The 57,671-nt window shown below is 68.7% G+C and carries 47 protein-coding genes (1 of these 47 cut by a window edge); 21 read left to right on the top strand and 26 right to left on the bottom strand.

Annotation, left to right across the window (positions count from 1 at the left end; all coding sequences use genetic code 11):
* Positions 1–267, bottom strand: partial view of a mitochondrial fission ELM1 family protein gene (locus tag ASE43_RS13980; RefSeq protein ID WP_057160904.1) — the 5' portion only. It extends 687 nt beyond the left edge of the window; 267 of the gene's 954 nt are visible here — the first part of the coding sequence; the start codon lies at positions 265–267; its stop codon lies off the left edge, out of view.
* A gap of 144 nt (positions 268–411) precedes the next feature.
* Here ASE43_RS13980 and ASE43_RS13975 point away from each other — a divergent pair, with 144 nt between their 5' ends.
* The 6 genes from ASE43_RS13975 (at position 412) to ASE43_RS13950 (ending at position 5,331) form a co-directional block, all read left to right on the top strand.
* The gene (locus ASE43_RS13975; RefSeq protein WP_056180267.1) at positions 412–999 is read left to right on the top strand and encodes a malonic semialdehyde reductase; all 588 of its coding nucleotides are present in this window, start codon (positions 412–414) and stop codon (positions 997–999) included.
* A gap of 75 nt (positions 1,000–1,074) precedes the next feature.
* Positions 1,075–1,668, top strand: coding sequence for a YceI family protein (locus tag ASE43_RS13970; RefSeq protein WP_056180264.1), 594 nt, complete (start codon positions 1,075–1,077; stop codon positions 1,666–1,668).
* Positions 1,669–1,673: 5 nt separating this feature from the next.
* Positions 1,674–2,378, top strand: coding sequence for a pirin family protein (locus tag ASE43_RS13965; protein WP_057160903.1), 705 nt, complete (start codon positions 1,674–1,676; stop codon positions 2,376–2,378).
* 275 nt (positions 2,379–2,653) lie between these two features.
* On the top strand, positions 2,654–2,854 hold the full coding sequence (locus ASE43_RS13960; protein WP_056180259.1) for a zinc-finger domain-containing protein: 201 nt from the start codon (positions 2,654–2,656) through the stop codon (positions 2,852–2,854).
* A 28-nt stretch (positions 2,855–2,882) separates the two neighbouring features.
* Entirely contained in the window at positions 2,883–4,004 is a 1,122-nt protein-coding gene (locus tag ASE43_RS13955; RefSeq protein ID WP_057160902.1) for a glycosyltransferase, read from the top strand.
* Between the two features lie 73 nt (positions 4,005–4,077).
* The gene (locus ASE43_RS13950; protein WP_057161135.1) at positions 4,078–5,331 is read left to right on the top strand and encodes an O-antigen ligase family protein; all 1,254 of its coding nucleotides are present in this window, start codon (positions 4,078–4,080) and stop codon (positions 5,329–5,331) included.
* A 55-nt stretch (positions 5,332–5,386) separates the two neighbouring features.
* Here the strand turns inward: ASE43_RS13950 and lpxL are convergent, their stop codons facing one another.
* The gene (lpxL, locus tag ASE43_RS13945; RefSeq protein WP_057160901.1) at positions 5,387–6,319 is read right to left on the bottom strand and encodes an LpxL/LpxP family Kdo(2)-lipid IV(A) lauroyl/palmitoleoyl acyltransferase; all 933 of its coding nucleotides are present in this window, start codon (positions 6,317–6,319) and stop codon (positions 5,387–5,389) included.
* 143 nt (positions 6,320–6,462) lie between these two features.
* On the opposite strand from lpxL, the gene waaA reads away from it, so the two are divergent.
* On the top strand, positions 6,463–7,758 hold the full coding sequence (waaA, locus tag ASE43_RS13940) for a lipid IV(A) 3-deoxy-D-manno-octulosonic acid transferase (protein ID WP_057161134.1): 1,296 nt from the start codon (positions 6,463–6,465) through the stop codon (positions 7,756–7,758).
* A gap of 223 nt (positions 7,759–7,981) precedes the next feature.
* On the opposite strand, the gene ASE43_RS13935 is transcribed toward waaA, so the two are convergent.
* The 3 genes from ASE43_RS13935 to ASE43_RS13925 all read right to left on the bottom strand — a co-directional run bounded on the left by ASE43_RS13935 (position 7,982) and on the right by ASE43_RS13925 (position 10,904).
* On the bottom strand, positions 7,982–9,385 hold the full coding sequence (locus tag ASE43_RS13935) for a TolC family outer membrane protein (protein WP_056180250.1): 1,404 nt from the start codon (positions 9,383–9,385) through the stop codon (positions 7,982–7,984).
* A 21-nt stretch (positions 9,386–9,406) separates the two neighbouring features.
* On the bottom strand, positions 9,407–10,063 hold the full coding sequence (locus ASE43_RS13930) for a protein-L-isoaspartate O-methyltransferase (RefSeq protein ID WP_056180247.1): 657 nt from the start codon (positions 10,061–10,063) through the stop codon (positions 9,407–9,409).
* 172 nt (positions 10,064–10,235) lie between these two features.
* A complete protein-coding gene (locus tag ASE43_RS13925) occupies positions 10,236–10,904 on the bottom strand; it encodes a TetR/AcrR family transcriptional regulator (protein WP_056180244.1) in 669 nt (222 codons plus the stop codon).
* A 78-nt stretch (positions 10,905–10,982) separates the two neighbouring features.
* On the opposite strand from ASE43_RS13925, the gene ASE43_RS13920 reads away from it, so the two are divergent.
* Together ASE43_RS13920 and ASE43_RS13915 are read left to right on the top strand one after the other, a co-directional pair.
* Positions 10,983–12,089: an efflux RND transporter periplasmic adaptor subunit gene (locus tag ASE43_RS13920; protein ID WP_057160900.1), complete on the top strand. Its 1,107-nt coding sequence runs from the start codon at positions 10,983–10,985 to the stop codon at positions 12,087–12,089.
* A 206-nt stretch (positions 12,090–12,295) separates the two neighbouring features.
* On the top strand, positions 12,296–15,475 hold the full coding sequence (locus ASE43_RS13915; RefSeq protein WP_057160899.1) for an efflux RND transporter permease subunit: 3,180 nt from the start codon (positions 12,296–12,298) through the stop codon (positions 15,473–15,475).
* 615 nt (positions 15,476–16,090) lie between these two features.
* On the opposite strand, the gene leuB is transcribed toward ASE43_RS13915, so the two are convergent.
* The 11 genes from leuB to ASE43_RS21885 form a co-directional block, all read right to left on the bottom strand.
* Entirely contained in the window at positions 16,091–17,179 is a 1,089-nt protein-coding gene (gene leuB / locus ASE43_RS13910; RefSeq protein ID WP_056180232.1) for a 3-isopropylmalate dehydrogenase, read from the bottom strand.
* Entirely contained in the window at positions 17,169–17,750 is a 582-nt protein-coding gene (gene leuD / locus ASE43_RS13905) for a 3-isopropylmalate dehydratase small subunit (protein ID WP_057160898.1), read from the bottom strand. The genes leuB and leuD overlap by 11 nt, the downstream gene beginning before the upstream one ends.
* On the bottom strand, positions 17,750–19,174 hold the full coding sequence (leuC, locus tag ASE43_RS13900; RefSeq protein ID WP_057160897.1) for a 3-isopropylmalate dehydratase large subunit: 1,425 nt from the start codon (positions 19,172–19,174) through the stop codon (positions 17,750–17,752). The genes leuD and leuC overlap by 1 nt, the downstream gene beginning before the upstream one ends.
* A gap of 144 nt (positions 19,175–19,318) precedes the next feature.
* A complete protein-coding gene (locus tag ASE43_RS13895) occupies positions 19,319–20,908 on the bottom strand; it encodes a 2-isopropylmalate synthase (RefSeq protein WP_057160896.1) in 1,590 nt (529 codons plus the stop codon).
* Positions 20,905–22,053 carry a threonine dehydratase gene (locus tag ASE43_RS13890; RefSeq protein WP_057160895.1) on the bottom strand — a complete coding sequence of 383 codons (1,149 nt, stop codon included), beginning with the start codon at positions 22,051–22,053 and terminating at the stop codon, positions 20,905–20,907. The genes ASE43_RS13895 and ASE43_RS13890 overlap by 4 nt, the downstream gene beginning before the upstream one ends.
* A 4-nt stretch (positions 22,054–22,057) precedes the next feature.
* Complete coding sequence (locus tag ASE43_RS13885) at positions 22,058–22,966, bottom strand: aminotransferase class IV (protein ID WP_057160894.1); 909 nt, start codon at positions 22,964–22,966, stop codon at positions 22,058–22,060.
* 47 nt (positions 22,967–23,013) lie between these two features.
* Positions 23,014–23,250, bottom strand: coding sequence for an ACT domain-containing protein (locus ASE43_RS13880; RefSeq protein ID WP_056180214.1), 237 nt, complete (start codon positions 23,248–23,250; stop codon positions 23,014–23,016).
* Positions 23,234–24,982 carry an acetolactate synthase 2 catalytic subunit gene (ilvG, locus tag ASE43_RS13875; protein ID WP_057160893.1) on the bottom strand — a complete coding sequence of 583 codons (1,749 nt, stop codon included), beginning with the start codon at positions 24,980–24,982 and terminating at the stop codon, positions 23,234–23,236. The genes ASE43_RS13880 and ilvG overlap by 17 nt, the downstream gene beginning before the upstream one ends.
* Positions 24,982–26,013 carry a ketol-acid reductoisomerase gene (gene ilvC / locus ASE43_RS13870; protein ID WP_057160892.1) on the bottom strand — a complete coding sequence of 344 codons (1,032 nt, stop codon included), beginning with the start codon at positions 26,011–26,013 and terminating at the stop codon, positions 24,982–24,984. The genes ilvG and ilvC overlap by 1 nt, the downstream gene beginning before the upstream one ends.
* A 52-nt stretch (positions 26,014–26,065) precedes the next feature.
* Entirely contained in the window at positions 26,066–27,799 is a 1,734-nt protein-coding gene (locus tag ASE43_RS13865) for a dihydroxy-acid dehydratase (RefSeq protein WP_057160891.1), read from the bottom strand.
* Positions 27,800–27,915: 116 nt separating this feature from the next.
* On the bottom strand, positions 27,916–28,080 hold the full coding sequence (locus ASE43_RS21885; protein ID WP_157499933.1) for a hypothetical protein: 165 nt from the start codon (positions 28,078–28,080) through the stop codon (positions 27,916–27,918).
* Positions 28,081–28,532: 452 nt separating this feature from the next.
* On the opposite strand from ASE43_RS21885, the gene ASE43_RS13860 reads away from it, so the two are divergent.
* From ASE43_RS13860 to ASE43_RS13840, 5 genes are all read left to right on the top strand, one after another.
* Positions 28,533–30,647 (top strand): S8 family peptidase, encoded by a 2,115-nt coding sequence (locus ASE43_RS13860; RefSeq protein ID WP_056180197.1) that lies wholly within the window; start codon positions 28,533–28,535, stop codon positions 30,645–30,647.
* Positions 30,648–31,451: 804 nt separating this feature from the next.
* Complete coding sequence (locus tag ASE43_RS13855; protein WP_057160890.1) at positions 31,452–34,310, top strand: DUF11 domain-containing protein; 2,859 nt, start codon at positions 31,452–31,454, stop codon at positions 34,308–34,310.
* Positions 34,311–34,713: 403 nt separating this feature from the next.
* Positions 34,714–35,190, top strand: coding sequence for a hypothetical protein (locus tag ASE43_RS13850; protein ID WP_056180192.1), 477 nt, complete (start codon positions 34,714–34,716; stop codon positions 35,188–35,190).
* 84 nt (positions 35,191–35,274) lie between these two features.
* Positions 35,275–35,595 (top strand): hypothetical protein, encoded by a 321-nt coding sequence (locus tag ASE43_RS13845; protein WP_057160889.1) that lies wholly within the window; start codon positions 35,275–35,277, stop codon positions 35,593–35,595.
* Positions 35,596–35,608: 13 nt separating this feature from the next.
* Complete coding sequence (locus ASE43_RS13840) at positions 35,609–35,959, top strand: hypothetical protein (protein WP_056180184.1); 351 nt, start codon at positions 35,609–35,611, stop codon at positions 35,957–35,959.
* Positions 35,960–35,989: 30 nt separating this feature from the next.
* Here the strand turns inward: ASE43_RS13840 and ASE43_RS13835 are convergent, their stop codons facing one another.
* A complete protein-coding gene (locus ASE43_RS13835) occupies positions 35,990–38,965 on the bottom strand; it encodes a serine/threonine-protein kinase (RefSeq protein ID WP_057160888.1) in 2,976 nt (991 codons plus the stop codon).
* Positions 38,966–39,464: 499 nt separating this feature from the next.
* On the opposite strand from ASE43_RS13835, the gene ASE43_RS13830 reads away from it, so the two are divergent.
* Both ASE43_RS13830 and ASE43_RS13825 read left to right on the top strand, forming a co-directional pair.
* On the top strand, positions 39,465–41,462 hold the full coding sequence (locus ASE43_RS13830; RefSeq protein WP_057160887.1) for a hypothetical protein: 1,998 nt from the start codon (positions 39,465–39,467) through the stop codon (positions 41,460–41,462).
* 75 nt (positions 41,463–41,537) lie between these two features.
* Positions 41,538–42,434 carry an enhanced serine sensitivity protein SseB C-terminal domain-containing protein gene (locus ASE43_RS13825; RefSeq protein WP_157499931.1) on the top strand — a complete coding sequence of 299 codons (897 nt, stop codon included), beginning with the start codon at positions 41,538–41,540 and terminating at the stop codon, positions 42,432–42,434.
* Positions 42,435–42,492: 58 nt separating this feature from the next.
* Here the strand turns inward: ASE43_RS13825 and ASE43_RS13820 are convergent, their stop codons facing one another.
* Complete coding sequence (locus tag ASE43_RS13820; RefSeq protein ID WP_057160885.1) at positions 42,493–43,938, bottom strand: serine hydrolase domain-containing protein; 1,446 nt, start codon at positions 43,936–43,938, stop codon at positions 42,493–42,495.
* Between the two features lie 115 nt (positions 43,939–44,053).
* Positions 44,054–44,458: a hypothetical protein gene (locus ASE43_RS13815; protein ID WP_057160884.1), complete on the bottom strand. Its 405-nt coding sequence runs from the start codon at positions 44,456–44,458 to the stop codon at positions 44,054–44,056.
* A 247-nt stretch (positions 44,459–44,705) separates the two neighbouring features.
* Between ASE43_RS13815 and ASE43_RS13810 the strand changes: the two genes are divergently transcribed.
* Positions 44,706–45,932, top strand: coding sequence for a pentapeptide repeat-containing protein (locus tag ASE43_RS13810; protein WP_057160883.1), 1,227 nt, complete (start codon positions 44,706–44,708; stop codon positions 45,930–45,932).
* A gap of 194 nt (positions 45,933–46,126) precedes the next feature.
* Positions 46,127–47,089 carry an MBL fold metallo-hydrolase gene (locus ASE43_RS13805; RefSeq protein ID WP_056180163.1) on the top strand — a complete coding sequence of 321 codons (963 nt, stop codon included), beginning with the start codon at positions 46,127–46,129 and terminating at the stop codon, positions 47,087–47,089.
* Positions 47,090–47,140: 51 nt separating this feature from the next.
* Here ASE43_RS13805 and ASE43_RS13800 read toward each other — a convergent pair whose 3' ends face one another.
* From ASE43_RS13800 to ASE43_RS13790, 3 genes are read right to left on the bottom strand one after another with little or no spacing between them, the layout of a single operon-like run.
* On the bottom strand, positions 47,141–48,037 hold the full coding sequence (locus tag ASE43_RS13800; protein ID WP_057160882.1) for a DMT family transporter: 897 nt from the start codon (positions 48,035–48,037) through the stop codon (positions 47,141–47,143).
* Entirely contained in the window at positions 48,034–48,645 is a 612-nt protein-coding gene (locus tag ASE43_RS13795) for a class I SAM-dependent methyltransferase (protein ID WP_057160881.1), read from the bottom strand. The genes ASE43_RS13800 and ASE43_RS13795 overlap by 4 nt, the downstream gene beginning before the upstream one ends.
* Positions 48,646–48,682: 37 nt before the next feature.
* Positions 48,683–49,519: an AraC family transcriptional regulator gene (locus ASE43_RS13790; protein ID WP_057160880.1), complete on the bottom strand. Its 837-nt coding sequence runs from the start codon at positions 49,517–49,519 to the stop codon at positions 48,683–48,685.
* A 278-nt stretch (positions 49,520–49,797) separates the two neighbouring features.
* Between ASE43_RS13790 and ASE43_RS13785 the strand changes: the two genes are divergently transcribed.
* Positions 49,798–50,577 (top strand): hypothetical protein, encoded by a 780-nt coding sequence (locus ASE43_RS13785; protein ID WP_056180149.1) that lies wholly within the window; start codon positions 49,798–49,800, stop codon positions 50,575–50,577.
* 13 nt (positions 50,578–50,590) lie between these two features.
* On the opposite strand, the gene ASE43_RS13780 is transcribed toward ASE43_RS13785, so the two are convergent.
* A complete protein-coding gene (locus tag ASE43_RS13780) occupies positions 50,591–51,199 on the bottom strand; it encodes a GyrI-like domain-containing protein (RefSeq protein ID WP_057160879.1) in 609 nt (202 codons plus the stop codon).
* Positions 51,200–51,312: 113 nt separating this feature from the next.
* Positions 51,313–52,767, bottom strand: a complete 1,455-nt coding sequence (locus ASE43_RS13775; RefSeq protein ID WP_157499929.1) for a tectonin domain-containing protein — start codon at positions 52,765–52,767, stop codon at positions 51,313–51,315.
* Positions 52,768–53,399: 632 nt separating this feature from the next.
* On the opposite strand from ASE43_RS13775, the gene ASE43_RS13770 reads away from it, so the two are divergent.
* On the top strand, positions 53,400–54,923 hold the full coding sequence (locus ASE43_RS13770) for an FAD-dependent monooxygenase (protein WP_200956263.1): 1,524 nt from the start codon (positions 53,400–53,402) through the stop codon (positions 54,921–54,923).
* A gap of 107 nt (positions 54,924–55,030) precedes the next feature.
* Here the strand turns inward: ASE43_RS13770 and ASE43_RS13765 are convergent, their stop codons facing one another.
* Positions 55,031–55,516, bottom strand: coding sequence for a VOC family protein (locus tag ASE43_RS13765; RefSeq protein WP_056180138.1), 486 nt, complete (start codon positions 55,514–55,516; stop codon positions 55,031–55,033).
* Positions 55,517–55,839: 323 nt separating this feature from the next.
* On the opposite strand from ASE43_RS13765, the gene ASE43_RS13760 reads away from it, so the two are divergent.
* Positions 55,840–56,517, top strand: coding sequence for a class I SAM-dependent methyltransferase (locus tag ASE43_RS13760; protein ID WP_056180135.1), 678 nt, complete (start codon positions 55,840–55,842; stop codon positions 56,515–56,517).
* Between the two features lie 37 nt (positions 56,518–56,554).
* Here the strand turns inward: ASE43_RS13760 and ASE43_RS13755 are convergent, their stop codons facing one another.
* Positions 56,555–57,670, bottom strand: coding sequence for a protein kinase (locus tag ASE43_RS13755; protein WP_057160876.1), 1,116 nt, complete (start codon positions 57,668–57,670; stop codon positions 56,555–56,557).
* Position 57,671: the final 1 nt, after the last annotated feature.

Raw genomic sequence — 57,671 nt, 5'->3', positions numbered from 1 at the left:
CGCGCCACGCAGGCGCAACAAGCGGGTCGCGAGCGCGGCCTGGCGCCCGCAGCCGATCGCCAGCGCCGGCGGCGCCGCCAGCACGCCCGCGAACGCGGCACCGAACGCGCGCGTGGCGCCTGGCAGGCGCCGCGGCGCGGCCCAGGCCCAGGGCGCCCGCGCTTCCAGCACGAACTCGCGCGCCGGCCGGCCCAGCGCGGCCGCCAGCGCCTGGGCCTGACGGACGTTGCCGGCATGTCCATCGGTCAGGACCAAAGTGTCATCCATGGTTGTAACCGAGCTTGAAGGCGTCTTTTGTTGCACTGGTGCTATCAATCCGTTCCGGCGATGGCGGCGTTGCTTAACGGCCCGGACTCTACACTTCTCCCCTTGGCCGCGGCGCTCCCGCTCCGGCACCCCTTGGAGACTCCGATGTCCTCGACCTTGTCCGATGCCGCACTGGACCAGCTATTCCGTACCGCCCGCACCCATAACGAGCTCGGCGGCGAGGTCAGCGACGATACCCTGCGCGCCCTGTACGACCTGATGAAGTGGGCGCCCACCAGCGCCAACATGTCGCCCGGCCGCTACGTGTTCGTGAAGTCGGCGGCAGCCAAGGAGAAGCTGCGTCCGGCGCTGTCGGAAGGCAACCTGGAAAAGACCATGAAGGCGCCGGTGACGGTGATCGTGGCCCACGACGAGGACTTCCACGAGAAGCTGCCCTACCTGTTCCCGCACACCGACGCCAAGGCCTGGTTCGACGGTCCGCGCGAAGGCCGCAGCGCCGCCGCGTTCCGCAACGGCAGCCTGCAGGGCGCCTATGTGATCCTGGCCGCGCGCGCGCTGGGCCTGGACGCCGGCCCGATGTCGGGTTTCGACAACGCCAAGGTCGACAAGGCTTTCTTCGCCGGCACGCCGATCAAGTCCAACTTCCTGATCAACCTCGGCCACGGCGACGCTTCCAAGCTGTTCCCGCGTTCGCCGCGCTTGTCGTTCGACGAGGTCGCGCAGATCCTGTGATCCGCGCCGGTTTCGTTTTCCCGTAGTACGCCCCGCACAGACCGGCCTTAGGGCCCCACCCGGAGATTTCCCGCCATGAAGCGCTTCCTGCTCGCCGCCGCCGTCGCTCTCGCCTTCGCGGGCGCCGCCACGGCCGCTCCGCTGACCTACAAGATCGATCCCAACCACACCGACGTCGTCGCCGGCTGGAGCCACTTCGGCTTCTCCAACCCGGTCGCCCACTTCGGCCAGGTCGACGGCAGCATCACCTACGATCCGGCCAAGCCGTCGGCGTCCTCGGTCGAGGTCACCATCCCGCTGGCCGGGCTGAACTCGCACGTCGCCGCATTCGACGAGCACCTGCGCAGCGAGGATTTCTTCGACGCCGCCAAGTACCCCAACATCACCTTCAAGAGCACCAAGGTCGAGGCCGCGGGCGAGAAGAAGCTCAAGGTCACCGGCGACCTGAGCGTGCACGGCGTGACCAAGTCGGTGGTGCTGGACGTGACCATCAACAAGGTCGGCGAGCAGCCGATGGCCAAGCGCGCGGCGGCCGGCTTCGACGCCAGCACCACCATCAAGCGCAGCGAGTTCGGCGTGGGCAAGTACGTGCCCAACGTCAGCGACGAGGTGACGATCCACATCACCACCGAAGCCATCGTGCCCAAGCCGGAAGCGGCGAAGCAGTAAGCGCCATGATCGTCGAACGCCCTTCCGCGAGCCGCGGCCGCGTCCAGGCCGGTTGGCTGGACAGCCACCACACGTTTTCCTTCGGTGGCTATTACGACCCGGCCTGGATGGGCTTCGGCCCCTTGCGCGTGATCAACGAGGACCGCGTCGCTCCCGGCGCGGGTTTCTCGCCGCACCGCCACGCCAACATGGAAATCCTGAGCTATGTGCTCAGCGGCGGTCTGGCGCACAAGGACAGCACCGGCGGAGGCGGCACCATCCGCCCCGGCGAACTGCAGTGGATGAGCGCCGGTCACGGCGTCGAGCACAGCGAGTTCAACGCCTCCGAATCCGAGCCGGTGCATTTCCTGCAGATCTGGATCCAGCCCGACCGCCTCAACGCCCAGCCCGCCTATGCCCAGCGCGAGGCGGGTGTGCGCGGCGAGGGCTGGAGCCTGCTGGCCTCGCCGGACGGGGCCCAGGGCAGCATCGCGATCCGCCAGCAGGCGTGGTTGTACGGCGCGCGTCCGGTCCAGGGCGAAACCCTGCAACATGAGCTCGATCCCGCACGCCTGTACTGGTTGCATGTGGCCGAAGGCGAGGTCGAGGCCAATGGGCGCCGGCTGCAGGCGGGCGATGCGCTGGGGTATCGGGAAGAGGACGGTGCTTTGAGCATCGTTGGGCTCGGTGCCGAGGCGGCGAATGTGTTGTTCTTCGATTTGCCGGTGTAGTAAACCCTAGCCCCTTCTCTCTGTTCCCTTCTCTCGCACCCTCGGGAGAAGGTGCCCGCAGGGCGGAGGGTCCGGGATGAGGTTTGAGCTGCGCGGTCGCGCCGGACCCTCACCCCAACCCCTCTCCCGCAAGCGGGAGAGGGGCTCAGTTCCACTAGCTCTTGGTCTTCTCTTCTTTTTCTGGAAAGGCGCTGTCCAAAGGGCAGATGAAGGCCGGAATCGCCCACCCCGCACCTGCTAAACTGCGCGTCCGCGTCGCCACTCGTCGTTCCGTCATGACCGCAGCCAACGCCCATCCCACCCAGGCCAACGCCGAACAGCGCTACACCGTCACGCGCGCGGACCTGCCTTTGAGCTGCCCGCTGCCGTCGATGGCGCTGTGGAATTCGCATCCGCGCGTGTACCTGCCGATCGAGGCCGAGCGCGAATGCCAGTGCCCTTACTGCGGCGCGCTTTTCACCCTGGTCGACGACTGAGCCCGCGCGGCCACGCCGCAGGTTCCGCGTGCGCCCGCTGACCGTAGTGCAATTGCTGCCGGCGCTGGAGTCCGGCGGCGTCGAACGTTCCACCCTGGAGATCGCCGACGCGCTGGTGCGTGCCGGCCATCGCGCGCTCGTGGTCTCGGCCGGCGGCCGGCTGGTGCCGCGCCTGCTCGCCAGCGGCGCCGAGCACATCGAACTCGACATCGGGCGCAAATCCCTGCTGAGCCTGCGCCACGCGCGCGCGCTGCGACGCCTGTTCGCCGACACCGGCGCCGACATCGTGCACGCGCGCTCGCGTCTGCCGGCCTGGCTGACCCGGCTGGCCCTGCGCGGCATGCCGACGACGGCGCGTCCGCATTTCGTCACCACCGTGCACGGGCTCAATTCGCCGTCGCGCTACAGCGCGGTCATGACGACGGGTGAGCGCGTGATCTGCGTGTCCGACACCGTGCGCGGGTACGTGCTGCGACATTACCCCGACACCGATCCGGCCAAGCTGCGCACGATCCCGCGCGGCATCGATCCGGCCGCGTTCCCGCGAGCGCCGATGCCGGATCGCGAGGCGCGCGCCTGGGCCGCGTCGCTGCATCCCGCGCTCGCCGGCAGCGGGCCGTTGCTGCTGCTGCCCGGTCGCGGCACCCGCCTCAAGGGCCATGCCGATGCGCTGAGTCTGCTGGCCGCGCTGCGCCGCGACGGCGACGATGCGCGCCTGTGGCTGCCGGGCGCGCGCGAGGCCGGGCGCGAGGCCTACATCGCCGAACTCGAACGCGAAGCCCAGGCGTTGGGCGTGGCCGATGCGGTCGCTTTCACCGCGCCCACCGACGCGATCGCGCGCGCCTATGCCGCCGCCGATCTGGTGCTGCAGCTGTCGCGCAAACCTGAGGCCTTCGGTCGCACCGTGGTGGAGGCCCTGTCGGTGGGGCGCGCCGTGCTCGGCTGGGCCCACGGCGGCGTCGGCGAACTGCTCGCGCAACTGCAACCGCGCGGGGCGGTGGCGCCGTTCGACCCGGTCTTACTGCACGCGGCGGCTCGCGAATTGCTAACGCATCCGCCCGCGGCAACGGATACGATTGCCTATTCCTTGCGTGCGATGCAGGAGGCCACGCTTGGCGTCTACGCCGAATTCCCCCGCCGACCGCGCTGATCCGCGTTGGGTCGATCCCAACCCGCCGAAGCCGGCGGGCGTCGCGCATGGCTGGCGATGGGCGCCGGCCTGGATCCTGGCCTATGTCGCGCTGTGGCCGGCGCCGGGCTACGCCGAGGCGGTGCTGGTGCTGGGCGCGCTGGCCGCGATCGTGCACCTGGTCGCCTCGCGTTTCCGCAGCGGCGGCCAGTTGCTGAGCAATCCGGCATGGGCCCTGACCAGCGTGCTGTTCTTCGCCTACTGGTTGCCCGAGCTGGTCTCGGCCTTCGATGCGGTCGACACGCCGCACGCGCTACGCAAGGCGCTGGAAGACATTCGCTACCTGCCGTTCCTGTGGCTGGCGGCCTCGGCGGTCGCCAATCCGCGCGGGCGCCGGACCATCTTCGGCGGCCTGGCGGTGATCGTCGCGATCTGGACGGTGGACGCCTTGTTGCAGGCGCTGACCGGCGCCAGCCCGCTGTTTTCGGCGCTGGACGCGATCAAGCGCGGCATCAGCGGCCACGGTATGTGCACGCCGGAGGAAATCGCCGGCGTCGACCGCCTCAGCGGCGTGCTCGGCCCGTGCAATCTCAAACTCGGCCAAGTGCTGGCCAGCCTGTCGCCGTTCGCGCTCTACGCCGGCGGCCGGCGCTACGGCATGGGCGGTTGGTTGATCGCGGCCGCGGGCGTCGGCCTGGTGGTGGTGTTGGCCGGTTCGCGCGCGTCGTGGATCACCTACGCGCTGGTGCTGGTGCTGTCGGGCTGGCGCTTGCTGGGCTGGAAGCGCCTGCTGGGCGTGTTCGCGTTCGGCGCGATCGCGGTGGCGACCATCGCCGTGGTCTCGCCGCAGGTGCGAGAGCGCATCGTGCGCACCACCCTGGTCCGCAGCGCCGACGCCGAGGGCGTGGACAGTGCGCTGTCCGGACGCGCGCGCATCTGGGGCGCCGCGCTGTGCATGGCGCGCGAGAACCCGATCAATGGCGTCGGCGCGCGCGGCTTCCGCGAGGCCTTCCCGGCCTGCGACCCCGATCCCGGCAAGCAGGCCGCCTGGGGCTACGGCCCCGCGCTGCACGCGCACCAAGTGGTGCTGGAAGTGCTCAGCGAGACCGGCCTGTTCGGTTTGTTGATGTGGCTGGCAGGCGTGGCCCTGGCCTGGCGGGCGTGGCGGTTCGCCGACGACGCCGCGCGCGATCGCGCGCGCCCGGCCATGCTCGCGATCGCGGTCACGCTGTTTCCGTTCAACACCCATCTGGCCTTCTATTCGACCTTCTGGGGCGGCCTGGCGCTGATGCTGGTGGCTTTGTATGCGGGGAGCTTGTTGTCGCAACCGGCCGAGAAGCAGGAGTGAGTCTGGAGAAGTGAGAAGTGAGTAAGAGCAGAGCGGAAACGCTTCCGCTCACTTCTCACTCCTCCCCGCTCGCTCCTCGCTTGTACGGCGAGACATCCCCCGGCGGCCGGCGCTTGAAGCGGCGGTGGATCCACAGGTACTGGCTGGGCGCTTCGCGCACCATCGCCTCGATCTGGGCGTTCACGCGCGCGCTGTCGGCGGTGGCGTCGGAGGACGGGAAGTCCGCCAACGGCGCGCCCAGGCGCAGCACGTAGTCGCCGCCTTCGCGGCGATGGAAGAACGGCACCACGGCGCAGCCGCTGAGGCGGGCGAACTGGTGGGTGGCGGTGATCGTCGCCGCCGGCACGCCGAAGAACGGCGCGAACACCGTGTCCTTGCCTCGCATGTCCTGGTCCGGCGCGTACCACAGGAAGCCGCCCTGCTTGAGGTGGCGCATGGCCGGACGGATCTCTTCGTTGGTGTACATGGCCGCGGCGTAGCGCAGACGTCCGCGCTTGACCGCCCACTCGAACACCGGGCTGCGGTGGCGACGGTACATGCCGGCCAGCGGCAGGTGGTCGCACATCAGCCGGCCGCACATCTCCAGGGTCATGAAGTGGCCGGAGATCAGCAGCACGCCGCGTCCCTGCGCGCGCACCTCGTCCAGCAGTTCCAGGCCCTCGATGCGCACCGTGCGCCGCATCGGCCCCACCGAGCCCCACCAGGCGCGTGCGAATTCGAACAGGCCGATGCCGAGGTCGCGGAAGCTCTCGCGCAGCATGCGCTCGCGCTCGGCCTCGCTCTTTTCGGGATAGCACAGGGCCAGGTTGATCCGCGCCGCGCGCCGGCGCTCTCCGGCCGCATGCAGGGCGAACGCGCCGAACAAGCGGCCCAGCCCGCGTTGCAGGGACCAGGGCAGACGCGCGCCCAGGCACATGCCGGCCAGGGCCAGCCACATCGGCCAATGGCGGGGGCCGCGCGGGGGAAGGGGCAGCGGGGTTGCGCTCATGCACGCTAGTTTAGAGGGATGAGGACGAAACGCGGCCACGGACCGGCGCCGCGCGTGCGCAAAAGCTGGCCAATCGCGGCCGTGGCCGCCGTTTCGCGCGGCCGATGGGCGTGGCGCGGGCGCGGAACGCTTATCCTTGGCGCATGCAGAGGGACTATATCGAGCGCCTGTTGCGCGGCCTGTACTCGGTCGCGCTATACCTATTGGCGCCGGTCACGGTCTACCACCTGATCTGGCGCGGTTTTCGCCAGCCGGCCTATTTTCAGCGCTGGCTGGAGCGCTACGCGATCTATCGCGGCCCCGCCCACAGCCGCACGCTGTGGCTGCATGCAGTCTCGGTGGGCGAGGTCAACGCCGCGATCCCGCTGGTCAACGCCTTGCGCCGCGGCCGCCCCGATTTGCGCCTGCTGGTGACCACGATCACCCCGACCGGATCGGACCGTGCGCGCGCGGCCTGGGGCGATGGCGTCGAGCACGTCTATCTGCCCTACGACCTGCCCGGCGCGGTCTCGCGTTTCCTCCAGCACCACCGCCCCTGCGCGGCGCTGATCATGGAGACCGAGCTCTGGCCCAGCCTGCTGTTCGGCTGCCGCGACCGCGGCATTCCGACCTACATCGTCAACGCGCGCCTGTCCGAGCGCTCGCTGCGCGGTTATCGGGTGCTGGCGCCGCTGGTCGCGCGCGCGCTACGCACCGTGCGCGCGGTCGCGGCGCAGTCGCGCGCCGACGGCGAGCGCTTCGTGCGCCTGGGCGCGCGGCCGGAGCAGATCGTCGAGACCGGCAACCTCAAGTTCGACGTCAACGTGCCCGAGGCGCTGGACGAATTCGCCGCCGAATGCCGCCGTCACAGCGGTGCGCGCCCGGTCTGGATCGCGGCCAGCACGCACGAGGACGAGGAGGCGGCGGTGATCGCCATCCATCGCCGTCTGCGCGCGCGCTTCCCGGAGCTGCTGCTGTTGTGGGCGCCGCGCCATCCGGAGCGGTTCCGGGTGGTCGCCGAATCCGCGCGCGCGATCGGTTGGACGGTATCGACGCGCTCGCGCATGCGTTGGCCGCAACGCGGCGACGACGTGTTCGTGATCGACACCCTGGGCGAGCTGATGTGCTTCTACGCCGGCGCCGACGTCGCCTTCGTCGGCGGCAGCCTGCAGGCGATCGGCGGCCACAACCTGTTGGAACCGGCCGCCACCGGCACGCCCATCGTGACCGGCCCGCACCTGCACAATTTCGTCGAGATCGCCGAGCGCCTGCAGGCCGCCGGCGCGCTGCGCATCGGCGACGACGCCGACGCGGTGCAGCGCGAGCTCGAGCGCCTGCTATCCGACCCCGAGCAGCGCGCGCAGATGGTCGCGGCCGGCCGCGCCCTGGTCGAACTTGGGCGCGGCGCGCTGGCCAAGACCATCGCCCTGTTGCAACCGGCGCTGCCGCCGCAGGCTTGAGTTTCTGGGAGCGTGTATTCCCGCAACTCCGGCCGAAGACGCATCGCGGCTTACGCCGCTCCCACAGACAGCGAATTCGCTCCGTAGGATGCGGTGAGCGCAGCGAACCGCATCATCGCCATCGCCAAGATCGCGTCGGAGACGCGATGCGCCTTGCGAGCGCGCAAAAGAAAACCGCCGGGCGAGCCGGCGGTGTTCGTGTCGCATCGAGCGGGCGTCGGAATCAGCCACCGCTGGGCTCGAACTTGGCCGCCGGTTCGGCGGTCAGCAGGCGGTTGATGTCCTGCACGTCGGCCACGTCCAGCGTACCGGCAGCCTGCTCCAGCAGCAGACGGTTCTGCAGGTAGTTGTACTTGGCCTGCGCGTAGGCCTGCTGCGCGGTGAACAGGTTCTGCTGGTTGATCAACACGTCCAGCACGGTGCGGGTGCCGACTTCCAGGCCGACTTGGGAGGCCTCGTAGGCGCTGCGCGCCGAGACCAGCGCCAGACGGCGGGCTTCGACTTCGCTGACGCCGGCGACCAGGGTCTGGTAGGCGTTGCGGGCGTTGCGCACCAGGGCGCGCTTCTGCTGCTCAAGCTCGTCGCTGGCGACATCGCGCGTGGCCAGGGCCTGGCGCACGCCGGACTGGGTGGCGCCGCCGGCGAAGATCGGCACCGACAGGGTGATGCCCAGGCTGGGGCCGCGGCCTTCGCTGTCGCTTTCGAAGGTGTTGCCGCCGAAGGTGCGGTCGGTCCAGGTCTTGCTCTTGTCGTAGCCGCCGGTCAGGTACAGGGTCGGCCAGTGGCCGGAGCGCGCGGTCTCGACGTCGGCTTCGGCCGACTGCACCTGAAACTGCTTGGCGCGCAGGGACGGGTTGTTCTCGATCGCGGTTTGGACCCAGCCGTCGACGCCCTGCGATTCCGGCAGCGCCGGCTTGAAGTCGTCCGGCAGGCCCTTGAGGTTGCGGATCGGCTGGCCGGTGATTTCGCTCAGCGCCTGGTAGGCGTCCTCGACCGCGTTGCGCACCAGGATGGTGTTGGCGCGGGCGTTGTCGTATTGGGCGCGGGCTTCGTGCACGTCGGTGATCGGCGCCAGGCCGACTTCCAGGCGCTTGGAGGCGTAGTCGAACTGCTTCTTCAGCGCGGTCTCGGCGGCCTCGGCCGCGGCCAGGGTCTCCAGCTGCACCAGCACGTTGAAGTAGGCGGCCGAGGTACGCGTGATCAGGGTGTCGCCGGCGGACTCGAGCTGAAAGTCGCTGGCCTGGCTGAGCGCGTTGCGGCTCTTGAGCGTGGTGAAGCGGCTGCGGTCGTAGATCATCTGCCGCAGGTCGACGCCGTAGCTGCGCGAGGTCGTCTCGGTGGTCAGATTGCCGGCGACCTCGACCGGATTGGTCGGATCGCTATTGTCGGTGAAGCTGGGCGCGGTGTTGCGCGACTTGCTGAGCGTGGCCGAACCGGTCAGCGACGGCAGCATCGCCGCGCGGGCCTGCACCGCGCCTTCCTTGGTGGCCAGGCGGCTGGATTCGGCGGCCGACAACTGCGGGTCGCCGTTGCGGGCCAGCTCGTAGGTCTGCAGCAGGTCTTCCGCCGAAGCGACGGCCGGCAGCAGGGCGACAACGAGGGCGAGAACGAGTGGGCGGCGGATCATGCGGCTTCCTTGACGTTCGGTTCAGAACTCGAAGACGGGCGCGGGCGCCGCGCCGACGAGATAGGGTAGGTCGGTTTCGAACAACGATTGGATGCGGCGAGCGTTGACTTCGTTGCGCACCAGCACCGCTTCCATCGCCGGCGACCGGCCGCGGACCACGAACAGGCGTCCATCCGGCTGCAGCCAGTCGAAGAAGTGTTGCGGAATTTCGGCGACCGCGCCGGTGACGCAGATCGCGTTGTAGCGGCGCTCGCTACGCCAGGCGTAGGCGTCGGCCAGCACCACCTGGGCGTTCTCCACCGATTGCTCGGACAGGCGCGCGCGGGCGGCGTCGGCGAGGTCGGCGTGGATTTCCAGGCTGGTCACTTCGCGCGCCAGGCGCCCCAGGCAGGCGGTCAGATAGCCGCTGCCGGTGCCGATCTCGAGCACGTCGTCGGTGGGGTCCAGCTCCAGCGAATGCAGGGTGCGGCCTTCCAGCACCGGCTTCATGGCGAATTCGCCATGGCCCAGCGGCAGGGACAGATCGGCATAGGCCAGGTTGCGGTGCTCGGCGGAGACGAAGGCCTCGCGCGGCAGCGTCGCCAGCACGTCGAGTACGCGCGGGTCGAGCACGTCCCAGGGCCGAACTTGTTGTTCGACCATCAGTTCACGTGCTTTGGCGTAATCGATCGTAGTCATTGGTTCGTGGTCTCGCGCGGGGAACGTCGGTCGAAATGCAGGCTAGAGCCGACAATTCTACCGGTCTGGCGCGGCAGCCGGTGGATACAGGATGGCGGTTGCGGGCGTACGGGGCTGAGTGCCGGAAGTCACCAAGACCGTCGTCATTCGCGCTCCCGCCCGGGCCTGGGTTCTATCCATGGGACGCGGAACGGGCGTAGGCGCGCAGGAACAGGTCCACCGAGGCCTGCAGGTGGGCGTCGATCTGGGACGCGTCGAAGTCGCAACCGAACACCAGTTGCGCGTGCGGTTCGCCCTTGAGCAGGGCGAAGAACTGCCCGGCGGCGCGCTCGACGTCGTCGATCCGCAGCTCGCCGGCGACGATGCGCCGGCGCAGCAGGGCCGCGAATTCCTGGTGCACGCGCTGCGGGCCGGCTTCCCAGAACATCCGCGGCAGCGGCGAGCCGGCCAGCTGCGGCGAGCACAGGATGCGATGGCCCTGGACCGCCTCGGGCGCACTGACCATGGCCCAGAACGCCTGCGCGATCGTCATCAGGCGCTCGCGCAGCGGGGTCGCCGGCGAGGGCTCGAACAGCAGCGGCGGCAGGTGGCGCTCGCAATAGGTCTTGATGGCCTCGGCGAACAGGGCCTCCTTGTCGCCGAAATGGCTGTAGACGGTGAGCTTGGAGACCCCGGCCTCGGCCGCGATCTGATCCATGCTGGTGGCGTCGAAGCCGGCCTGGGTGAACATTTTCGAGGCCGCATCGAGGATGGCGGCGCGCTTGCTCAGGTCCTTGGGGCGGCCCGGACCGGCGGGTTTGGCGGTCTCGGGCGGGGGCAGGGTTTTGCGTGAGGCGGTCATGCGCGGAATACTAGACTAACGGGTTCGATATTTATACAGTACCGCCAGGTACATTAATTATCCCTGAGGTCACCCGCGATGCGCAGCCGCACTTCCTCCCCCGGATTGGCGTTTTCCAGCGCCGTTCTGATGCTGGCGTTGGCGGCTTGCGGCCGCGATGCCCCCGCGCCCGAAGCGGCCCGGCCGGTGCTGGTGACCCACCCCGGCGCCGGCCAGACCGGCGTGACCGCCTTCGCCGGCGAAGTCCGCGCCCGCCAGGAAAGCCCGCTGTCGTTCCGGGTCGGCGGCAACCTGGTCGAGCGTCGGGTCGATGTCGGTGCCCACGTCGCCGCCGGCGACCTGCTCGCGGTGCTGGACCCGGGCGATCTGCAGGCGCAGTCGCGCGCGGCCCAGGCCCAATTGGCCGCGGCCGAGGCCGAACTCGGCCGCGCCCGCGCCGATCAGCAGCGTTTTGCCCGCCTCGCCGACGATCAATTGGTCAGTCGCTCCAACCTGGACGCGCAGAACGCCGCGGCCAAGGCCGCGCAGGGCCAGGTCAACGCCGCCCGCGCCAACCTGGACGTGGCGCGCAACCAGGCTCAGTACACCCAATTGCGCGCGCCGCACGCGGGCGTGATCGCCACGCGCAGCGCCGAGGCCGGGCAGGTGGTCGCGGCCGGCCAGCAGGTGTTCGGCCTGGCCGCCGACGGCGTGCGCGAAATCGCGTTCGCGATACCCGAAGGCGCGATCGCCCAGTTCAAGACCGGCCGCGAGGTGATGGTCGAGCTGTGGTCGCAACCGGGCCAGCGCTGGCCGGGCCGGGTGCGCGAGATCGCGCCGGCCGCCGACCCGGCCTCGCGCACCTATGCCGCGCGGGTCGCGGTCGAGGCGCCGGAAGGCAGCCTCGAACTCGGTCAGAGCGCGCGCGTCTACATCGTCCAGGACGGCAATGGCGGTGCGGGTTTGAGCGTGCCGCTGTCGGCGCTGCAACGCGACAAGGGCGCGCCCGCGGTGTTCGTGGTCGACCCCAAAACCTCGACCCTGAAGTTGGTGCCGGTGCGGATCGGCGCCTACGGCGAGGATCGCGTGCCGGTCACGAGCGGCCTGAGCGCGAACGACTGGGTGGTCGCGGCCGGCGGTCATCTGGTGCGTGCGGGTCAGAAGGTGGTGGCGGTGGATCGAGACAATCGACCCGTCAAACCGTAGTCCCCGAAGTGAACGCGACCCGATCGCCATTGAGCTGCCCGATGCGAATCCCGCTCGGCACCTTCGCCCTTCCCCCGCTCGCGGGGGAAGGGATGGGATGGGGGCGCGCCGCCGCGACACGCGTCGTACCGCATCCGTCCGCTCTCACCTCAACCCCTCTCCCGCAAGCGGGAGAGGGGCGACTCATTCAACGCTGAGCCTCTCTCATGCGCTTCAATCTCTCCGAATGGGCGCTGCGTCACCGCAGCCTGATCGTCTACGCGATGCTGGTGGCGGCGATCGCCGGCACCTTCTCTTATATGCGTCTGGGCCGCAGCGAGGACCCGGCGTTCACCTTCAAGGTCATGGTGATCCGGACCCTGTGGCCCGGCGCCACCGCCGACGAGGTCTCGCGCCAGGTCACCGAGCGCATCGAGAAGAAGCTGATGGAGACCGGCCAGTACGAGTTCATCCGCTCGTACTCGCGCGCCGGCGAGTCGCAGGTGATCTTCGGCGCGCGCGACTCGATGCACTCCAAGGACATCCAGCCGCTGTGGTACCAGGTGCGCAAGAAGGTCGGCGATATCCGCGCCACGCTGCCCAGCGACGTGGTCGGGCCGTTCTTCAACGACGAGTTCGGCGACACCTTCGGCAATATCTATGCCTTGACCGGCAAGGGCTTCGACTACGCCGTGCTCAAGGACTACGCCGAGCGCGTGCAACTGGCTCTGCAGGACCACGCCGACGTCGGCAAGATCGAACTGTTCGGCGTGCAGGACGAGAAGATCTGGGTCGAGCTGTCGAACGTGAAGCTGGCGACCCTGGGCGTGCCGGCCAACGCGGTCGGTGAGGCCCTGAATCAGCAGAACGCGCTGGCCCCGGCCGGCTTCTTCGAAACCGGCAGCAACCGCGTGGCGCTGCGCGTCGGCGGCCAGTTCAAGACCGTCGAGGAAATCCGCGAATTCCCGATCCGGGTCGGCGACCGCACCTTCCGCCTCGGCGACGTCGCCGAGGTACGCCGCGGCTTCTCCGATCCGCCCGCGCCGCGCATGCGCTTCATGGGCGAGGACGCGATCGGCATCGGCGTGTCGATGAAGGAGGGCGGCGACATCCTCAAGCTGGGCAAGACCCTGGAGACCGAGTTCGCGCGGCTGCAGAAGACCCTGCCGGCGGGCATGGAGCTGCGCAAGGTCGCCGACCAGCCGGCCGCGGTCGATGCGTCGGTGGGCGAGTTCGTGCGCGTGCTGGCCGAGGCGGTGCTGATCGTGCTGCTGGTCAGCTTCTTCTCGCTGGGTTGGCGCACCGGCCTGGTGGTGGCGCTGTCGATTCCGCTGGTGCTGGCGATGACCTTCGCCGCCATGCAGTTCTTCGGCGTCGGCCTGCACAAGATTTCGCTGGGCGCGCTGGTGTTGGCGCTGGGCCTGCTGGTGGACGACGCGATCATCGCCGTCGAGATGATGGCGATCAAGATGGAGCAGGGCTTCGACCGCATCCGCGCGGCCGCATTCGCCTGGGACAGCACCGCCTTCCCGATGCTCACCGGCACCCTGATCACCGCCGCCGGCTTCCTGCCGATCGCGACCGCGGCCTCCGGTACCGGCGAGTACACGCGCTCGCTGTTCCAGGTGGTCACGATCGCGTTGCTGGTGTCGTGGATCGCCGCGGTCGCGTTCATCCCTTACCTGGGCGACAAGTTGCTGCCCGACCACGGCCATGCGGCCGCGCCCAAGCCCGGCTCGCTGGTCGCGCGCTGGCATGCGCAACGCGCGCGCTGGGCCGAGCGTCTAAGCGCGCGCTCGGGCGCGGGCGCGCTGGCGGAGTTCATCGCCCCCACGCCGCACGACGGCAAGGATCACGATCCCTACGCCAGCAAGTTCTATACGCGCTTCCGCAACTGGGTGACCTGGTGCGTGCGCCGCCGTTGGCTGGTGATCGGGATCACCGTGGCCGCGTTCTTCCTGTCGGTGTTCATGTTCCGCTTCGTGCCGCAGCAGTTCTTCCCGGATTCGGTGCGTCCGGAGCTGATGGTGGACATGGAGCTGGCCGAGGGCAGCTCGCTGCGTCAGACCGCCGAACAGGCCCAGCGTCTGGAAGCTCTGCTCAAGCAGCGCAAGGACCTGGTCAACTACGTGTCCTACGTCGGCACCGGTTCGCCGCGCTTCTATCTGCCGCTGGACCAGCAGCTGCCGTCGGCCAACTTCGCCCAGTTCGTGTTGATGCCCAAGGACGTGGCCGCGCGCGAAGCGATCCGCGAATGGGTGATCAAGGACGTGGTGCCGCGCTTCCCCGACCTGCAGCTGCGCGTGACCCGCTTGGAGAACGGTCCGCCGGTCGGCTACCCGGTGCAGTTCCGCGTCTCGGGCGAGCACATCGACCGCGTGCGCGCGATCGCTTATCAGGTGCGCGAGAAGATCCGTGCCAACCCGCACGTGACCAACGTGAACCTGGACTGGGACGAGCCGAACAAGGTGGTGCGCCTGCAGGTGGACCAGGAACGCGCGCGCGCGCTGGGCGTGACCTCGGCGCAGCTGTCGCAGTTCCTGTCCAGTTCGCTGTCGGGCTCGCACATCAGCACCTACCGCGAGGGCAACGAACTGATCGAGATGCTGCTGCGCGGCCCCACCGAGGAGCGTCTGCAGTTGAGCATGCTGGGCAGCCTGATGGTGCCGACCAGCAACGGCCGCGCGGTGCCGCTGACCCAGATCGCCACGCTCGAGTACGGTTTCGAGGAGGGCATCATCTGGCACCGCGACCGCCAGCCGACCATTACGGTGCGCGCCGACATCTACGACGGCACCCAGCCGGCGACGGTGATGGGCCAGATCTCGCCGACCCTGGACGCGCTGCGTGCGCAGCTGCCTTACGCCTACTCGATCGATGTCGGCGGCAGCGTCGAGGACTCGGCGCGCGGCCAGAATTCGATCATCGCCGGCGTGCCGCTGTTCGTGTTCGCGGTGTTCACCTTGCTGATGCTGCAGCTGCGCAGTTTCTCGCGCAGTTTCATGGTGCTGCTGACGGCGCCGCTGGGCCTGATCGGCGTGACCCTGTTCCTGCTGGTGTTCCGGGTGCCGTTCGGTTTCGTGGCGATGCTGGGCACGATCGCGTTGTCGGGCATGATCATGCGCAATTCGGTGATCCTGGTCGATCAGATCGAGCAGGACCGTGCGGACGGGCATGAGCCGTGGCGGGCGATCGTGGAGGCGACGGTGCGGCGTTTCCGGCCGATCGTGTTGACGGCGCTGGCGGCGATCCTGGCGATGATTCCGCTGTCGCGCAGTGCGTTCTTCGGGCCGATGGCGGTGGCGATCATGGGCGGTCTGATGGTGGCGACGCTGTTGACGCTATTGTTCCTGCCGGCGCTGTATGCGGCGTGGTTCAAGGTGAAGGCGCCGGAGGCGGGGGCGTAAGCCCGCGGTCTCTATCCCCTCTCCCGCTCTTTGCTTCTAGCTCCCTCCTTTGGAAAAGGAGGGTTGGGGAGGATTTGCTTTTGCTTTGCTTTCGTCTTTTCAGACCGAAGGTCAAGGGCTTCCGCCTGCTGCGCATGCGGGTCACTTTCTCTTGCTAGCCCAAGAGAAAGTGACCAAAGAGAAGGGCTAGCGTGACCAACCCTCCCTTGCGAGTTCGGAGCGTGCGCCGGGATTTTTCGATAGGACATCCTTGTCCTATCGAAAAACGGCGCGCGTCCTGCGCGCCGCCCTTCGGGTCTACGGCTGATCGGCGAGTGCGTTGCAATGAATTGGAATCCTGCTGCAGCCCTGGACGCTGGTCTTCATTCCGATCCCGATGCCGGCNGCGTGCGCCGGGATTTTTCGATAGGACATCCTTGTCCTATCGAAAAACGGCGCGCGTCCTGCGCGCCGCCCTTCGGGTCTACGGCTGATCGGCGAGTGCGTTGCAATGAATTCCAATGCAACAGCAACAGCAACAGCAACGGCAAACGCGACGGCAAACGCAACCGAAACTGCAACCGTGGTTGGTCTATTCAAGGCCAGGGCTGCACGTTCGAATGCGCAGCCCCGCACTCAGTCGCGTAGCTCCGCGATCTGACAAGGCAGCTCCAGCTGCGCGAGTACCGCCGCCGTCACCTCGGCCGTGCTGGCGCCGCGGCCGTTCGGGGCGAGGTCGGCGCTGAGGACGCCGCGTTCCAGTACCGCCGCCACCGCTTGTTCGATGCAGTCGGCTTCGTCGCTCAAACCCAGCGAGTGGCGCAGCAGCATCGCCGCGCTGAGGATGGTGCCGACCGGGTTGGCGATGCCGCGGCCGGCGATGTCGGGGGCGGAGCCGTGGATGGGCTCGTAGAGGCCGACCTTGCCTTCGCCCAGCGAGGCCGATGGCAGCAGGCCCAGCGAGCCGGCGAGCATCGAGGCTTCGTCGGTGAGGATGTCGCCGAACATGTTCTCGGTCACGATCACGTCGAAGGCGCGCGGCTTGGCGATCAAATGCATCGCCATCGAATCGACCAGCTGGTGTTCCAGGGTCACGTCCGGGAACTCGTCGCGGGCGACGCGAGTGGCGACTTCGCGCCACAGACGCGAGGTCTCCAGCACATTGGCCTTGTCCACCGAGACCACATGTCCGCGGCGACCGCGCGCGAGCGCGCAGGCGCGGCGCACCACGCGTTCGATCTCGGCCACGCTGTACTCGCACAGGTCGCTGGCGCTGTCGGCGCTGCGCTGCTTCTGGCCGAAGTAGATGCCGCCGGTGAGCTCGCGCACCACCAGCAGGTCGACGCCGGCCAGCAGGTGCGGCTTGATCGGCGAGGCGCCCAGGGTGGCCGCGTGCGGTTTCACCGGGCGCAGGTTGGCGTACAGGCCCAGACCTTTGCGCAGGGCCAGCAGGCCTTGTTCGGGACGCACTTTCGCCTTGGGGTCGGACCACTTCGGGCCGCCGACCGCGCCCAGCAGCACGGCGTCGGCCTTGCGGCAGGCGGCCAGCGTGGCTTCGGGCAGGGGCTCGCCGGTGGCGTCGATCGCGGCGCCGCCGATCAGGTGCTCGCGCAGCGCGAAGGCGTGGCCGTAGCGGCGGCCGACCGTGCGCAGCACTTCGACCGCGGCGGCGGTGACTTCGGGGCCGATGCCGTCGCCCGGCAATACGACGATCTCAGCGTGCATGACGCAGTTCCTCATAACGTTGGATGGCGGTTTGTTGTTTGAGCAGATAGCCCAGCTGGTCCACGCCTTCGAGCAGACAAGTCTGGGCGAACGCGTCCAGCGGGAATTGCACGCGGCGGCCGCCGGGCAGGATCACGCTGCGGCTGGCGACGTCGACGGACAATTCGATGCCGGGACGATCCAGCAACTCGTCGACCACATCGCTGTCGAGCACGATCGGCAGCAGGCCGTTCTTGAGCGCGTTGCTGCGGAAGATGTCGGCGATCTCGGTGCTGATCACCGCGCGCAGGCCCAGGTCGGTCAAGGCCCAGGGCGCGTGCTCGCGCGAGGAACCGCAGCCGAAGTTGCGCCCCGCGACCAGGATCTGCGCGCCGGCGTTCTCGGGTCGATTGAAGACGAACTCGGGATTGGGCGAGCCGTCGGCGAGGTAGCGCCAGTCGTTGAAGGCGTAGCGCCCCAGGCCCTGGCGCTGCGTGGTGGTGAGAAAGCGCGCGGGGATGATCTGGTCGGTGTCGATATTGCGTTCGCGCAGAACGACGGTGCGCGAGGTCAGTGCGGTGAAAGCGCTCATCACGCGGCCTCCGTGGCGACGGCTTGCAGGTAGGCGCGCGGGTCGGTGACCTCGCCCGCGATCGCGCAGGCGGCCGCGGTCAGCGGCGAGGCCAGCAGCGTGCGCGCGCCCTTGCCCTGGCGGCCCTCGAAATTGCGGTTGCTGGTGGAGACCGCGAGCTGGCCCGGGCCGACCAGATCGCCGTTCATGGCGATGCACATCGAGCAGCCCGGCTCGCGCCACTCGGCGCCGGCCGCGCGCACGATGCGGTCGATGCCCTCGGCCTCGGCTTCGCGCTTGACCTGTTCGGAACCCGGCACCACCAGCATGCGCACGCGCGGGTGCACGCGCCGGCCCTGCAGCACCTGCGCGGCCTGACGCAGGTCGGTGAGGCGCGAATTGGTGCAGCTGCCGACGAACACCACGTCCACCGGCGCGCCGGCCAACGCCGCGCCGCCGCTCAGGCCCATGTAGGCCAGCGCCTTGGCGGCGTCGGCGTCCTGCGCGATCGGCAGCTGCGCGTCGACCGAGGCGACCTGGCCGGGGTGGGTGCCCCAGGTCAGGGTGGGTTTGATCGTGCTGGCGTCGATATGCACTTCGCGATCGAAGCGCGCGCCCTCGTCGCCGACGAATGCGCTCCAGCGCGCGACCGCGCGTTCGAAGTCCGCGCCCTGCGGCGCGCGCGGGGTCGCGGCCAGGTAGTCGTAGGTGACCTGGTCGGGCGCGATCAGGCCCGCGCGCGCGCCGGCCTCGATCGACATGTTGCAGACCGTCATGCGCTCGTCCATCGACAGCGCGCGCACGGTGGAGCCGCGGTACTCGATCACCTGGCCGGTGCCGCCGTTGACGCCGATCTCGCCGATCACGTGCAGGATCAGGTCCTTGGCGCCGACGCCGGGCGCGAGCTCGCCTTCGATGTTGATCGCCAGGGTGCGCGGCTTGCGCTGCAACAGGCACTGGGTGGCCAGCACGTGGCCGACCTCGCTGGTGCCGATGCCGAACGCGAGCGCGCCGAACGCGCCGTGGGTGGCGGTGTGGCTGTCGCCGCAGACGATGGTCATGCCGGGCTGGGTCAGGCCCAGCTCTGGGCCGATCACGTGCACGATGCCGCGGTGCGGGCTGTCGTAGTCGAACAACTCGATGCCGTGGCGCGCGCAGTTGCGGCGCAGGGTGTCGACCTGACGCTCGGCCTCGTCGGTGTAGTAGGGCAGCCGGCCGTCGGCGCCGCGCGGCAGGGTCGGTGTGGAATGGTCGAGGGTGCCCTTGGTCAGGTCCGGCCGGCGCGGCGACAGGCCGCGCGATTCGAGCTCGGCGAAGGCCTGCGGGGTGGTGACCTCGTGGATCAGGTGCAGGTCGATGTAGAGCACGGCGGGCACGGCCTCGGTCTCGGGCGTGACCAGGTGGGCGTCCCACAGTTTGTCGAACAGGGTTCTGGGTGCGGTCATGGCGGGATGTGGGGCTTCGATGTTGGGCGGCTGTTGCGTTGGCGGGAGCGGTTCGGGGCGTGGGGCGCTGTGCGGAGCCGTCGTCGTGGCTGCTTGGCGCGTGCCCTCACCCCAACCCCTCTCCCGCAGGCGGGAGAGGGGCTCTTAAGCGGTGGCGGCCAGGCGCTGCGGGGTCTGCTGCTGGGTGCGCAGCACGCGGTTGGCGATCTCCAGCCAGGCCAACGCACTGGCCTCGAGGATGTCGGTGCTGGTGCCCGAGCCGGTCAGTTCGACACCGTCCACGCGTGTGGTCACGCTGGCCTGGCCCTGGGCGTCGTCGCCGGTGGTCACGCTGGACACGTGGTAGCTGTCGATCTGCAGCTGCACGCCGGTCGCGCGCGCCAGCGCGGCGAACAGCGCGTGCACCGGGCCGTCGCCGACCGCGGCTTCGTTGATGGCGCCGCCGTCGGGATCGACCAGCTGCACGCTGGCGGTCGGCAGGCTGTCGCTGGCGATGCCGGTGCTGACATGCGCGCGCACCAGGCGATGGCCGCGCGCGGCGCGCGCGTCGGCGCCCAGCACCAGCGCTTCCAGGTCGGCGTCGAAGACTTCGCGCTTCTTCTCGGCCAGGGCCTTGAAGCTGGCGAACACCGCGTTCAGACGCGCCTCGTCGACGACGAAGCCCAGGGTTTGCAGGCGATCGCTGAGCGCGGCGCGGCCGCTGTGGCGGCCCAGCACCATCTGCGACTGCGCCCAGCCCACGTCCTCGGGATTCATGATCTCGTAGGTGCCGCGGTGCTTGAGCATGCCGTGCTGGTGGATGCCGGACTCGTGCGCGAACGCGTTCTGGCCGACGATGGCCTTGTTGCGTTGCACGGCCATGCCGGTGATGCGCGACAGCAGGCGCGAGGTCGGCACCAGCCGGCGCGTGTCGATGCGGGTCTGGGCGTTGTAATAGCCGCCGCGCACGCGCAGCGCCATCACCAGCTCTTCCATCGCGCAGTTGCCGGCGCGTTCGCCGATGCCGTTGATAGTGCATTCGACCTGGCGCGCGCCGCCTTCGATCGCGGCCAGGCTGTTGGCCACCGCCAGGCCCAGGTCGTTGTGGCAGTGGGCGCTGAAGATCGCGCGTTCGGCGTCGCGCACGTTCGCGCGCAGGTACTCGAACAGGGCGCGGATCTCGCTGGGGGTGGTGTAGCCGACGGTGTCGGGAATGTTCAGGGTGCGCGCACCGGCGGCCAGCGCGGCACCGCAGACCTCGGCCAGGAATTCCGGCTCGGTGCGCAGCGCGTCCTCTGCCGAAAACTCGACGTCGTCGACGTAACGGCGCGCCAGTTCGACGCCCATCACCGCGCGTTCCAGGACCTGCTCGCGGCTCAGGCCCAGTTTGTGTTCGCGATGCAGCGGGCTGGTCGAAATGAAGACGTGGATGCGCGGCTTGCCGGCACTTTCAAGGGCGCGCGCGCAGGCCTCGATGTCGCCGACATGGCAGCGCGCCAGGGTGGCCAGGGTCGAGCCGCGCACTTCGCGCGCGATCGCCTGGGTCGCTTCGATTTCGGCGCCGGAGCTGGCCGGGAAGCCGGCTTCGATCACGTCCACGCCCAGTTCGGCCAGCGCATGCGCGAAGCGCAGCTTCTGGCTGGAGCTCATGCTGCAGCCGGGCGATTGCTCGCCGTCGCGCAGGCTGGTGTCGAAAATGGCGATGTGTTGCGGGGCGTGGTCTATCGGTACTACCGGCCCGGGCGACTCGTTCATGCGGGGACGTCCTCGATCAAAGTGGAATGCGGGGCAAGGGAGGGCGTGTGGGTCGTGCGCGCGGGCGGCGACGACCCGGATCTAAGTCGCGCCAGTCGGAAGATGTCGCTCTCGATGGCGGCCGCGTCGCGTGCGGGCGCCTCGCGGCTGCGTCGGCGCGGGCGTCGCGGTGCGCGCGGGCGCACCTCGGACAGCAGCTGCGCGAGCACGCCGGCGTCGAGGTTGCCGCCGGACACCACCGCGCATTTGCGCTTGCCGGCGATGCGGCGGCCGGCCGCCAGCGCGAGCGCGCCCGCGCCTTCGGCGATGATGTGTTCCTCCAAGGCCAGCCGCACCAACGTCTCGCGCAATTCGGCTTCGCGCACAATCACCACGTCGTCCAGCAGCGCGCTCAGCACGCGTTCGGTGAGGCGGCCCGGATCCTTGACCCGCACGCCGTCGGCCAGGGTCGCGGCCGGTTCGATCAGGCGGCGGTCGCCGCGCAGGGCGCGCGCCATCGAATCCACGCCTTCGACCTGGGCGCCGATCACGCGCACGCGGCGCGCAGCCGCGCTGCCGCACAGCAGCTCCGACTTCAGCGCCAGGGCGACGCCGGCGGCCAGGCCGCCGCCGCCGATCGGCACCAGCAGCACATCGGGCGCGAACGCGGCCAGCTCCAGCGCGACCGTGCCCTGGCCGGCGATCACGTCGGGATCGTCGAAGGCCGACAGCAAGCGATAGTCGTGTTGCTCGGCCAGCTCGATCGCGAAGGCCTTGGCCTCGTCGTAGCTGTCGCCGTGCAGGCGCACGGTGGCGCCCCAGTGGGCGACGCCGGCGATCTTGGTCTGTGGCGCGCAGCGCGGCATCACCGTGATCGCGTTGACGCCCAGGCGGTACGCGGCCCAGGCCAGGCCTTGGGCATGATTGCCGGCGGAGGCGGCGATCACGGTGCGGTGATCGCCGCGTTCGCGCGCGGCCAGCAGCGCGTTGAGCGCGCCGCGCACCTTGTAGGAGCCGGTGCGCTGCAGGTTTTCCAGCTTCAGCCAGCAGCCGAAGCGTTCGGCGTGATGCAACGGCGTCGGGTCCAGGTAGCGACGCAGGCGCGCCTGCGCCGCCAACAGGTCGGCGGCGCTCACGGGTACCGCGCTGGTTACGTCGCCGTCCATGCGCTCAGACCGGCGTCAGCCACGCGCGGTAGCGCGGGTCTTCGCCGCGCACCACGCGCGCGTACTGCGCCGACAGCTCGCGGGTGACCGGGTTGTCGCCGAACTCGCGACGGTCCAGCACCGCGATCGGGGTGGCCTCGGCGGCGGTGCCGCAGACGAACACCTCGTCGGCGTCCAGCAGTTCGTGCAAGGTGACTTCGCGCGATTGCGCGCCGGACAGCGCGATCATGGTGTCGCGGGTGATGCCCGGCAGCGCGTCGCGGTGCTCGACCGAGGTGATCGCGCCGTTCTTGACCATGAACACGTTGGCGCCGGTGCACTCGACCACATAGCCCTTGTCGTCGGTGAACAGCGCTTCGTCGAAGCCGCGTTGCTTGGCTTCGCGCTTGGCCAGGATCGAATTGACGTAGGCGCCGCTGAGCTTCAGCGCCGGCAGCGCAGTGGCCGGGTTGCGCTTCCAGGGCGAGACCGTCAGGCGCGTGCGCGCGCCGCCCAGGTGCACCACCTTGGCCATGGTCGCGATCATCAGATGCTGGCTCAGCGGGTCCACGTCCAGACCGATGGTGCCGGTGCCCATCCAGGTCAGCGGGCGGATGTAGGCGTCGCGATGGCCGTTCGCGCGCAGGGTCTGCACGGTCGCGGCGCTGGCGCGTTCGACGTCGAAATCGATGCCGAACAGCTCGGCGCCCTTGCGCATGCGCTGCATATGCTCGGGCAGGCGGAACACCGCCGCGCCGCCGTCGGCGGTGGCGTAGCTGCGGATGCCTTCGAACACCGCGGTGCCGTAATGCATGGCGTGCGTGGTCAGCGGCGCTTCCGGGGCATCGGCGGCGACGAATTCGCCGTCGAACCAGATCAGCGGCGTTTGCGTGTCCAGGCGCAGCGAGATGCTCGCCGGAGCGGTGGAGAGCATTGGAGAGTCCGCACATGGATGTGCGGGGTTCTGCGAGGGATTCGCACTCAAGTACATGGAGACACCTCGACGGCAAGACAGTCGTAGAGCTTGGCGAGTTGGCTCTGCAGGGCGGTGTCGGCGCGTTCGCCTTCCACCGTCATGCGCAGGTGCCAGCGATCGCCGTCGGGTTGCGCTTCGCCGTCCACCGACAGGGGACGGAAACCGCGCCGTTCGGCGGCGCCCAATACGCGAGCCAGCGCGCCCTCGGCCTGGCGCAGGGTCAGTTCAAGCTGGTATCGCATGGGCATCCTCCTTGTCGGTGGCGGGGGTGGGAGAGGCGGCCGCCGCGATCGCGTCGGCCTCGGGGTCCAGCATTTCGGCATTGCTGCGGTTGGGCGGCACCAGCGGCCAGACGTTGGCTTCCTGATCGATCGCCACATGCAGCAGCGCCGGGCCCTCGCAGGCCAGCATCGCGGCCAGCGCGTCCTCGACCGCATCGGCGCGTTCGACATGGAACGCCGCCACGCCGAAGGCCGCGGCGATCGCGCAGAAGTCCGGGTTGTCGGACAGGTCGATCTCGGAATAGCGGCGTTCGAAGAACAGCTCCTGCCATTGCCGCACCATGCCCAGGGCCTGGTTGTCGAGCAGCACGATCTTCACCGGCAGGCGATAGCGTGCGACGGTGGCCAGCTCCTGCACGTTCATCAGGAACGAGCCGTCGCCGCTCACGCAGATCACGCGCGCCGACGGATCCTGCATCTGCGCGCCGATCGCGGCCGGCAGGCCGAAGCCCATCGCGCCCAGCGCGCCGCTGGTCAGGTGCTTGCGCGGATCGTCGAAGCGCCAGTGCTGGGCCACCCACATCTGGTGCTGGCCGACGTCGCAGGTCACCACCGCGTCGGGGGCCAGGTCGGACAGGCGCCGCAGCAGCGCCGGTGCGTACACGGTCTCGCCGGGCGCGTCGTAGCGCGGGGCGCAATCGCGCTTGCGTTGCAGGCAGGTGTCGCGCCAGGCGCGCCGTGCGCCGCCGTTGCGGCCCTGGGTCTGGGCGGTGCAGGCCGGCGTCAGCGCTTCCAGCGAACGGCGCAGATCGCCGTTGACCGCGGCATCGGCGTGGCGCAGCTTGCCGATCTCGGCCGGGTCCAGGTCCAGATGGACCACACGCGCGTTCGGCGCGAACTCGGCCAGTTTGCCGGTGGCGCGATCGTCGAAGCGCGCGCCGACCACGATCAGCAGATCGCATTCCTGCACCGACAGATTGGCGGCGCGGTTGCCGTGCATGCCCAGCATGCCCAGGTTCAACAGGTGCTCGGCCGGCAGCGCGCCCAGTCCCTTCAGCGTCAGCACGGCCGGGATCTGGCTGCCTTCGACGAAGTCGCGGAATGCGCGCACCGCGTCGCCCAGGGCGATGCCGCCGCCGCCGTAGACCAGCGGCTTGCGCGCATGCGCGATCAGCGCCGCGGCCTCGTGATAGGCCGCGTCCGGTGCGCTCGGCAGCGCATCGGTGGGCAGCGGCACGTGCGCGGACAGATGCGCGGCGTCGGCGTTCTGCACGTCCTTGGGCAGGTCGATCAGCACCGGGCCCGGTCGCCCGGAGCGCGCCAGGCGGAAGGCTTCGCCTACCATGCGCGGCAGATCGTCGACGCTGCGCACCAGGAAGCTGTGCTTGACGATGGGCAGGGTCATGCCGAACACGTCCAGTTCCTGAAATGCGTCGGTGCCCATCAGCGACGTCGCGACCTGGCCGGTGATCGCGACCATCGGCACCGAGTCCAGCATTGCGTCGGCGATGCCGGTGACCAGGTTGGACGCGCCAGGACCGGAGGTCGCCACGCATACGCCGACTCGCCCGCTGGCACGGGCATAGCCGTTGGCAGCGAAAGCGGCGCCTTGCTCGTGGCGGACCAGCACATGCTTGAGGTCCGACCCGTGCAGGGCGTCGTAGAAAGGCATGATGGTGCCGCCCGGATAACCGAACAGCGTGTCCACGCCTTCTGCGGCCAGCGCTTGCGCCAGCCAGCGGGCACCGTTCATCACGCAGCCTCTTCCTGTCGTTCGCCGCGCGTGGCGGCGGGGGCGGGAGCGGCCGGCTGCGCTTTCGGCGCGGTGTCCAGCCACTTCATGTTGGCGCGCAGCTTCTTGCCGACCGCTTCGATCGGGTGATCCAGATCGGCCTGCTTGAGCGCCTTGTAGTTGGCGTTGCCGGAGGCGTACTCGGCGATCCATTGGCGGGCGAAGGTGCCGTCCTGGATTTCCTTGAGCACGCGGCGCATCTGCGCTCGGGTGTCCTCGTCGACCACGTAGGGCCCGCGGGTGAGCGCACCGTACTGCGCGGTTTCGCTGATGAACTCGTGCATGCGGGTCACGCCGCCTTCGTAGAACAGATCGACGATCAGCTTCAGCTCGTGCAGGCATTCGTAGTAGGCGACTTCCGGCTGGTAGCCGGCTTCGACCAGGGTTTCCCAGCCGGCCTGGACCAGCTTGGTCGCGCCGCCGCAGAGCACGGCCTGCTCGCCAAACAGATCGGTCTCGGTCTCTTCCTTGAACGTGGTCTTGATCGCGTTCTGGCGCGCGCCGCCGATGCCGGCGCAGTAGGTCAGCGCGAACTCCTCGGCGCGGCCGCTGGTGTCCTGATGCACGGCGTAGACGCTGGGCACGCCGCGGCCGATTTCGTATTCGCGCCGCACCAGCGCGCCCGGGCCCTTGGGCGCCACGAGTACGACGTCGAGGTCCGCGCGCGGCGCGATCTGGGCGTAGTGGACATTGAAACCGTGCGCGAACAGCAGGCAGGCGCCCTGGGCGATGTTGGGCTCGATCACCTCACGATAGAGCTGGGCCTGGACCATGTCCGGCGTGAGCACGGCGACCAGCTCGGCGCCGGCCACCGCCTCGGCGGGCGACTTGACGGTGAAGCCGTCGGCCTTGGCCTTGAGCTCGGTCGGGCCGCCCGGGCGCAGACCGACGGTGACGTCGAAGCCGGAGTCGCGCAGGTTGAGCGCGTGGGCGCGGCCCTGGCTGCCGTAGCCGACGATGGCGATCTTGGGACGGAAGGTCGTAGCGGTCATGTCTGTGATCTCTGAGCGAGGAGTGAGCGGAGGGGAGTGGGGAGCGAGCGGTTCAAGCGAGTTCGGTGTTGGGGTGTTCGATGAGGGCGGCGTCGATGCGTTTGCTCGGCGGCGACTGCAGCGGACCGGGCGCGGTGACCGCGCCTTGCGAGGCCGAGCCGACCAGCAGCGCGTACTTGGCGAGCACGCCGGTGGTCACGCGCGGGGCGATGCGCGAGGGCTCGCGTGCGGTCAGATCGGCGGCGACGTTCAAGCGGCGCGTGCGCACGTCGATGCTCACGCGGTCGCCTTCGCGCAGACGCGCGATCGGGCCGCCGTGCGCGGCTTCCGGCGAGATGTGTCCGACCATGAAGCCGTGGGTGGCGCCGCTGAAGCGGCCGTCGGTGATCAGGGCGACGTCGTTGCTCAGGCCCTGTCCGACCAGGGCCGCGGTCACCGCCAGCATTTCGCGCATGCCGGGGCCGCCGGCCGGGCCTTCGAAGCGGATCACCACCACGTCGCCGGCCTGGATGCGACGCGACTGCACGGCAGCGAACGCATCCTCTTCCGAGTCGAACACCCGCGCCGGGCCTTCGAAATGCTCGCGGCCGTGACCGGCCAGCTTGAGGATGCAGCCCTCCGGCGCGAGATCGCCGTACAGCACCGAGTAGCCGCCGCGCGGCTTGATCGGGTCGGACACCGGGCGCACCACGTCCTGCTGGTCGGCCATGCAGGCGTCGGCCAGCTCCTGGAAAAAGGAACGGCCGGTGACCGTCGGAATATCCTCGATCAAGCCGGCCGCTTTGAGTTCGCGCGCCACCAGTGCCGCTCCGCCGAATTCGTACATCTCCGCGGCGGTGTAGCGACCGCCCGGTTTCAGGTCGGCGATCACCGGCGTATGCGCGGCGGCTTCGAATTCCTCCAGGTCGAAGGGCACACCGGCTTCGTGCGCGATCGCCAGCAGGTGCAGCGCGGCATTGGTGGAGCCGGCGGTGGCCGAGACCGCGCGCGCGGCATTGCGCAGCGCGGAGGGAGAGAGGAGCGCGCGCGGTCTCGGTCCGCCTTTACGCAGTTGCTGCATGACCAGCTCGCCGCAGTTGCGCGCGGCCTCGGCCTTGTCGGCATGGATCGCCGGAATGTCGTTCAAGCCCAGCGGCGACAGGCCCAGGAAGGTCAGCACCATCGCCATGGTGTTGGCGGTGAACTGGCCGCCGCAGGCGCCGGCGCCGGGGCAGGCGTGCGACTCGATGCGGTGCAGCTCGGCGTCGTCGATGCGGCCGGCCGAATGCGCGCCGACGGCTTCGAACACGTCCTGCACGGTCAGCGGCTTGTCGTCGGCCTCGCCCTGCTTGGACGGGCAGTGGCCCGGCATGATGGTGCCGCCATAGAGGATCACGGTCGGGATATCCAGGCGCGCCGCCGCCATCGCCGCGGCCGGGATGGTCTTGTCGCAGCCCACCAGCAGCACCATCGCGTCCAGGCAATGCCCGGACACCGCCAGTTCGATCGAGTCGGCGATGGTTTCGCGCGAGGCCAGCGAGGCGCGCATGCCGTCGGTGCCCATGGCGATGCCGTCGGTGACGGCGATGGTGTTGAACTCGATCGGCGTGCCGCCGTTGTCGACCACGCCGCGGCGCACGTGCTGGGCCAGATCGCGCAGGGTGATGTTGCAAGGCGAAACGTCGGACCAGGTGTGGACCACGGCGACCAGCGGTCTGGCGATGGCCGCGTCGTCGAGACCGGTCGCGCGCAGCATCGCGCGTGCGGGGGCTCGGGCCGGGCCTTGCTTGATGGCGTTGCTTCTCACGGAAAAACGTTCCTGCAGTCGTAGTCGACAAGGAACCCGAGGCCTCAGAAACGAAAAACCCCGCGCCTTTTGGGCGCGGGGTTCAGGTTCTTTCGACCTTGGGTTGTGTGGTTTTGCTACACGAACCCGACTCCCGCGCTGGTAAGCGAGGTAATAAGTACGAGGACGAGAATAATCGTGGCGATCGCGGGTGCGAGACGCAGCGAAACGCGCGCGGCGTCGTTCGAGGCCGTGGCGGCCTTGAGCGACGTCGTCTGCGAGTGGTTGTTGCGCTGCGTCATGAGGACGAGAAAAGCATGCCGATTCGCACCTTGTCAACCGTTTTTTAGGTTTCATGCGAAACCGTCATAAGACGCTCGAGGCCGGGCGCTGCGATTCAGGCGGGGCCCCTGATCGGATCTGAGATGGCCGTCGCACTCGACGCTACGCCGTGGCCGGCGGCGGCCTGAATCCACGTCTGCATCGGCGCACCATCCTTAGGTCCGCATCGGGTCCGATGCGGACTGCGCCTGCAGGGACGCTGGGCAAGGTGCCTGTCGTGCGCACGACCGATACGCATCTCGCGCCGCGCCGCGCTGTCCAGGGAGGACACAGCATGAATCCGAATTCCATCCATCCATCCATCGCCCGCCGGTGCAGGAAGCGCCTCGGCTTGGGATGGCGAGCTAGCGTTTTACTCGTCGCGCTGGCGGCGGCGGGCACGGCCAGTGCGCAAGAGACTTTCAGGAAGGCGATGACCTGGACGGTGCTCGCGCAGAACGGTGGCCAGGTGCGCGTGGGCGCGGACGCCTTGTCGAACGCGTACGCGGGCGACACTCAGATCGATACCGAGTTGCCGATACTGTGCGCCTACATCGATGGTCGCGGCTCGTTCAACGCAACGGCCTACGACTACCGGCAAGCGCAGATGGTGAGCGAGCCGGGCGACCCCGGTGCGCCCGGCACGCCCATCTACGAACTTCCGCTGCCCCCTGACGATCCCCCGCCCGGCAACGCATACAGCTTTTCCGAAGGTTGGTTGCAAGGCGAGGTGCGTCTGACGCCGTCCATCCACGGCGTGGCGCTGATATCGCGAGAGCGCGGCGACGAAATCTGCGCCGATACCTTCGATCCCGGTTGGCGGATGGCCGAATTCCACGACGGCCGCTATGGCCCTTACTTCGAGTACCGCGGCGGTTGGACCTATTGGGCCGACGGCAATTTGCCCGCCGGCGCGCGCTTTTGGACCGCGATCGACGATCAGCCGGCCAACCCGTGGAACTCGGCCGGCGAGATCCCGGCCGTGCAGGTGCCCAAGTTCATGCCGTCCGAGGCGCCGGTGCCGGACCAGTACGTGGTGATGTTCAGCGAGGAGACGCCCGAGGCCGATGTCGAGCCGCTCTCGCAGGCGCTGCTCAGCAGCTACGGCGGCACGGTCATCAACGTGTTCCCGTCGGTACAGGGGTTCTCGTTCACCGGCAGTCAGTCCCAGGCCCTGGCGATGAGCGCCGATAGCCGCGTGGAGTCGGTCGAACAGGACACCTACGGCGAGCCGGCCGAGTATTGGCATCGCGATCGCATCGACCAGCGTTACCGCCCTTACAACAACAGCTACCTGCCCGGTAACGACGGCTCGGGGGTGAACATCTACGTGCTCGACACCGGCTTCCGTCGCTCGCACGAGCAGTTCGGCGGACGCGCCAGCCAGCAGGCCGACTTCATCCGCTTCCTGGGTTCGCGCGACGATTGCAACGGCCACGGTACCTCGGTCGCCAGCGCCGCCGGCGGCAGCACCGTGGGCGTGGCGCCGGGCGCCAATCTGATCTCGATACGCATCGCCGGCTGCGGCGGCACCGCTTACAACCCGCTGACGTCGCTCACCACCTCGACCATCGTCGCCGGCCTGGACTGGGTCGCGCGGCATCATGTCAAGCCGGCGGTGGCCAATGTCAGTTACGGCTCGTCGCCCGGTTTCTGGCGGCGCTGGTTCAACTGGCGGACGCCGCAGGACCGCGCGGTGCGACGCGCCGTGCAGGCGGGCGTGACCGTGGTGGTGTCGGCCGGCAACGAAAACAAGAACGCCAACCGCTCCACGCCCGCGCGTGCGCCCGAAGCGATTTCGGTCAGCTCCACCGATTACAGCGATATGCGCGCGAGCTTCGGCAACTACGGCAAAGTGGATATGTTCGCTCCGGGCGTAAGCCTGCTGCTGGCCGATCTGGGCAGCGACAACGGCTACCGATACGGCAGCGGCACGTCCTACTCCGCCCCCATGGTCGCCGGCGCGGCCGCGCTCTATCTGCACGATCACCCTTGGGCCAGTCCGGCCGAGGTCCGCAACGCGCTGCAGAACTCGGCGACCCCGGGCGTCGTCGGCAATCCGGGGCCGGGTTCGGCGAACCGCCTGCTGTTCGTCGGATCGGCCGGCGGCAGTGCCACGCATGCCGGTCTCACCTGGAGCGTGGGTACGCAAAGCGGCAATCTGAATCACATCGGCGTGCATCCCAACAGCAATCCCTACGATGGCGACACGCCGGCCTCGGCGACGCTGCCGCTGCTGTGCATCGCCGTCGACGGCAGCGCGATGCCGGGCGGCTTGTCGCTGAGCTACTCCAGCGGCTGGGCACGCGGAAGAATCGCCGCGACGCCGCCGGTCTCCGGAACCCAGCTCAGCAGCCGCGCGACGGCCAATGCCATGTGCGCATCCGCGTTCGGTGCCGGATGGCGGATGGCGGAGTTCCACGATGGCCGCTACGGCCCCGGTCTGGCCTATCCCACCGGCTGGTCGTTCTGGGCTTACGGCACGCTGCCCGTGGGCACCCGCGTCTGGATCGCGATCGACGACCAGCGCGCCAATCCCTGGGACTGACGGGTTCGGGGCGCCGCCGCGCGCGGCGCTCCCGAATCGATGCGGCATGACCGCATCGCCGGCGATGGACGCCATTTACGGGCGTCCGTCGCCGATGCCGGGCGTCGCGGCGGCCGCACAGGGCCGCGACGCCCCCGGACGGGTTTGCCGACGACAAGGCGGCGGCACCGATCAAGGCGTCTTGAAGCTATGGACGCAATAGAGCGGCGGGCGCTGGCCCTGGCTGCTGATGCAGTCGGAAGCGAGCCGCAGTGATCGGCGACTGCGTGGATCCCGCCTTCCGTTCCCGCCTGAGGTCGTCCGACCAAGCCAAGAATCCCGGTCGATCCCGCGCCCGCCTCGGCGCCGCGCCAGCCACCGAATATCCGCCCTACAAGCGCATGAATTGCGTATCTATTGCGGGCGAATCGCGTGTGCATCTGATTGATTAAGCGCGTTTTTAGTGCATTTCATGCGGGTTGTTAGTGCGCAAGACTTGCCCCCATCCAAGCGCTCCCCTGGTCTTCTGTGACTGGGTTGTAATTTTTCTGTGACTAACAATTAGTTTCCTATAGGATATTTATCGTCCTGTTGAGGTGCGCCGGGCCGGGCTGCGGGAATGGGCTCCGCGCACGCCGCGCCGCGGGTGCCGTCGGTGAGGTTTCGAGCGCGCACAGGACAAGGGGAAATCCGGTCGGGGACCTGCGGCGGCATGCGCACGGAAGGGTCCGCAGCCGGTTCGTGCGAAACGAAGGGCGATCGAATCGAGGCCTGCGGCGCTGCCTGGCGCTTCGCGCCGATGCGCAGGAAGGGGATAGGCGTCTGATGGAGCGAGTGCAGCGGTGGTTGGACGGCCTGTTGGTGTTGGCGTGCCTGGCTTGGGTATCGAACGTCGGCGCGCAAACGACGGTGCGCTATCAGCAGGTGCTGAAGGGCGGCGCCGCGATGATCGGCAACGCGCACTACCTGCGCTCGTCCGACTTCGGCAATCCGATCGTGGTCAACGACGTCGATGGCGACGCGAGCACCGCGATCTCGTCCTCGGCGGATCTGATCCTGCCGTCCGGCTCGACCATCATGTACGCCTATCTGACCGTGCAGACGGGTTATCAGACCAGTCAGGGCATCGGGCCGATGACCAGCGTCAAGTTCCGCGTGCCCGGCGGCAGCTATACCACCCTGACCAGCGCCTCGGCGCAATTCCTGCAGGCGCGCACCACCACCGAAGCGGCCAGCGGCGGCACCCGCTTCTATCGCCAGATCATGTTCAACGTGACCAGCCTGATGCCGGCCAACGGCTACGTCAGCAATGCCGGCGGCAGTCCGCTGGCGCGCTACTTCGTCGCCGACCCGGCGCCGGGCTTCACCGCGGCAGGCATCGGCGACGCCGCGCGCAGCCGCCTCGGCGGCTGGTCGCTGATCGTGGTCTACCGCCACGCCAACGCGCTGCCGCGCTCGATCACGGTCGCAGACAACTGGCAGTTCTTCGGCTCCGGCGCCTTGTCGATCGATACCGACGTGCCGAACGTGCAGTTGCCCAATGGCGGCACGGTCACCGCCACCGTCGGCGTGGCCGCCACCTACGGCGATCCGTCGGGGACCACGGGCGGCTTCACCTGCGGCAACTGCGACGACTTCCTGTCGTTCGGCATCGCCGGCGGCACGCTCACCGATCTGAGCGACCCGGTGCGCAACGTCACCAGCGATGCGCTCAACTCCACCATCGGCTGGGCCGCGGGCAACGACGTCAGCACCGACGGCGGCCCGGCGATCTCGGGCAGCTATGCCGCGCGCAACCCGGCCACGGGCTTCACGCCCTCCACCTACACCACCGTCGGCACCTGGGGATCGGCGGACTACGACTCCGACATCTTCAACGCCAGCGGCCTGCTGCCCGCCGACGGCTCCATCCGCACCCTGCGCTTCCGGCAGCGCAGCCTCGGCAACGATTGGCTGGTCAGCGGCTCCTACTTCGTGTCGGTGGAAACCGGCACCGCCGCGCTGCGCAAGTCGCTGACGCCGGCCGCGATCGTCGATGGCGGCGTCGGCACCTACACCTTCACCTTGGACAACACCTCGCCGACCTCGGTGAACCTGACCGGGGTCGGGTTCACCGACAACCTGCCCAGCAGCCTGCGCGTGGCCAACCCGGCGGCGATCGCCAACACCTGCGGCGGCACGGTGACGGCCGCGTCCGGCGCGACCGCGATCGTGGCCAGCGGCATCACCTTGAACGCGGGCGTTTCCTGCACGATCAGCGTCAACGTCACCAACGTGCCGGGGCAGACCAATACCAGTTGCGCGGCCAACCCCGCCGCCTTCACCAACAGCACGATCAACATCACCGGCACCACCAGCGCGCTGTTTCCGGACTTCAATCCGGTCTGCCTGGTGGTGCAGCCGGCGGCGACGATCGTCGTCGTCAAGGACGCGGTGCCCAACGACGCCCAGGACTTCGCGTTCACCGCGACCGGCACCGGTTTGAGCGCCTTCAGCCTGGACGACGACGGCGACGCCACGCTGTCGAACACGCGCAACTTCACCGGCCTGGCCGCCGGCAGCTATACGATCACCGAAACCGCGGTAGCCGGGTGGGTGCTGACCGGCCTGGTCTGCAGCGATCCCACCGGCAACAGCAGTGGCAACACCGGCACCCGCGTCGCGACCATCGATGTCGCCGCCGGCGAGACCGTGACTTGCACCTATACCAACACCAAGCGGGCGCAGTTCCGACTGGCCAAGACCTGGGACGTGAACAGCGCGGTCGGCGACGTGGCTACGATCGCCGCGACCACGGGTCTGGCCAACAACACCGCCGCCTTCAATTCGCCGGCCACCGCCGCCATGCAGGGCGCGGCCGTCGGGGTGCTGGTCGGCGAGACCGCGAGCCTGCCGGCCGAAACCATGACCCCGGCCGGCGCGCTGGCCAATTACCTCACCTCGCTGACCTGCGACAACGGCGTGGTGCCGTCGGGGGCGAACGGCCAGGCGGCCAATACGGTGCAGATCCCGGGCAATCTCGCGGTCGATACCCTGATCACCTGCACCTACACCAACACGCGCAGGACGACGACGCTGCAGCTGCGCAAGCAATGGTCGGGCGCGGCGGTGGGCGACGACGCTACCGTAACGCTGACCCGCGCCGGTGCCGGCATCGATAGCCTGGCGTCGGATGCGGGCAGCGCCGGCGAGCTCGATAGCGATGCCACACCGACGACGGTGTTCGCCGGCGAGACGGTGGTCGTCGCCGAAAGCCTGGCCGGCGCCAATGCCGGCGCCTACAACGGCAGCCTGGCCTGCACCGGAAGCGCGGACGCCAATCCGAACGACGGCATCACCGTGGCTGCGGCCGACACGGCGATCGTCTGCACCTACACCAATACGCGCCGATCGGCGGACCTCTCGATCGCGAAGACCAATGGCGCCAGCCTGCTCACGGCCGGCAGCACGACCACCTATACCGTGACCGTTCGCAATCAGGGGCCGGATGCCGCGCACGGTGCGGTGGTGCGCGATACGCCGGGCGCGCAGTTGAGCGGATGCACGGTGATCGCTTGCGCGCCGATCGGCGCCGCGGCCTGTCCTGCCACGCCCGCGAATCTGCTCGCCGTCGGAGGCGCCGCAGTGCCGACCCTGCCGAATGCCAGCGGCGTGGTCTTCACTTTGCAGTGCACGGTGCTGTGAGCGCCTGAGCCTCGTTATCCGGCGAAGCCGCGGCGCTTGCGCCGACAAGGCGCAGCAGCGCTGCGCGCGTTGGCTGGGCAGCCCGGTCTTGGCGTACCGGATGACGTTCGCGCGCGTGTGGCGACGGGTGCGCAGGCGCCGGCGGTCGTCCAGGTGTTGCAAGACGGCACCGGTTCGGCGACTGGCCGCCGCAAAGCCGCGATCGGGCGTTGACCCCGCGTCACGAGGTCGCCGACCATGGGTGGACATCGCGTCTCGGGCTTCGATCGCGATGGATGGCTGCGAATTCCGGCGTTTTGCGGCAAGTGGCCGGCACCTGGCCGGCCGTACAATAGCGGCCGGACCCCTCGCGCAAAGGTCCGCTTGCCCGGCGAGCGGGCTTGCACTCAACGACTACCCTGGCATGCCGCAACTCTCAGCTCCCACCGAATCGGTACTAAAGCAAGCCATCGATATCGTCGGCCAGGAGGGCGTCAGCGAGGATGAGATCGAGCGGCGGGTCGCGGCGCTGGTGGAAGAGCCCATGCTCGCCCGGCGTGTGATCGACTGGCTGCCCGAGGTGTTCGGGCTGGTCCTGGTCTCGCACATGGACGGCGTCGAACTGCCGACCACCTTCAGCGCGCGCGATCGGCGCGGTCGCTGGCATCGGTTCGAGTTCGAAATCGAGCCCGTCTTCAAGAGCGCCTTGGTGCTGGCGGTGGAGATGTATCACGCCGGTCCCCGTCGCGGCTTCGGCGCGGTGGCGCTGCGCAGCTCGGTGGTGGCCGCGGCCAGCCAGGCCTTGCGCGAGAACGGCACCCTGGAGGGCGCGGACCTTACCGGACCTGCGCTGGCTGGAATACCGGCCGAGCTGTACGCGAGCGCGGCAGCTCGGAAGTAGCAGGTTCCTGGCCACGCCTTGACGGTGCCGTCGATCCGAGTCCAATCTGGATCGCATCGATTCCTGGGGGCAGCGAGAGGCGCGATGCCGGATACCGTGAACTTGTCCTGGGGACGTTTCGCACTGGCGATCGGCGTGCTCAACGGCGTGCCGTTGTTGCTGGCGCTAACGGGGAATGGGCTGGATTCCAGTCTCATGATCGTATGGCTGGTAGCGATCTCGCTCTCCATTTTCTTCGCCTTCGGCTGGGCCCGCCTGCGACGGGAGAATGCCGTCAGTCCGCTTTCCGCTTTCGACAAAGACCGTTTCAAGCGTGTGCTCATAGGCCCGCCGGTTCCCGCCATCGTGTGGTTCGCCGCCACGATGGCGGTGGCGATCGGCCTGGCGGTCATGACCGCCCTGTAGCGGCAGCCGAGGCATGGAGTTCCTCTGTCGATTTCACGACAGCGACGCCCTGTCGCAGGCGCGCGGCCGCCTGCGTGAGAAGGGTATTCCCAGCTTCGCCTCCGAGGTCGAATCGCGCAGGATGGGCAGCCAGTGGGCGCTGTTCGTGTGTTTGCCCGAACAGGCCGAAGATGCGCGTAGGCTCCTGCGCGATCCGAACCATGAACCCGCCGTGCGTGTCGACGCCGCCGAGTTCGAACGCGCCATCGAGCACGCGGAACGCGCCCCCTCCGACGAGACGTTCGCGCGCTGGATCACCATCGTGGGCGCGGTGGTGGCCGCGGGCTTTCTGGTGCTGGTTTACCTGCGCTCGCAATGGGCCTGAGCCGGTCCGACCCGAGCCCGCCCCGTCGCGCTAACGCGCCTTGCCGCGGCACGCCTGGAGATGCAGCGGTTCCGCCGCGCTCAGCGCGGCCTTGATCGGAACCTGCGCGCCCGTGGTGTTGAGCATGCGGCCGCGCTGGCGCAACGCGCTGAGGAAGCCGACGGTGTCGCGGGTGGCGAAATGCGTGGGCCCGAGCCTGGCCCGCTCCGAGGCCAAGGCCTGCTCCAGATAGCGCTGCGCCTGCGCGTTGTCGCAGTGCTCGTAGGCGTGAAGGGCGCGATACACCCAGGAGTCGTGCAGGTACAACTGCGCGAGGTAGCCAGTGTCGTCGCGGTACGCGTCCAGGGTACGCGCGAAGTCGCGGTCGGCTTCAACACGATGGCCTTGCTGGTAGCGCAGGGTGATCCAGAAGATATCGACCATGCCCCGGTAGCTGCTCTTGGGCTCGAAATAGCGCTCTCCATCCGCGCGGCTCTCGCGCAGCAGGGCTTCGACCCTGGGCAGGTCCGTCGCGCCGCCGTGCAGCAGCAGCGAATGGGCCAGCAGCAGCTTCTCCCACGGCCCCGGAATGCGGGCCGCGCGCTTGATGCGCAGGTTGTATTCGAACAGCGCCTCGGCCTCCTTGTGGTCGCCGGGCTGCAGGATCGCCGGCGCCAGATCGTGCAGGCGGGCGGCCAGGGTGCGACGCGCGAACAACGTGGTTTCATGGGCCGGGCCCAGACGGGTCTCGCAAATGCGCAAGGCCTCGCGCAGCACCGGGACGTTGTCGCGCGATTCGCGCGCGGCCACGGTGGACCCCATCAACAGCGATAGCGCGTACTCGGGATGGTCGCGGCCGTAGGCGGCTTCGATCAGGGCGCGCCCGGCCTCGATGTATTTCAGCGCATCGACTTTACGGCCGTTCACGTACTGCCCGTAGCCGAGCAGGATCCAGGCGCGCGCGGTCTTGGGGTGGCGGTCGCCCAGGGTCTCGCGGCGGTCGCGCAACAAGCGCTCGGCCATGGCCAGGTCCGACGAGCGCCGATAGCGGGCGGACATGGTCAACCAGTGATCGCGCCCGTCGTCCGCCAGCACCGGGTTGCGCAGGTCGACCAAGGCGATGGCGCGCTCCGCGTCGGCCTGCGCCTCTTTGAGCCGGAACAGGCGGCCGCGGAACTTGCTGCGCTGGATCAGCAGTTGGGCGAGCAATTCCTCGTGCCCGCCGCCCAGCGCTTGCGCCTGACGCAATGCCGTATCCAGCGTCCTCAGGGCCGCCGTCGGATCGCCCAGACCCCACTGCGCCTGCGCCAGTTCGACGCCGAAGGCGACCTTGGACTGATGCGCCTGCGTATCGTGACGCTCGGCCAGCACCGCGAGATGCGCGCGCGCCACCTGCGCGGCCTCGGCGTAGCGCGATTGTATGTTGAGCAGGGACAAGCGCGTGGCGGCGACGTAGTCCTCTTCGTCGATGTCGTCGCCGAGACTGAGTTGCGCCTCGTCCGCCAGCCGTTCGGCGTGCCGATAGTCGCCGATCACCGCGTAGCTGCGCGCCAGCGTGGCCAGGCTGTGCGCCCGCAGGACGTGGTGCCGGCTCAGGTCGAGCTTGCGCAGCTCCATTTCGGTCTTGGCCAACAGGTTGCGCGAAGAGAAGGGCGTGGTGCCCAGGCCGGATAAGGTGGCCGAGCCCAGGGTCGAGGCAAACAGTTCGCTGACCGCGCGAGTGGCCTGGGCTTCGTGCAAGGCGCGCTGACTCTGCCAGTGCGAGATGCCGAAGGCCGCGCCCAGCACCAGCGGCAGCGCGAATGCCAGACTGGCGGCGGCGCGGTTGCGACGCAGCAGTTTTTTCGTGCGTGGCCACCAGCCGACCGGATTGGCATTGACCGGGTGGCCGGTGCGCCAGCGTCGCAGGTCTTCGGCGAATGCCTGAGCGCTGGCATAGCGATCCTGTGGCCGCTCGGCCACCGCTTTGAGCGCGATCGCCGATAGATCGCCGGCAAGCTCGCGCGTCAACGCCGTAATGCCGGCAACGCCGCGCTCGGTCGCTACCGAACTCGGGGCCTGGGCGAGCAGGCGATCCATCGGCGCGGCGGTGCCTTGCGCGGCATCGGGTATCAGCGCGCTGAGGGTATGCAACGCGGTCGGCCATTGCCCGCACAGCAGGCGATAGCTCAGCACGCCCAGGGCATACAGGTCCGCGGCCGTGCCGCCCGCGCCGAGGCTGTGCGCGCCTGCGCGCCGTATCTCCGGCGCGGCGTAGTCCATGGTCAGCCCTATGCGCTCGCTGTGCGCGCCGGTCAAGACCTCGAAGGTGGAGGACAAGCCGAAGTCCACCAGCTGCACTCGGCCGTCTTCGGTCACCAGCAGATTGGACGGCTTGATGTCGCGATGCAGCAGGCCTTGCGCATGCGCGTATCCCAAGGCCCGCGCGGCCTGCATCAACAGATCGACGCGCTCGCGCACCGGTGCGCGGCGCCGATCGCACCAGCGGTCGATGGCAAGCCCGTCGACGTAGCGCATCGCGAACCAGGGTTGGCCGTTCTCGTCCACACCGCCATCGACCAGGGCGGCGATGCCGGGATGGTCGAGACGCGCGAGATGATTACGCTCGTTGCGGAAGGCCGCGATCAGCTCCGGCGTGGCCAACTCGGCGCGCACGCATTTGAGCGCGACGCGCTGTTGGTAGTGGCCATCGTCGCGGTGCGCCTCGTAGACGCTGCCCATGCCGCCGTGCGCGATCGCGCGGTCGATGCGCCATGCGCCCAGGCGCGTGCCGATGCGCGCATCCGCTGCCTGCGCTTCGTCGGCATCCAGCGGCCGCGATGCTTGCTTGTCGGCGATCACGTCCGCGGGCGAGCGCGACAGTATTCCGGAGGCGCTGTCGTCGTCGGCTTGAAACAAGGCGCGCAGCGCCCGATGCAAGGCGGGATCGCGGTGCGCCAGCTCGGCCAAAGCGCTTTGGCGTTCGGCCCAGGGCAGGTCGATCCACTGGTCGAACAGGCCCAGTGCGCGCGTGATGAGTTCGCTCATGGAGAGTGCATCGCCGCCTTGGTTGGATAGGCCGGGTCCATGGCCGGATGGTTCCGTCGCGGCAGGGATGGTCGTGATGAGTAGGCGTCAATTGATACGCCAAACGCGACAGGCTGTCGAACCCTCGAGCTGGATGCACGTGACTGTCACGATGGCAGCGCGAGCGTCGTGTGCGTGGCGAGTCTTCGAGCGTGCTTTCGGATCAGTCGCGCGTATGCAGCGCGTGGCGGCGGATCGTGTGACCGCGACAATCGCGTGGATTATGTGTGTATTTGTGATGCGCATTAAACGCCTATAGGTACTTTCACTCTCTTTATTTTCAGTAACCGATGGTGCGATCAATGCGCGCAAAGGAGCGCCTTCGGTGTAGGTTGCGGGGGCCGAAATGGGATGCCGGACGTGGCAAGGGAGCGCGACGATGGATAGAGATTCGCTTGCATGCGCGAATGACAAACGGATATGGCACATAAGTGAAGTGCCTAGCGCACAGAATAAGTGCGTGTACGGCGAGAAGTTCTGTCCGGCGCTGGCTGCAGTGGGGCGCCGTACGCGGATTCTGTTCCCGGCCCTGGCCGCGCTGGCGTTCATGTTGCCCACGGCGGCGGCGTTCGCCCAGAACCGTCCGACCCTGGAGATGCAAACCACCAACGGCGGACCCGCGGGCACCGGCCCAACCACCGCCAGCCAAGTCGTGACCTTTCGCAGGAACAACGACAACCCCGGCGGCAATACCTTCGCCGCGCAAGCGCCGCTGCCGGCGGTCACGGTGACCTATAGCCTGTCCAACCAGCAGTACACCTTGAACACGACGACCGAATCCGCCGCCGGCGCGGCTGTCGCTTTCGGCAGCAACTTGAATAACGCCGGCACGCTGGCCGGGCCGCTGAATCTGTACATGAACATGAACACCATCGGTGCGCCGGCCAATGGCTCTTTCACCTCCACCGGCACCTCGACCGCGGGTACCGGCATCGAGATCGCGCAGAACGGCGCCATCGAGATGTTCATCTCCACGCGCGGCCTGTTCAATGCTGGCGCGCCGACCAACGCCAGCTATCGGATGGCCGATCTCACCTTGACCTTCAGCCGTCCGGTCAACAATCCGGTTCTCCATTTCGCCGGCACGGGCGGAATGTTCGGCACCATGGGCATAGCGCCGACCTTCGATCTGCTCACGCCAGGGCTGTCGCTGACCCGCCTGTCCGGCAATGCCGCGTTCGCCACCGGCATCAACCCGGCTACCGGCTTGCCCTCGGTCAGAAACGCGGCCGTCACGCCTGCCGCCGCCTGCAACGTCGCCGATGAGGCCGCCTGCGGCTCGGTACGCGTGGTGGGCAACAATCTGTCGTCGATCAGCTTCCGCATCTACCTGCGCGGCGATGGGCTGGAAACAGTTTGGGCCACGCCTGCCCAACATCCGGGCGACGGATTCACCGTCGGGGTTTCCCTGGACGTGCCCCCACGCATTCGCCTGCAGAAGGCGCTGGGTGCCGGCGGGCGCGCGGCCGCGGCGGATCAGTTCGCCTTGAGCATCGCCGGGCCGGTGGGTGGAACCGCGACCACCGTCACCACCAACACCACCGGCACCGGCGCCACCGCGACCGGCACCGCCGATTTCGCCCAAGCCGATGTAGGCGCCACCTACACCTTGTCCGAAGCCATGGCGGCGGGTAGCACCACACCTTTGACCGGCTACACCAGTTCGATCGCGTGCGTGAACGCCACGGCGAACTCCACCACCGTACTGCCCAGCGGCGCGGGCACCAGCTTCACCCTGACGACCACGGCGGCCGACGACATCACCTGCACTTTGACCAACACCCGCAAGGCCGTGCAGTTCCGCCTAGCCAAGGTCTGGGGCGCGAACAGCATCGCCGGCAACGTGGCGTCGATCGCGGCGACGACAGGGCTGACCACCAATACCGCGGCCTTCACTTCGACCGCGCCCACCAACACCACCGGTGCGACGGTGACCGCGTTCGTCGGCGAGGTGGCGACGCTACCCGCGGAAACCTTCAGCAGCGGCAGTCTGAGCAACTACAACACGACTTTGACCTGCGACAACGGCGTCGCGCCCTCGGGCAGCAACGGCCAGGTCAGCAACACGGTGACGATGCCGAACAATCTGCCCGCCAACACCCTGGTCACTTGCAGCTACACCAACACGCGCCGACAGGCCAACCTGTCGATCACCAAGACCAATACGCCGGGTACCAACGGCGAGGTCGACCAAGGGGCCGATACCGTGATGACCGGCAACTCCACGGTGTACACGGTGATCGCTACCAATGCCGGACCGGACGCCGCGCATGGCGCGATCGTGCGCGACCAGCCGGTGGGCGGTTTGAGCGGCTGCGTGGTCAGCGGTTGCACCCAGAACGGCGGCGCTGCCTGTCCGGCCACGCCGAACGATATCTTGAACGCGGGCGGCGCGACGCTACCGGTATTTCCCGCGAACGCATCGGTGCATTTCGTCGTGGCTTGCACCGTCAACTAGGCCTGGCTGCCGGACTCCGTGGCGCGGCGCCACGCGCCACGGAGCGACTGCCTGCGCCGCGCCGGGCCCGGCCCCGTGGGGCGCACCGGTCTGCCGCAACGCGGTGTCGCCGAGATTGACGCGGGCGCCCGCGCCATCCGAGCATCCGTCCATCGCCCGGCCGCAACGGCCAGGCCTCTGGTTTTCGGAACTCGCATGGACGCAGCGCGCAACGCCCTGGAAATCGCATTGGCGCGCGCCGCCGCCGAGCCCGCGGCGCGACCGGCGTTCTATCGGCTGCTGCTGGACTCGGAAATTTTCGCGATCGGCCATACCCGAAACCCGAACGATGGTGGCGACAAGCTCAAGCTGGCGCTGATGCAATGGCAGACGCAAGACGGAGCGCCCTATCTGCCGTTCTTCACCAGCATGGAGGCCTTGCGGCGCGAGTCCGACGACGAAGTCGCGGCGGTGTCGATGGCGGCGCGCAACTTTTTCGAGCTCACCCGTGGCGCCACGGTGGTGCTGAACCCCAGCTCCGACTGCGGCAAGGAGTTCACGCCCGGCGAGATCGCGACCTTGCTGGACACCGGCATGTCCCAGCGCGTGAGCGCGCATACGATTCCGCACAGCAGCCAGGTGCTGCTGGGTCAGCCGGCGCAATTGCCGACCCGGATGCTGGCGTCCTTGAGCGCCTTGCTGGCGACGCGGCCCGAAGTGCGCGCGGCCTATCTATGCCAGATGCACGATCCTGTCCGGATGCCGGAGCCCGGTCTCGTGGTCGGCTTTCAAGGCGCGGGCGACTTGGGCCGCGTCATGCAGGACGCCGCCACCGTCGTCGCCGATACCGTTCCACCGGGACACTCCGTCGACTTCGTGGCGATATCGCGCGGCGACGGCGGCCTCGGCGACTATTTCCTGAGCTCGGTCGCGCCGTTTTATCGGCGTTCCTGGAGCAGCAGGTTGAAGGCGCTGTTTTCTTCGCGGGCTTAAGACCTGCTCGTGCTCCCGACGGAGATGCGGTGCGCTCTCGTCGATCGTCGGACGAAGCTTAGGGCGCGCTTTCCAGTCGCCGCAGCTGCGTTGCCGCATGCGTGTTCTTCGGATCCAGTACCAGCGCGCGCCGGTACGCCTCGATCGCGCCCTTGCGGTCGCCGTTGACCGAGCGGGCTTCGGCCAGGCTGTCGTAGGCATTACCGCTGTTCGGATACAGATCGACGATGCGTTCGAAGATGGCCAGGGCCTGCTTCGGACGGCCGGAGGCGAGCAAACGGTAGCCCCAGTCGTTGAACTCGGCCTCGGGGAAGCTGGCTTGCGGATGTTGGGCGCGCAAGTCGCGCAACACCGTGTCGACCCGCTCGTAATCGCTGTCGTCCAGCGCGATCCGCAGCGCGGGTATGCCGGTCAGCGGCAGCTCGGGCGCATAGATCTTGGCGATGCCGTCGATGAAGTCCTCCGGGTAGGCGCCCGACAGATTGGTGAGCACGACCACGGCGAGCGCGTCGTCCGGATACAGAAACACCGCCGAGCGCCCGCCGCCGGTCATGCCGACCATGCGATGGCTGCCGCGCGCGAACACCTGCCAGCCCAGCCCCCATTGCCCCGGCTTGCCGTCGGCATACCGCACCGGCGTCCACAGCCGTTCGCGCGTGCGCGCGTCGATCAGGCTGGCGTTCAACACCGCCTTCGCCCAGTTCGCCATGTCTTCGGCGTTGCTGTTGATGCCGGAGGAAGCCTGCCGATAGGGCGGGAAGCGCTCGTAGATGGGGCGCAGGGTACGCGGGGTGCCCGGCCCGCTGTCGCGGTAGCGATAGTTCGGACCCTTGCCGGGGACCACCACGTCGGCGTCGCCATAGCCGGTATGGCGCATGCCGGCCGCGGCGAACTGGGCGGTGGCCAGCGCCGCGTCGGACGGACGCGCCATCAGTTGGTTGAGGATGCGTTGCAGCAGCGTGTAGTTGGTCTGGCAGTAGTCGTAGCGTTCGCCAGGGGCGAAGCGGATCGGTTGCGCCAGGGTCCACGCCCATGCGGCCGCGGGGTCCTGCTCGACGCTGGGCGCGCGCATCAGGTCCGGCAGGCCGGACATATGCGCCATCAGCTGTTCGATCGTGACCGCTCGCCAGGACTCGGGCAGGTCGGTGAGGTAACGCGACAGCGGTGCTTTGGGATCGAGGCGGCCCTGCGCGATGGCGGCGCCCGCGGCGATGCCCGAAAACGCCTTGGTGATGGAATTCAGCGAAAACACCGAGGCGTCGGTCACCGGCACACCGAGTTCCACGCTTGCGACTCCGTAGTTGCGCAGCAGTACGGTGCGGTCCTGGCGCACCACAGCGACTTGCAGGCCGGGAATGCCCAGCTGCTGCATCCGCCGTCGCACCAGGGCGTCGACCGCTCGGGTGTTCGCGTCCGTGGAAGGCGTGGTCGTCGCGGGGGCAGCGTGGGCACTGCCGATGGCGGCGGCCGACAGCACGAGCGCGAGCAGAAAACCTAAGTTCATGAGTAAGCGATGCCTGCGGTTAGTTCAGGTCCACGAGGGGCCCGGTTCCATGTGCGATTAGAGATAGGTCCACGGCGATGGTCGCGCCTTGCATGCTCCGATGCGACCGGTTCGGCTAGAGCACATCCCAATCGGCGCGGCCGGTGAGGGTCTTCCTGCCCAGCGTGAGCGTGCCGGCATCGCCTTGGACCTCGAGCACGAACGACGGCGGTTGGCGCGAATCGCCGGGGTTGGTATGGCGCACGGTCAAGCGCTTCCCGGCCCGATCCATGCGCACAACATAGGCCTTGGGATGGGCTTCGTACTGCCCGCTACCGGTCCAGCTGGTTTGAGGAAAGCCCGGGTCCTCGCGGCCGACCAGCTCGAAGGAAAAGAAATCGGCGGGCGTGGTGCCGGCCGAAAAGCGGAACAGGGTGCCGGTGGCGGATGCAGGCAAGGCGCATAAGGACAAGACCAGCAACAGGGCCCAGGCGCGAGCCTGGTGAAGGCTGCGAGCGGCGAAACGGGCCGTGCTTTCCATTGCGAAAACTCCGCGATCGGTTGGTGGTGGGCGCGCCGGCATTGTGAGCCGCGCTTTCGCGGCGGAGCAATCGGGATCCAACGAATGCCGCGGGGAATGCGCCAGACCGGGGCGCGGCCGGCGCAAACGCTGGACGCGGCCGGCCGATGAGACGCGCGGTGCGGACGGACGGCGCGCAGCCGCCCACACTTTCGGCTACTGTCCAGCCTCTGCCACAGGGGGGCGTGCCATGAATGGATTCGGGTGGATGCTGGTAGCGGTCATGGGGGCGATGTCGGTGCAACCGGCCAGGGCCGCCGATGCGGACGCGCTGTATCGGTTGTTGCATCCCAAATCCTGTCTGGGCTGCGATCTGAGCCAGGCCGAGTTGCCCGACGGGATCGACTTGAGCGGTTACGACTTGAGCAAGACGCGCTTCGACGGTGCGCGCCTGCGCGGCGCGAATCTGCAGGGCGCGGACTTCGGCGGAGCGGATCTCACCGGCGCCGACGCCAGCGGCGCCAACCTGCGTTCCGCGAAGCTGGGCACGGCCAAGCTGGCCGGCATCGATTTCAGCCGCGCCCAGCTCGACGCCGACTTCAGCGGCATCGACCTGACCCGCGCGCGCTTCAAGGGCAGCGAGCTCAACGGCAACCGCTTCAATCGCGCGCAGCTGGGCGATGCCGACTTCAGCGAATCCAAGCTGGTCGGCGTCGATTTCGGCAAAGCCGTGGCCCAGCGCGCCGACTTCAGCGCCAGCCGCATCGAGAACACCCACTTCGTCGGCGCGGTGTTGAGCGGGGCCAGCTTCAAGGATCTGCAGGTGCAGAGCTACAACGTCGGCAAACCGATCGACTTCAGCGGCGCGGATTTGAACGGCGCTGATTTCAATGGCGCCAACTGCCGTGGCAAGTCCTTCCGGATCTGCGCGCGCACCGATGCCGCGACCACCTGTCCGGCGGGCAATAAGGGCCCTTGCCTGGACTTCGGCTCGGCGCTGGTCGCGCGCAATCGCGAGATCTTGATCAGCAGCTCGCAATGCAAGGGCTGCGATCTGCGCGGGGCGACGTTGGACCACAAGGGCGGCGCGCGCATCGTGCTGGACGGCGCCGACCTGCGTTCCGCGTCCTTGTACCGCTTCAATGCGCCGGACGGCAGTTTCGTCGACGCCAAGCTGCAAGGCGCGGACGTGGTGGGCGATTACACGCGCGCCAAGCTGCAGGGCGCCGACCTGCGCGCCGACCGCCTGATGGGCACCTTCGTCGAGGCCCAGATGCAGGGTGCGGACCTCAGTGGCGCGGATATCCAGATGTCCGACTACCGCCGGGCCAACCTGGTCAAGGCCAAGCTCAACAACACCCTGGTGTACGGCACCGACCTGCGCGGCGCGGACCTGACCGGCGCCGACGTCCAAGGCCTGCGCTACGGCAATACGGCCAAAACGGATGCCACCACGACCTGCCCGAACGGAAAGCCGGGGCCTTGCGCCTGGTGAACCGTCGATGGGTGCGAGGGCCCGATCGAGCTTGCGCGCAGGCACGCGCGCAAGCGATACAGGCGAAATGAGCAAGACACTGTTGCGTAGATGCCGGCTTGTTGGTCGATAACGGCGGGGCTAAGCTCGCCGAGCCGCAACGCCCGGTCACCGGCGAGTGTCGCCGCTCCCCACTTCGCACCCGAGACCTGCCCATGAATCGCACCGCGCTCTCTCTCTTCGTCGCCGCCGCCTTGGCCGGCGCAACCTTGGTCGGTTGCGCCAAGCCCGAGCCCGCCGCGACCGCCACGCCGACTCCGGCCGAGACGCCCGCCACGGCCACGGCCTCGACGCCGGAAACCGCGAACCCGGATGTGCATCGCTTCAAGATCGGCGCGCTCGATGCCGCGGCCTTGAAGGACGGCGACATCGACGCCGCCAACGACGGCAAGACCTTCGCCCTCGGCCACCCGCCGGCGGACGTCGCCGCGCTGCTGAGCGCGGCCGGCCTGCCCACCGACGTGCTGCACCTGAGCATCCAGCCTTTGCTGGTGCGCAGCGGCTCGCGCGTGTTGCTGTTCGACACCGGCGCGGCCGACGCCTCGTTCGCACGCGCCGGGCGCCTGCCAGCTTCGCTGCGCGCCGACGGCGTCGAGCCTTCGCAGGTCACCGACATCTTTCTTTCGCACCAGCATCAGGATCACACCGGCGGCCTGCTCACCGCCGACGGCAAGCTCGCGTTCCCCAACGCCGCCATCCATCTGTCGGCACCGGAATGGGAAAGCCTGAAGGCCGACAAGGGCGCCGCCGCCTTGGTCGCGGCGATGACGCCGAAGGTTGCCCCCTTCCAGCCGGGCGCGGTCCTCATTCCCGGCGTCGTCACCGCGGTCGCCGTGGACGGACATACGCCCGGCCACAGCGCCTACGAGATCGCGTCGGGCGATCAGCGCCTGCTCTACATCGGCGATACCGCGCATCACCACGTGATCTCGGTGCAGCGTCCGGAGTGGACCATCCAATACGACACCAACGCGCCGCTGGCCCAGACCAGCCGCCGCGCGCTGCTGCAGCGCGCGGCCGACGGCGATCTGCGCGTCTACTCCGTGCACTTCCCGTTCCCGGGCCTGGGCCACGTCAAGGCCCAGGGCGAGAGCTTCGTCTGGGTGCCGGAACACTGATCGCGAGCGGGGCAGCGCGTTACGGCGACGCTGCCCCGCGCTCGAGGTCGGTCACCTGCTTTCGTCGCTGCCTATCGGAACCGGACCGGCGCCATGCTGCGACGCTCCCCGCGAGGTGGCCAGGAATGAGCCCAGCAGCACCAGGGCGAAGCCCGCGAGCATGCCCGGCGTGAGCGGCTCATGCAGCAGCCAGACCCCTAGCAGCAAGGCCACCACCGGATTGACGTAGGTGATCACGGTGGCGCGCGTGGGGCCGGCTTCGGCGATCAGCGAGAAGAACAGCAGGAACGCGATCGCGGTGCAGACTACGCCCAGCACCAGTACGGAGCCAGCGGCTTTCATCGTGACCTGCGGCGGCCAGGCCGGAATCGCGAACGGGATGTACAGCGCCGCCGCGACCGCGAGCGAGGCGGCGATCACGCCCAGCGGCGGTACCCCGGACAGATAGCGGCTGATCACGATCGGACCCAGCGCGTAACCCAGGGCGGTCGTCAGCGCGGCGCCTACGGCCCAGCCGTTGGAGACGTCGATGTCCAAGCCGACCAGTGCGACCACGCCGCCCAAGCCCACGGCCAATCCCAGCGAGCGTCGGCCGTTCAGCACTTCGCGACCGCTCAGCACCATCAGGCCGGCGGTCAGTACCGGCACCAGCGCGATCAGCAGGCCGGCGGTGGAACTGTTGATGCGCGTCTCCGCATAACCCAACAACCACCAGGGAATACTGATCTCGACCAGGGTAAAAGCCAGCAAGGGCTTCCAGTAGCGCAGCAGCGGCCGCAATTCCCCGCGCATCGCCGCGATCGGCAGCAACAGCAAGGCGCCGATCAGAGTACGCGCAAACGCCACGCACACCGGCGGCAAATCGGCCACCGCTACCCGGATCAACAGATAGGGGATGCCCCAGATCAGGCCGAGCGCGAGGAACAGCCACCAGGCGCGCGCGCTCATGCGGCCTTCCTCGCCAGCACGGAACGCCAGGGCCCGGAGCTCTCGTCCTGGTGCGCGTCCCACACTACGACGAAGCCCGCGCCCCGCAGGCGCCGGTCCAGCGCTTCGCCGGTCCACAGCACCACGCGATAGTCGCCGGAGTTCGCCTGCTCCCAGTACTCGGTCTCGCCCAGCGGGTAGGAAAGCAGCACGGCGCCCTCCGACGTCAGGGCGTTCGCGAGTTTGCGCAACACGGCATCCAGGTCGGCGCGCTCGAAGTGCTGAAGCACGCATAGCATCAGGATGCCGTCGTAGGTGTCGGCGATCTCGTCAGCGAGCACGTCCAGCGCATCCACGCGATGGCCGCGCTCGGCCTGAACCTCGCGGAAGGCCGCCGTCACGTCGGTGCGGTGCACGCGCAGGCCCAGGGTTTCCAGGAAATCGGCATCCCAGCCGGGGCCGGAGCCCACGTCCAGCACGCGCCCGCCAGCGGGCAGCAGCTCGGCCAGTTGCCGCAAGGCCGTGGCATACAGCCCGGTCGGCTGCTTCGGCACGCTGGCCGCGTAGTCTTGCGCGCATCGCTCGTAGCCGGCGACGGTGCGGCGGTTCGAATCGGACGAATCGGGCATGGCGTGTGCTCCTGGGGCGTAGCGATGAGGCGAGGCCTTAGTCGGCCAGCGGTATCCACAGCGAGAGCCCGCCTTCGCCGGTGTCGGGATCGAACTCAGGCGAATGCCGCTCGATGATAGGCGACTGAGCCGGCGTCCATCCGTGCTCGGGCAAGGCCTCGTTCCAGATCGCGGCATAGGTATCCAGCACCGTCGAGACATGTCCGCGGTGTTCGAACACCGCGTAGCGGCAAGGCGCGATCTCGATCCGCAGCAGATCCTCCGGCACACGGCCGAACGCGCTGACCTCGGCGGCGCAGACGTAGTCGAATCCGCCCTGTTCGTCCGCGGGCTGCTGAATGCCGATCGGTATGCCTTCGATCCGGTGCGGAATCTGGCCGTAGCCGCCGGCCATGAAGACCTGCCATTGAATGGGAATGCCGATGACCTTGTCGAAGCTGTGGCGGCGCGACAGACCGACCGCGCGCACGGCCGGACCGTCGGCCAACCAGGGCGGCGCCAGCGCGGGCCGCGCCCGGTTGCGCAGGTCCAGTGGCGCGACCAGCGCCAGGCCCTGCGTGCTCGCGCGCTCGCGCACGCGCTCGGGCGGCAGCTCGAACTGATCGCGGAATGCGCGGGTAAAGGCTTCGTGCGAACCGTAGCCCGCGTCCAGCGCCACCGCCAGAATATCGGGCGCGCCCTGCGCCAAGGTTTGCGCCGCGCAGGTCAGGCGCCGCGCGCGCAGGTACTTCATTAGCGGCCAGCCGGTGCTGCTGCCGAATGCGCTGGCCAGGTGCGAGCGCGATACGCCGCAGGCTTCGGCCACGGTCGACAGGCTGAGCTCGCATTCCGAGTTGCGCTCGATGACCCACAAGGCTTTGTCCACGACCGACATGCGAGTCCTCCCGTTTCGAAAGGCGCAACCTAACAAGCGTGTCGGCCGGCCGTTTGATCGTTCGTACGGTCGGAGGGTGGCCGTTCCCGGCCGGGCGCGATAGTGACAAGTCTCACAAGAACGCGATGATGCGCGGATCCGACTAACCTGCGCTGCTCCAATGCCCCTGGCCGCCTTGTCGGCGACCCGACTCGCGCGACGCCCGCTTGGGCGAACGCTGGCCTGTTCGCGCGGCATCCGACGTTGGCCCCGGATGTCGAGCCAACGGAGGGCGGGTCATGATCGTCTCGGTGTTCAATCTCAGCCACGGCGCCATCGGCGACCTCCGCATGCAGGAGGTGATCCGGGCCATCAATATCCAGATCGAGCGCGACTTCGAGCCCTACTGGGGCTTCGGCGCGACGCTGCGCCTGGAAGGGCACACGGCCCGCAAGGGCAAGCGCCGTTTCGAGTTCGAGCCCCTGGATATGCGCGGCGACGGCGTGCTGTACGTGCTGGACAAGTTCAACAAGGATCTGGCCGGCGCGCACGAGACCGACTTCCGCGGCGTGCCGGCGGGCGTGGTTTACCTGGACTTGAGCAAGGGCTTGCAGGAGGACTGGACGGTCAGCCTCTCGCACGAGGCGCTGGAGATGATCGCCGACCCACAGGTCAATCTGGTGGTGCAGGGGCCGCATCCGGAAGCGCGCGATCGCGACGTGTTCCACTGGTTCGAAATGTGCGATGCCGTGCAGGCGCAGTCCTACGCCATCGACGGCGTCGGCGTGTCGGATTTCGTCCTGCCCCTGTACTTCACGCCCACGTCGGAGCCCGGCTCGCGCAACAACTTCATGGGGGCCGTGACCCGCGGCAAGAAGAGCGTCGACCTGCCTTCGTTCGGCGTGGCCCACGGCGGCTATATCGGCTATTTCGATCCGCGGAAAGCCGACAACCTCACCTACGAACACGAAGGCGACACCTTGGCCAGGAAGCGCCGGGCCCTGAAGCAGGGCCGCACCGGCCGTCGCGCTCAACGCATGCTCAAGACGGCCAACTTCGCCAAGATACCCAAGGCCTAGACCGCCGCCGCGCTCACTTCATCGGCTGGCGGATGATGGTTTTCCACTTGGCCGGATCGCCGCGGCGGATGTCGCTGAGATAGATCTCGTGGTGCTTGCCGGTCAGCGTCGAACGCGCGGCGATATGGTCGTGGACGCGCTGTATGGTCGGGCCTTCCTCGCTGAAGGGGCCGATGTGCAGCGTCTGCGCGCACCGGCCCTCATCGAAGGACGCCAGCCTCAGCTGGCTCACCGCAGGTAGCGCCTTCTTTCGTCGCACCTGCGCGATGGCCGCGTCGATGACCGCGTCCGCCACGAAATCCGGCTGCAGGATCATCATCGTCCATTGCCATTGCGAACGGTCGTCGGCGGCGAAGGACGCCAGGTCGTCCGACCACCACAAGCCTTCCAAGGGCATGACCGCGTAGTCGATCGCCTGCTTGCCCTTCTTGAGCATGAACTTGGCCGTGTAGGACACGGAGAACAGAGCCTCCACCGCGGCGGCGTAAGCGGGCGAGGTGTTGGGGTCGCCCGCGCCGTCGATCATCAGGAACCGCAAGCTCGGCACCTCGACTTCGACCACGGCCTTCGCCGAGGGCTGGTAGAGGAACTTGAGTTCTTTCTTCAGATCGATCTTGCCCATGCAGACTCCCAAGGACGACGGATGCGGCCGCTGTCGCCGCGCACGAACGCGACGATCGTACGCGGTGGCCGGACCGCGATGGGTCGAAGCCCGGCGCCGGTCTGGAAGCGCGGTCAGAGCGAGGTCTGCGCCTGCTGGTCTGGCCGGCCTTGCTGGCTCTGTTGGCGCTGCTGCCACAGCGGCGATTTGAAGTAATGGTGCAGATGGTGGTCCGCGCCGACCGCGACGCCGGAGCCCGACCACACCGCATTCTGGCCCGAGCCGTCGTCCCAGGTGACGCCGCACACGTGATAGCGGTCGGCGGCGTCGATCTGCTGCAGCTGCATGGTGCCGGCCTGGCTCCAATCGCCGGGCGCGATCCGCGACCACAGATGGTGATTGCCGTCGATCGCGAACAGCGAAGCGTCGGCGCCGATCGCCACGTCCAGCATCGCGCCGGTGGTCGGAGAGGAGACCGCCTGCCAGCCGCCGCCGGTGAAGAAGAACAGCTTGCCGCTGGGGTCGAGGCCGGCGATGTACTGCGAGGAACCCACCGCGACCTTCTGCATCCGGCCAGGCACGGACTGCCAGGCGGCACCGTCGAAACTCCAGATCGCTTGCGCCTGATCGACAGCCCACAAGCTGCCGTCGACGCCCGCCGAGATCGAAACGAAATTGCTGCCCGCGATCTTCTGCCAGGTGCTGCCGCCCCATTGCAGATAGATGCCGGTCTGCACGTCGAGCGCATACATCTTATGGGCGTCGATGGCGATCTTGTCCAAGGTGCGATTCGGAAACACCAGCGACTGCCAGGCGCCGAAGCCGGCCAGCCGGACGACCGGATCGCCGTCGACCAGCAGGGTGCCGTCCGCGGCCACGCCGGCCGAAGCGCAGGACCCCAGGGTGTCGATGGGCTGCCAGAAGCCGCCGCCCAGGACCCAGAGCAGGCCGAAGTCCCAGCCGTAGACCAGCCCGCCGTTGCCCGCGGCGATGCCGAATAGATTCGGTGTGTTGGTGGCGGCGACCCGCCATACGCCGCCATCGAGATACAGAGTGCGATCGTCGTGCGACTGCAGCCAGACCGTGCCGTCCGGAGCGATCGAGATCCACTGCGCGTTGGGTGCGTCGGTCACCGGAGCGAAGGTGCTGCCGTTCCACTTGTACGGAACGCCGGGGCCGCCCCACCAGCCGCTGGTGTTGTCGATGGTCCAGACATTGCCGCCGTCGCCGACCGCGACGAACAGGGCCAAGGCGCCGCCGTTGGGGCGTTGCTGCCATTGCCCGCCGGACCACTCGAAGATATTGCCGTTGCCGTCGACGCCCCAGGCCGAACCGTCCGCGCTGGTGCTGACATGCCACATCGGCGTCCAGGGCGCGGCCTGGTACGGCGTATTGACCAGCTGATAGACCTCGCCGGCGGCGCTGAGGCCGTAGATGCTGTTGACGTTGCCGACCGCGATATAGGTCAGCGCCTGCGAGGTTTCGGGCTGCACCGAGGAATTGCCCAGATACCGCAGCGCCTGATGGGCCGCGTTCAAAGCCCAGAACGTACCGTCGTTGCCGTTCGTCGCCATCAAATACGTTGCCATGCGCTACTCCGAGAGTGGGATGGAAGTGACAGGACCGGGCTCTGGTTTCCCCGCGCACAGCGCCACAGCGCCCTGCGCCAGGCCGAGCGGCGGTGGCGACGCGGTGCTTGCGGCGGTTCGGAAGCTTGCAGTTCCCCGGGTGTAGCCGTGTTCGTGCTGCGGCGGCAGCGACCGCTCCGCGGTATCGCGCCACGTCGGTCGTACCGGCGTGGCGGCGAAGACGGGTTCATTGCGCCCAGCGCAATCCTACGTCCGCTCCGGCTCGGAAACGACCGCGCCGGTGTCGGCGGTCGCCCCGTAGGCGCCGCTCATCCGGCGCGGTCGCCGGACGATGCCGATGTTGGCGTGTCGGACGCGATGCGCCGGCGGGCCGAGCCCGCGCGGGTCGTCGTGTTCGGGAAGAGAGCGGACCGGCGCAGGCAGGCGGCTATCCGCGCTGGAACGCGGAAGAAGGCGGGTAAGGGGGCTTGGGCGGAACGCGCGCCCGCGCAGCGGGCCGATCGGCGCAGAGGGGGTGAAGACGCCCCTGTCCCTATCAATATCTTAGCGCATGGGGGGCTTGCGGCAAGCCCCGCGCCGTGGCGCTAAATCGCCGACCGTAAGCCGGACCCTCCGGCCGTTGGAGCGACGACATGGGCGAGCGGTTAGTTCAAGACGAAATGCGTGGGCATGCGGTGGCGATCGCCGGAAGCGGCCCGACCGGAATGATGCTGGCGGCCGAATTGGCCCTGGCGGGCGTGGACGTCGCCATCGTCGAGCGGCGCGCCAATCGGGATCTGGTGGGCGCGCGTGCGGGCGGTCTGCATGCGCGCACGCTGGAGATCCTCGATCAGCGCGGCGTCGTCGAGCGATTCCTGTCGCAGGGACAGGTGGCCCAGGTCGCGGGCTTCGGCGGCACCACGTTCGACCTCGGCGACTTCCCGACCCGGCATCCCTACGGCCTCGGGCTGTGGCAGAACCACATCGAACGCATCCTCGCCGATTGGGTGGATGAGCTGTCGGTGACGATCTATCGCGGCTGCGAGGTCGCTGGTTTCGCCCAGGACGCCGCCGGCGTCGACGTCGCCTTGTCCGATGGCCGGAGCCTGCGCGCGCAGTACCTGGTCGGCTGCGACGGCGGACGCAGTCGGGTGCGCAAGGCCGCCGGCATCGAATTCCCCGGCACCGATCCGAGCACCAGCGCCCTGATCGCGGAAGCGCAATTCAGCCAGCCGCCGGCACTGGGCGTCCATCGCGATGCCTTGGGCACGCATGGGTTCGGCAAGCTGGATTACGAGATCCGCGACGGCAAGGTGATCTACGGGGAAGGCGGGCCGACCCGGATCATGGTGACCGAGGCGCAGGTCAGCACGACCGAACCTACTCTGCGCGATCTCAGTGCCGCCCTGATCGCCGTGTACGGCACCGACTATGGGATACATAGCCCCGCTTACATCTCGCGATTCACCGATACGACGCGTCAAGCCGCGAGCTACCGCGTCGGACGCGTGCTGCTGGCCGGCGACGCCGCGCACATACACAGCCCGATCGGCGGACAGGGCCTCAACACCGGCGTGCAGGACGCGGTGAATCTGGGCTGGAAGCTGGCTCAGGTCGTCCACGGCACCTCGCCGGAGGGTTTGTTGGACAGCTATCACGCCGAACGCCACCCGGTCGGCGCGCGCGTGTTGCGCAACACCCTGGCGCAGGTCGTATTGCATCGCAACGACGACCGCAGCAAGGCGGTGGCCGAGGTGGTGTCCGAGCTGATGCGCATGGACGAGCCGCGCAAGCGCTACGCGGCGATGATGAGCGGCTTGGATATCCGATACGAGTTCGGCGAAGGCCATCCGCTGCTCGGGCGCCGCGTGCCCGATCTCGAACTGATCGGCGCCGACGGCCCGCTGCGTGTCTATACCTTGCTGCACGAGGCCAGGCCGGTGCTGCTCAACCTGGGCGCACCCGGCGCCTTGGACCTCGCCGTGTGGACGGGGCGAGTGCGCTTGGTCGAGGCGCGCTACGCGGGGGTGTGGGAGCTGCCCGCACTGGGCATCGTCGCGCCGCCCACGGCCGTGTTGATACGGCCGGATGGCCATGTGGCCTGGGTGGGCGAGGGCACGCACGAAGGACTGCGCGAGGCGCTCGCCACCTGGTTTGGCGCGCCCGTCGAGAGCTGACGCGGGCGGCGTTATCGTTCGGGGCTTAGCACCCGGCGATCGCCTTCGAGCCTGCGACCGCTATGCGTCGCAGGCGCGGGGCGTAGCCTCGCGAACGTATCCGAACCTCAGGTGCCGACGTCCGCGACCGCGCGATCGAGCTCGGCGATGTCGATCTTGCGCATTTTCATCATCGCTGCGAACGCGCGTTTCGCGGTGTCGCCGCCCTGGGCCATCAGATCGGTCAGGCGCCGCGGCGTGATCTGCCAGGACAGGCCGAAACGATCTTCGCACCAGCCGCACATGCTCTCTTTGCCGCCGTTGTCCACGATCGCGTTCCAGTAGCGATCGGTTTCGGCCTGGTCGTCGGTGGCGACCTGGAAACTCACCGCTTCATCGAACTTGAATTGAGGACCTCCGTTCAACAGCAGAAACGGCATGTCGAAGATCGTCATCTCGACGGTCAGGACCTCGCCCTGCTTGCCGTCGGGATAATCGCCGGGCGCACGCGCCACCGCGTCTATGTGGCTACCGGGAAAGGTCGCGGCATAGAACTGCGCGGCCTCTTCGGCGTTTTTGTCGTACCAAAGGCAGGGCTGGATCTTGGCGGTCATGCGCAACCTCCTGAGGTCAATCCGGGCGAGCGAGGGTACTGCGGCGCGAGCGAGTCTGGCGTGAAGTCGCCTCGCCCAGCTTTCGCGTCTTCGGCGAGCGCCACCCAAGGCCCACGCGCATGAAGCCCTGACCCGGCGTGGGCGATCCGTCGTCGGCACGCATGGCCGTGGTGGCGGTATCGGTCGTGGGAACGTGGCGGCTCGTGTCTGCGGCGACATCGCGGCGTTGCGCGAGGCGCGACGATCCGTGCCAGCGGTGCCCGATCGGCGGCGCGGCCCATGCCGTAGCATGAAACGCCCTGGCTTCGAGCGGGAGTTCTGCCTTGTCTTCGTTCTCCGATCCGCAAGCGGTCGCCCGCTACGCGCAGGGCCCGGTGCGCCAGGTACCGGGTTTTCATGCCCTGCAGCAAATGACCCGGCTGCTGCTGGCCGAGCGCGTGCCCGACGACGGCCGCGTGCTGGTGCTGGGCGCCGGCGGCGGTTTGGAGTTGAAGGTGTTCGCCGAAGCGCAACCGGGATGGCGCCTGGTCGGCGTGGACCCGTCGGCCGAGATGTTGAAGCTCGCGGCGGTCACCTTGGGGCCGCTCGCGCCGCGCGCCGAACTCATCGAGGGCTATATCGACAGCGCGCCCGAGGGGCCCTTCGATGGCGCCGCCTGCCTGCTGACCTTGCACTTCCTCGATGCCGAGGAGCGCCTGCGCACCTTGATCGAACTCCGGCGGCGCTTGCGGCCGGGCGCGCCGCTGGTCGTCGCCCACCACAGCATTCCGCTGGAACCGGAGCAGAAGCGGCGATGGCTGAGCCGCTATGCGGCCTTCGGGATCGCGTCCGGCGTCGCCGAGTTGGACGCCAACCATGCGATCGCCGCCATCGGCGCCAGACTGCCGCTGCTGTCGCCCGAGCAGGAGGTCGAGTTGTTGCAGCAGGCCGGCTTCGGTACGGTCGAGCTGTTCTACGCCGCGTTTAGCTTCAAAGGCTGGGTCGCCTACAACCCGGCCTAGCGTCGTTGCCCTCAGGGCCTCGCCGATCCGCCAGCGTTCACAGATGCAGCGCCTGCCGCAGGCGCAGCAACCAACCGCTGTCCCTGGCGATCGGGCGGCCCGCATGCCACAGGCGCAGGTCGTCGGCGAACGCGAGCATGTCCGCATAGCCGCCGCGCGCGGCCATGGCTCGTTCGACGATGGACGTGAGGTCGCCGCCGAGGGTGCGCGCGAGCGCGCGGTTGTCGTGCAGGCCGCGGCGTTGGGCGACGCTGGCCGGGGCGTCGATCAGGGCCAAAGCCATGCTCGGCGCGGCGCCGGGTTTCGCCGACAGCGGCGCGCGGCCGCACAGCAGGCGGAATGCGACCGCGCCCAGGGCGCGCACGTCGGCGCCGATGGCGATACGGTCGGCGTCGGGCGGCGTGGGTGCGGCGTCGAACAGCGAGGCGCTGCGGGCGGGTGCGGGCAGGCCGAAGCCGACCAGCTGGAGTTGCCCGGTTTCGTCCACCAGCAGGCTGCAGGCGGCCACATGCCGGTGGCGCACGCCGTGGGCATGGGCATAGGCGAGCGCGTCGCAGGCGCGAATCAGCAGGTCGACTCGCTGCGCCACGGGCAGACGGCGGGCGTCGCACCAGTCGTCGATGGCCTGGCCGTCGACGGGGCGAGCGGCGAACCAGGGATGCCCGTCGCCGTCGAGGCCGGCGTCCAGGATGGTGGCGATGCCCGGATGGCGCAGGGCGACCAGGCGGCGACGGTCGGACAAGAAGGCGCCGATCGCATGCGGCTCGCGCAGGGTCGAATTCAGGCAGTGCAACACCACTTGCTGGCGGTAGCGGCCGTCGTCGCGGTAGGCGAGGTAGCGGCCGCCGCCGCAGGCGTCGGCTAGGGCGCGATCGATCCGCCATGCGCCCAGGCGCTCGCCGATGCGGGGATCGGCGGGCCCGGCGTGCGCGTGTTCGGGCGAGGCCAGCACCGCCAGATGGGCGACCAAGCCGCTGGGCAGCTCGTCGTCCAGGGCATGGCGGCAGCCGTCGGCGCGCAGCAGATGGGCCAGGGCCCCGTGCAGGCGCGGATTGGCGTGCTGGAGCGATTGCAACCATTCCGCACGTTGCGCCGCCGGCAGGTCGACGTAGTCGTCGAACAGGTCCAAGGCGCGAAGCTTGAGTTCGTCCATG

This window comes from Lysobacter sp. Root983 (assembly GCF_001429345.1).
Taxonomy (GTDB): Bacteria; Pseudomonadota; Gammaproteobacteria; order Xanthomonadales; family Xanthomonadaceae; genus Lysobacter.
The sequence above is the reverse complement of the archived record's forward strand: the minus strand, read 5'-3'. Positions and strand labels throughout refer to the sequence as shown.

Bases quoted from the DNA above. Each gene is read 5' to 3' on its own strand.
- ASE43_RS13795 (WP_057160881.1), bottom strand. From the start codon at position 48,645: ATGCCCGATTCGTCCGATTCGAACCGCCGCACCGTCGCCGGCTACGAG.
- ASE43_RS13820 (WP_057160885.1), bottom strand. From the start codon at position 43,938: ATGAACTTAGGTTTTCTGCTCGCGCTCGTGCTGTCGGCCGCCGCCATC.
- ASE43_RS13930 (WP_056180247.1), bottom strand. From the start codon at position 10,063: ATGACTACGATCGATTACGCCAAAGCACGTGAACTGATGGTCGAACAA.
- ilvG (WP_057160893.1), bottom strand. From the start codon at position 24,982: ATGAACGGTGCCCGCTGGCTGGCGCAAGCGCTGGCCGCAGAAGGCGTG.
- ASE43_RS13780 (WP_057160879.1), bottom strand. From the start codon at position 51,199: ATGGGCAAGATCGATCTGAAGAAAGAACTCAAGTTCCTCTACCAGCCC.
- ASE43_RS13810 (WP_057160883.1), top strand. From the start codon at position 44,706: ATGCTGGTAGCGGTCATGGGGGCGATGTCGGTGCAACCGGCCAGGGCC.
- ASE43_RS13935 (WP_056180250.1), bottom strand. From the start codon at position 9,385: ATGATCCGCCGCCCACTCGTTCTCGCCCTCGTTGTCGCCCTGCTGCCG.
- ASE43_RS13785 (WP_056180149.1), top strand. From the start codon at position 49,798: ATGATCGTCTCGGTGTTCAATCTCAGCCACGGCGCCATCGGCGACCTC.
- ASE43_RS13880 (WP_056180214.1), bottom strand. From the start codon at position 23,250: ATGCGATACCAGCTTGAACTGACCCTGCGCCAGGCCGAGGGCGCGCTG.
- leuD (WP_057160898.1), bottom strand. From the start codon at position 17,750: ATGAGCGCTTTCACCGCACTGACCTCGCGCACCGTCGTTCTGCGCGAA.
- ASE43_RS13800 (WP_057160882.1), bottom strand. From the start codon at position 48,037: ATGAGCGCGCGCGCCTGGTGGCTGTTCCTCGCGCTCGGCCTGATCTGG.
- ASE43_RS13975 (WP_056180267.1), top strand. From the start codon at position 412: ATGTCCTCGACCTTGTCCGATGCCGCACTGGACCAGCTATTCCGTACC.
- ASE43_RS13855 (WP_057160890.1), top strand. From the start codon at position 31,452: ATGGAGCGAGTGCAGCGGTGGTTGGACGGCCTGTTGGTGTTGGCGTGC.
- ASE43_RS13925 (WP_056180244.1), bottom strand. From the start codon at position 10,904: ATGACCGCCTCACGCAAAACCCTGCCCCCGCCCGAGACCGCCAAACCC.
- leuC (WP_057160897.1), bottom strand. From the start codon at position 19,174: ATGACCGCACCCAGAACCCTGTTCGACAAACTGTGGGACGCCCACCTG.
- lpxL (WP_057160901.1), bottom strand. From the start codon at position 6,319: ATGAGCGCAACCCCGCTGCCCCTTCCCCCGCGCGGCCCCCGCCATTGG.
- waaA (WP_057161134.1), top strand. From the start codon at position 6,463: ATGCAGAGGGACTATATCGAGCGCCTGTTGCGCGGCCTGTACTCGGTC.
- ASE43_RS13775 (WP_157499929.1), bottom strand. From the start codon at position 52,767: ATGGCAACGTATTTGATGGCGACGAACGGCAACGACGGTACGTTCTGG.
- ASE43_RS13845 (WP_057160889.1), top strand. From the start codon at position 35,275: ATGCCGGATACCGTGAACTTGTCCTGGGGACGTTTCGCACTGGCGATC.
- ASE43_RS13960 (WP_056180259.1), top strand. From the start codon at position 2,654: ATGACCGCAGCCAACGCCCATCCCACCCAGGCCAACGCCGAACAGCGC.
- ASE43_RS13790 (WP_057160880.1), bottom strand. From the start codon at position 49,519: ATGTCGGTCGTGGACAAAGCCTTGTGGGTCATCGAGCGCAACTCGGAA.
- ASE43_RS13965 (WP_057160903.1), top strand. From the start codon at position 1,674: ATGATCGTCGAACGCCCTTCCGCGAGCCGCGGCCGCGTCCAGGCCGGT.
- ASE43_RS13805 (WP_056180163.1), top strand. From the start codon at position 46,127: ATGAATCGCACCGCGCTCTCTCTCTTCGTCGCCGCCGCCTTGGCCGGC.
- ASE43_RS21885 (WP_157499933.1), bottom strand. From the start codon at position 28,080: ATGACGCAGCGCAACAACCACTCGCAGACGACGTCGCTCAAGGCCGCC.
- ASE43_RS13840 (WP_056180184.1), top strand. From the start codon at position 35,609: ATGGAGTTCCTCTGTCGATTTCACGACAGCGACGCCCTGTCGCAGGCG.
- ASE43_RS13860 (WP_056180197.1), top strand. From the start codon at position 28,533: ATGACCTGGACGGTGCTCGCGCAGAACGGTGGCCAGGTGCGCGTGGGC.
- ilvC (WP_057160892.1), bottom strand. From the start codon at position 26,013: ATGACCGCTACGACCTTCCGTCCCAAGATCGCCATCGTCGGCTACGGC.
- leuB (WP_056180232.1), bottom strand. From the start codon at position 17,179: ATGCACGCTGAGATCGTCGTATTGCCGGGCGACGGCATCGGCCCCGAA.
- ASE43_RS13850 (WP_056180192.1), top strand. From the start codon at position 34,714: ATGCCGCAACTCTCAGCTCCCACCGAATCGGTACTAAAGCAAGCCATC.
- ASE43_RS13895 (WP_057160896.1), bottom strand. From the start codon at position 20,908: ATGAACGAGTCGCCCGGGCCGGTAGTACCGATAGACCACGCCCCGCAA.
- ASE43_RS13920 (WP_057160900.1), top strand. From the start codon at position 10,983: ATGCGCAGCCGCACTTCCTCCCCCGGATTGGCGTTTTCCAGCGCCGTT.
- ASE43_RS13755 (WP_057160876.1), bottom strand. From the start codon at position 57,670: ATGGACGAACTCAAGCTTCGCGCCTTGGACCTGTTCGACGACTACGTC.
- ASE43_RS13915 (WP_057160899.1), top strand. From the start codon at position 12,296: ATGCGCTTCAATCTCTCCGAATGGGCGCTGCGTCACCGCAGCCTGATC.
- ASE43_RS13765 (WP_056180138.1), bottom strand. From the start codon at position 55,516: ATGACCGCCAAGATCCAGCCCTGCCTTTGGTACGACAAAAACGCCGAA.
- ASE43_RS13885 (WP_057160894.1), bottom strand. From the start codon at position 22,966: ATGCTCTCCACCGCTCCGGCGAGCATCTCGCTGCGCCTGGACACGCAA.
- ASE43_RS13890 (WP_057160895.1), bottom strand. From the start codon at position 22,053: ATGGACGGCGACGTAACCAGCGCGGTACCCGTGAGCGCCGCCGACCTG.
- ASE43_RS13815 (WP_057160884.1), bottom strand. From the start codon at position 44,458: ATGGAAAGCACGGCCCGTTTCGCCGCTCGCAGCCTTCACCAGGCTCGC.
- ASE43_RS13970 (WP_056180264.1), top strand. From the start codon at position 1,075: ATGAAGCGCTTCCTGCTCGCCGCCGCCGTCGCTCTCGCCTTCGCGGGC.
- ASE43_RS13770 (WP_200956263.1), top strand. From the start codon at position 53,400: ATGGGCGAGCGGTTAGTTCAAGACGAAATGCGTGGGCATGCGGTGGCG.
- ASE43_RS13835 (WP_057160888.1), bottom strand. From the start codon at position 38,965: ATGAGCGAACTCATCACGCGCGCACTGGGCCTGTTCGACCAGTGGATC.